55 protein-coding genes, 1 tRNA gene and 3 other annotated features (1 of these 59 running past the window's edge) are annotated in these 57,671 nt (G+C 40.7%); of the genes, 52 read left to right on the top strand and 4 right to left on the bottom strand.

The features are described from left to right. The 21 genes from polA to FN960_RS00180 all read left to right on the top strand — a co-directional run. Positions 1–1,773, top strand: partial view of a DNA polymerase I gene (gene polA, locus FN960_RS00280; protein ID WP_143846375.1) — the 3' portion only. It extends 858 nt beyond the left edge of the window; the window shows 1,773 of its 2,631 coding nt (coding positions 859–2,631); the start codon falls outside the window, past its left edge; its stop codon occupies positions 1,771–1,773. A 27-nt stretch (positions 1,774–1,800) separates the two neighbouring features. Beyond that, a complete protein-coding gene (gene mutM / locus FN960_RS00275) occupies positions 1,801–2,625 on the top strand; it encodes a DNA-formamidopyrimidine glycosylase (protein ID WP_143846374.1) in 825 nt (274 codons plus the stop codon). Between the two features lie 70 nt (positions 2,626–2,695). Beyond that, positions 2,696–3,337: a sporulation membrane protein YtaF gene (gene ytaF / locus FN960_RS00270; protein WP_143846373.1), complete on the top strand. Its 642-nt coding sequence runs from the start codon at positions 2,696–2,698 to the stop codon at positions 3,335–3,337. A gap of 19 nt (positions 3,338–3,356) precedes the next feature. Next, the gene (gene coaE, locus FN960_RS00265; RefSeq protein ID WP_143846372.1) at positions 3,357–3,959 is read left to right on the top strand and encodes a dephospho-CoA kinase; all 603 of its coding nucleotides are present in this window, start codon (positions 3,357–3,359) and stop codon (positions 3,957–3,959) included. A 126-nt stretch (positions 3,960–4,085) separates the two neighbouring features. Continuing rightward, the gene (locus FN960_RS00260; RefSeq protein ID WP_143846371.1) at positions 4,086–5,108 is read left to right on the top strand and encodes a glyceraldehyde-3-phosphate dehydrogenase; all 1,023 of its coding nucleotides are present in this window, start codon (positions 4,086–4,088) and stop codon (positions 5,106–5,108) included. Positions 5,109–5,495: 387 nt separating this feature from the next. Continuing rightward, positions 5,496–5,879: an adenosylmethionine decarboxylase gene (speD, locus tag FN960_RS00255; RefSeq protein ID WP_143846370.1), complete on the top strand. Its 384-nt coding sequence runs from the start codon at positions 5,496–5,498 to the stop codon at positions 5,877–5,879. 101 nt (positions 5,880–5,980) lie between these two features. After that, positions 5,981–6,382: a DUF1499 domain-containing protein gene (locus FN960_RS00250; protein ID WP_143846369.1), complete on the top strand. Its 402-nt coding sequence runs from the start codon at positions 5,981–5,983 to the stop codon at positions 6,380–6,382. Positions 6,383–6,460: 78 nt separating this feature from the next. Continuing rightward, positions 6,461–6,919 carry a transcriptional regulator NrdR gene (nrdR, locus tag FN960_RS00245; RefSeq protein ID WP_143846368.1) on the top strand — a complete coding sequence of 153 codons (459 nt, stop codon included), beginning with the start codon at positions 6,461–6,463 and terminating at the stop codon, positions 6,917–6,919. Between the two features lie 83 nt (positions 6,920–7,002). Then, the gene (locus FN960_RS00240; protein ID WP_143846367.1) at positions 7,003–8,439 is read left to right on the top strand and encodes a replication initiation and membrane attachment family protein; all 1,437 of its coding nucleotides are present in this window, start codon (positions 7,003–7,005) and stop codon (positions 8,437–8,439) included. A gap of 3 nt (positions 8,440–8,442) precedes the next feature. After that, complete coding sequence (gene dnaI, locus FN960_RS00235; RefSeq protein WP_143846366.1) at positions 8,443–9,372, top strand: primosomal protein DnaI; 930 nt, start codon at positions 8,443–8,445, stop codon at positions 9,370–9,372. 99 nt (positions 9,373–9,471) lie between these two features. Next, positions 9,472–10,584: a cyclic dehypoxanthinyl futalosine synthase gene (gene mqnC / locus FN960_RS00230; protein WP_143846365.1), complete on the top strand. Its 1,113-nt coding sequence runs from the start codon at positions 9,472–9,474 to the stop codon at positions 10,582–10,584. Positions 10,585–11,427: 843 nt separating this feature from the next. Next, the gene (gene ytxC, locus FN960_RS00225; RefSeq protein ID WP_143846364.1) at positions 11,428–12,297 is read left to right on the top strand and encodes a putative sporulation protein YtxC; all 870 of its coding nucleotides are present in this window, start codon (positions 11,428–11,430) and stop codon (positions 12,295–12,297) included. 44 nt (positions 12,298–12,341) lie between these two features. Beyond that, positions 12,342–12,563 (top strand) — a binding site (T-box leader). A 55-nt stretch (positions 12,564–12,618) separates the two neighbouring features. Continuing rightward, entirely contained in the window at positions 12,619–14,532 is a 1,914-nt protein-coding gene (thrS, locus tag FN960_RS00220; protein ID WP_143846363.1) for a threonine--tRNA ligase, read from the top strand. Between the two features lie 445 nt (positions 14,533–14,977). Then, a complete protein-coding gene (locus FN960_RS00215; protein ID WP_143846362.1) occupies positions 14,978–15,361 on the top strand; it encodes an OsmC family protein in 384 nt (127 codons plus the stop codon). A gap of 55 nt (positions 15,362–15,416) precedes the next feature. Beyond that, positions 15,417–15,535 (top strand) — a sequence feature (ribosomal protein L20 leader region). Between the two features lie 113 nt (positions 15,536–15,648). Further along, positions 15,649–16,152 carry a translation initiation factor IF-3 gene (gene infC, locus FN960_RS00210; protein WP_143846361.1) on the top strand — a complete coding sequence of 168 codons (504 nt, stop codon included), beginning with the start codon at positions 15,649–15,651 and terminating at the stop codon, positions 16,150–16,152. Between the two features lie 38 nt (positions 16,153–16,190). After that, a complete protein-coding gene (gene rpmI / locus FN960_RS00205) occupies positions 16,191–16,391 on the top strand; it encodes a 50S ribosomal protein L35 (protein ID WP_143846360.1) in 201 nt (66 codons plus the stop codon). Between the two features lie 34 nt (positions 16,392–16,425). Beyond that, positions 16,426–16,785 carry a 50S ribosomal protein L20 gene (gene rplT, locus FN960_RS00200; protein ID WP_143846359.1) on the top strand — a complete coding sequence of 120 codons (360 nt, stop codon included), beginning with the start codon at positions 16,426–16,428 and terminating at the stop codon, positions 16,783–16,785. A gap of 60 nt (positions 16,786–16,845) precedes the next feature. Continuing rightward, a complete protein-coding gene (locus tag FN960_RS00195) occupies positions 16,846–17,130 on the top strand; it encodes a DUF1294 domain-containing protein (RefSeq protein WP_260681877.1) in 285 nt (94 codons plus the stop codon). Between the two features lie 28 nt (positions 17,131–17,158). Continuing rightward, the gene (locus tag FN960_RS00190) at positions 17,159–17,710 is read left to right on the top strand and encodes a TVP38/TMEM64 family protein (RefSeq protein ID WP_185970842.1); all 552 of its coding nucleotides are present in this window, start codon (positions 17,159–17,161) and stop codon (positions 17,708–17,710) included. Between the two features lie 270 nt (positions 17,711–17,980). Further along, a complete protein-coding gene (locus FN960_RS00185) occupies positions 17,981–18,238 on the top strand; it encodes a DUF485 domain-containing protein (protein WP_438799589.1) in 258 nt (85 codons plus the stop codon). Next, positions 18,235–19,773: a solute symporter family protein gene (locus tag FN960_RS00180; protein WP_143846356.1), complete on the top strand. Its 1,539-nt coding sequence runs from the start codon at positions 18,235–18,237 to the stop codon at positions 19,771–19,773. The genes FN960_RS00185 and FN960_RS00180 overlap by 4 nt, the downstream gene beginning before the upstream one ends. Before the next feature lie 264 nt (positions 19,774–20,037). On the opposite strand, the gene FN960_RS00175 is transcribed toward FN960_RS00180, so the two are convergent. Beyond that, positions 20,038–20,427, bottom strand: a complete 390-nt coding sequence (locus FN960_RS00175) for a sigma-w pathway protein ysdB (RefSeq protein WP_306461591.1) — start codon at positions 20,425–20,427, stop codon at positions 20,038–20,040. A gap of 180 nt (positions 20,428–20,607) precedes the next feature. Between FN960_RS00175 and FN960_RS00170 the strand changes: the two genes are divergently transcribed. After that, positions 20,608–21,690 carry a M42 family metallopeptidase gene (locus FN960_RS00170; protein WP_143846355.1) on the top strand — a complete coding sequence of 361 codons (1,083 nt, stop codon included), beginning with the start codon at positions 20,608–20,610 and terminating at the stop codon, positions 21,688–21,690. Between the two features lie 139 nt (positions 21,691–21,829). On the opposite strand, the gene sspI is transcribed toward FN960_RS00170, so the two are convergent. Then, complete coding sequence (gene sspI / locus FN960_RS00165; protein WP_143846944.1) at positions 21,830–22,039, bottom strand: small acid-soluble spore protein SspI; 210 nt, start codon at positions 22,037–22,039, stop codon at positions 21,830–21,832. A 121-nt stretch (positions 22,040–22,160) separates the two neighbouring features. Between sspI and FN960_RS00160 the strand changes: the two genes are divergently transcribed. The 15 genes from FN960_RS00160 (at position 22,161) to uvrC (ending at position 41,248) form a co-directional block, all read left to right on the top strand. Beyond that, on the top strand, positions 22,161–22,919 hold the full coding sequence (locus FN960_RS00160; RefSeq protein WP_143846354.1) for a TrmH family RNA methyltransferase: 759 nt from the start codon (positions 22,161–22,163) through the stop codon (positions 22,917–22,919). A gap of 58 nt (positions 22,920–22,977) precedes the next feature. Next, positions 22,978–23,212: a binding site (T-box leader), on the top strand. Between the two features lie 47 nt (positions 23,213–23,259). Continuing rightward, positions 23,260–24,294, top strand: a complete 1,035-nt coding sequence (pheS, locus tag FN960_RS00155; RefSeq protein ID WP_143846353.1) for a phenylalanine--tRNA ligase subunit alpha — start codon at positions 23,260–23,262, stop codon at positions 24,292–24,294. A 14-nt stretch (positions 24,295–24,308) separates the two neighbouring features. Then, positions 24,309–26,729: a phenylalanine--tRNA ligase subunit beta gene (gene pheT / locus FN960_RS00150; protein WP_143846352.1), complete on the top strand. Its 2,421-nt coding sequence runs from the start codon at positions 24,309–24,311 to the stop codon at positions 26,727–26,729. A gap of 598 nt (positions 26,730–27,327) precedes the next feature. Further along, entirely contained in the window at positions 27,328–27,573 is a 246-nt protein-coding gene (zapA, locus tag FN960_RS00145; RefSeq protein WP_185970841.1) for a cell division protein ZapA, read from the top strand. A 37-nt stretch (positions 27,574–27,610) separates the two neighbouring features. Further along, positions 27,611–28,156 (top strand): CvpA family protein, encoded by a 546-nt coding sequence (locus FN960_RS00140; RefSeq protein WP_143846350.1) that lies wholly within the window; start codon positions 27,611–27,613, stop codon positions 28,154–28,156. A 73-nt stretch (positions 28,157–28,229) separates the two neighbouring features. Beyond that, complete coding sequence (polX, locus tag FN960_RS00135) at positions 28,230–29,957, top strand: DNA polymerase/3'-5' exonuclease PolX (protein ID WP_143846349.1); 1,728 nt, start codon at positions 28,230–28,232, stop codon at positions 29,955–29,957. Between the two features lie 17 nt (positions 29,958–29,974). After that, complete coding sequence (locus FN960_RS00130) at positions 29,975–32,332, top strand: endonuclease MutS2 (protein ID WP_143846348.1); 2,358 nt, start codon at positions 29,975–29,977, stop codon at positions 32,330–32,332. 13 nt (positions 32,333–32,345) lie between these two features. Beyond that, positions 32,346–32,762, top strand: coding sequence for a DUF350 domain-containing protein (locus FN960_RS00125; protein WP_143846347.1), 417 nt, complete (start codon positions 32,346–32,348; stop codon positions 32,760–32,762). A gap of 222 nt (positions 32,763–32,984) precedes the next feature. Next, entirely contained in the window at positions 32,985–33,443 is a 459-nt protein-coding gene (locus tag FN960_RS00120; protein WP_143846346.1) for a GNAT family N-acetyltransferase, read from the top strand. An 826-nt stretch (positions 33,444–34,269) separates the two neighbouring features. Further along, complete coding sequence (locus FN960_RS00115; protein ID WP_143846345.1) at positions 34,270–35,343, top strand: amino acid ABC transporter substrate-binding protein; 1,074 nt, start codon at positions 34,270–34,272, stop codon at positions 35,341–35,343. A 112-nt stretch (positions 35,344–35,455) separates the two neighbouring features. Then, on the top strand, positions 35,456–36,628 hold the full coding sequence (locus FN960_RS00110; RefSeq protein ID WP_143846344.1) for an amino acid ABC transporter permease: 1,173 nt from the start codon (positions 35,456–35,458) through the stop codon (positions 36,626–36,628). Positions 36,629–36,634: 6 nt separating this feature from the next. Further along, complete coding sequence (locus FN960_RS00105) at positions 36,635–37,843, top strand: amino acid ABC transporter permease (protein WP_143846343.1); 1,209 nt, start codon at positions 36,635–36,637, stop codon at positions 37,841–37,843. Between the two features lie 18 nt (positions 37,844–37,861). After that, a complete protein-coding gene (locus FN960_RS00100; RefSeq protein WP_143846342.1) occupies positions 37,862–38,653 on the top strand; it encodes an amino acid ABC transporter ATP-binding protein in 792 nt (263 codons plus the stop codon). 368 nt (positions 38,654–39,021) lie between these two features. Next, on the top strand, positions 39,022–39,336 hold the full coding sequence (gene trxA / locus FN960_RS00095; protein WP_143846341.1) for a thioredoxin: 315 nt from the start codon (positions 39,022–39,024) through the stop codon (positions 39,334–39,336). A gap of 130 nt (positions 39,337–39,466) precedes the next feature. Continuing rightward, a complete protein-coding gene (uvrC, locus tag FN960_RS00090; RefSeq protein ID WP_143846340.1) occupies positions 39,467–41,248 on the top strand; it encodes an excinuclease ABC subunit UvrC in 1,782 nt (593 codons plus the stop codon). Between the two features lie 258 nt (positions 41,249–41,506). On the opposite strand, the gene FN960_RS00085 is transcribed toward uvrC, so the two are convergent. After that, the gene (locus tag FN960_RS00085) at positions 41,507–41,920 is read right to left on the bottom strand and encodes a YslB family protein (protein ID WP_143846339.1); all 414 of its coding nucleotides are present in this window, start codon (positions 41,918–41,920) and stop codon (positions 41,507–41,509) included. A gap of 380 nt (positions 41,921–42,300) precedes the next feature. On the opposite strand from FN960_RS00085, the gene FN960_RS00080 reads away from it, so the two are divergent. Genes FN960_RS00080 through sdhB form a run of 3 tightly spaced genes read left to right on the top strand, consistent with a single transcriptional unit; the run spans position 42,301 to position 45,459 of the window. Continuing rightward, positions 42,301–42,909, top strand: a complete 609-nt coding sequence (locus tag FN960_RS00080; RefSeq protein WP_143846338.1) for a succinate dehydrogenase cytochrome b558 subunit — start codon at positions 42,301–42,303, stop codon at positions 42,907–42,909. 34 nt (positions 42,910–42,943) lie between these two features. After that, the gene (sdhA, locus tag FN960_RS00075) at positions 42,944–44,713 is read left to right on the top strand and encodes a succinate dehydrogenase flavoprotein subunit (RefSeq protein WP_143846337.1); all 1,770 of its coding nucleotides are present in this window, start codon (positions 42,944–42,946) and stop codon (positions 44,711–44,713) included. Further along, on the top strand, positions 44,710–45,459 hold the full coding sequence (gene sdhB, locus FN960_RS00070; RefSeq protein ID WP_143846336.1) for a succinate dehydrogenase iron-sulfur subunit: 750 nt from the start codon (positions 44,710–44,712) through the stop codon (positions 45,457–45,459). Before sdhA ends, sdhB begins: the two co-directional genes overlap by 4 nt. A gap of 62 nt (positions 45,460–45,521) precedes the next feature. On the opposite strand, the gene FN960_RS00065 is transcribed toward sdhB, so the two are convergent. Further along, positions 45,522–45,746: a helix-turn-helix domain-containing protein gene (locus FN960_RS00065; RefSeq protein ID WP_143846335.1), complete on the bottom strand. Its 225-nt coding sequence runs from the start codon at positions 45,744–45,746 to the stop codon at positions 45,522–45,524. 263 nt (positions 45,747–46,009) lie between these two features. On the opposite strand from FN960_RS00065, the gene FN960_RS00060 reads away from it, so the two are divergent. The 12 genes from FN960_RS00060 (at position 46,010) to FN960_RS00005 (ending at position 56,569) form a co-directional block, all read left to right on the top strand. Further along, positions 46,010–47,224, top strand: coding sequence for an efflux RND transporter periplasmic adaptor subunit (locus FN960_RS00060; RefSeq protein ID WP_143846334.1), 1,215 nt, complete (start codon positions 46,010–46,012; stop codon positions 47,222–47,224). Beyond that, positions 47,217–47,906, top strand: coding sequence for an ABC transporter ATP-binding protein (locus FN960_RS00055; protein ID WP_143846333.1), 690 nt, complete (start codon positions 47,217–47,219; stop codon positions 47,904–47,906). The genes FN960_RS00060 and FN960_RS00055 overlap by 8 nt, the downstream gene beginning before the upstream one ends. Further along, positions 47,899–49,128 (top strand): ABC transporter permease, encoded by a 1,230-nt coding sequence (locus tag FN960_RS00050; protein ID WP_143846332.1) that lies wholly within the window; start codon positions 47,899–47,901, stop codon positions 49,126–49,128. The genes FN960_RS00055 and FN960_RS00050 overlap by 8 nt, the downstream gene beginning before the upstream one ends. A 442-nt stretch (positions 49,129–49,570) precedes the next feature. Continuing rightward, positions 49,571–49,834 (top strand): phosphocarrier protein HPr, encoded by a 264-nt coding sequence (locus tag FN960_RS00045; protein ID WP_143846331.1) that lies wholly within the window; start codon positions 49,571–49,573, stop codon positions 49,832–49,834. Between the two features lie 3 nt (positions 49,835–49,837). After that, a complete protein-coding gene (ptsP, locus tag FN960_RS00040; protein ID WP_143846330.1) occupies positions 49,838–51,553 on the top strand; it encodes a phosphoenolpyruvate--protein phosphotransferase in 1,716 nt (571 codons plus the stop codon). A 164-nt stretch (positions 51,554–51,717) separates the two neighbouring features. Next, on the top strand, positions 51,718–52,167 hold the full coding sequence (locus tag FN960_RS00035; protein WP_143846329.1) for a MarR family winged helix-turn-helix transcriptional regulator: 450 nt from the start codon (positions 51,718–51,720) through the stop codon (positions 52,165–52,167). A 46-nt stretch (positions 52,168–52,213) separates the two neighbouring features. Continuing rightward, entirely contained in the window at positions 52,214–53,014 is an 801-nt protein-coding gene (gene racE / locus FN960_RS00030) for a glutamate racemase (protein ID WP_143846943.1), read from the top strand. A gap of 234 nt (positions 53,015–53,248) precedes the next feature. Then, entirely contained in the window at positions 53,249–54,331 is a 1,083-nt protein-coding gene (locus FN960_RS00025; protein ID WP_143846328.1) for a GerMN domain-containing protein, read from the top strand. 120 nt (positions 54,332–54,451) lie between these two features. Further along, positions 54,452–55,219 (top strand): ribonuclease PH, encoded by a 768-nt coding sequence (gene rph, locus FN960_RS00020; protein ID WP_143846327.1) that lies wholly within the window; start codon positions 54,452–54,454, stop codon positions 55,217–55,219. Then, positions 55,209–55,808, top strand: coding sequence for an XTP/dITP diphosphatase (locus FN960_RS00015; RefSeq protein ID WP_143846326.1), 600 nt, complete (start codon positions 55,209–55,211; stop codon positions 55,806–55,808). The genes rph and FN960_RS00015 overlap by 11 nt, the downstream gene beginning before the upstream one ends. A gap of 10 nt (positions 55,809–55,818) precedes the next feature. Then, a complete protein-coding gene (locus tag FN960_RS00010) occupies positions 55,819–56,331 on the top strand; it encodes a metallophosphoesterase family protein (protein WP_143846325.1) in 513 nt (170 codons plus the stop codon). Positions 56,332–56,498: 167 nt separating this feature from the next. After that, positions 56,499–56,569 (top strand) — tRNA-Gly (locus FN960_RS00005). Positions 56,570–57,671 lie beyond the last annotated feature (1,102 nt).

The following is a 57,671-nucleotide window of genomic DNA, read 5'->3' as shown; positions in this document are numbered from 1 at the left end:
GAAGAGGGTAATACCCAAACAGAGGAATTAAGCAAGATCGATGTGACCATCGTTGATGAGATTCAAGATGAACACATTGTGAGCCCAACAGCTTTTGTAGCAGAAGTATTAGGTGAACATTATCATCACGCGCCAATTGAAGGCTTTGCGCTCTCTAATGAAAATGGAACGTTTTTTGTGCCAACAGAGATTGCTGTTCAATCTGAACGTTTTGTTGAATGGGCGAAGGATGAAACAAAAAAGAAATGGGTCTTTGATGCGAAACGAACGGTTGTTGCTTTAGGATGGCAGGATATTGTTCTTGAAGGGGTAGAATTTGATTTGTTAATTGCTTCTTACCTGCTTGACCCATCGGTTTCATCCCACCAAATGAGTGAAATCGCTAGACGAAAAGGACTATCTATTGTTGAAGAGGACGAAGCTGTGTATGGCAAAGGTGCTAAGCAGCGTATTCCTGATGAGGAGCAGTTAAGCGATCACCTTGGAAGAAAAGCAGCGGCAGTCTATTCGTTAAAAGCCGACATAGAAAAAGAATTAGAGAAGAACGATCAATCCTCCCTTTTCTTTGAGCTGGAAATGCCCTTATCCATTGTACTTGGACGTATGGAAACAGCAGGTATCAAGGTGGACAAGCAGCAATTAGAGCAAATGGGAGAAGACTTGTCGAACCGCTTAAAAGACTTAGAGAAAACGATTCATGAAAAGGCAGAGACGGAGTTTAATATCAACTCTCCAAAGCAGCTTGGCGAAGTTCTTTTTGAAAAAATGGGACTGCCTCCAGTGAAAAAAACGAAAACCGGTTATTCGACGTCTGCGGATGTTCTTGAAAAGCTAGCAGGAAAACATGAAATTATTGAGCACATTCTTCTCTACCGCCAGCTTGGTAAGCTCTACTCAACATATATTGAAGGGTTGCTAAAGGTTGTTGAAGAGAGCACGGGTCGTATCCATACTCGCTATAATCAGGCGTTAACACAAACGGGAAGACTAAGTTCAACCGATCCAAACCTACAAAATATCCCGATTCGTCTAGAGGAAGGTAGAAAGATACGTAAAGCATTTATTCCTTCTGAAGAGAAATGGTCGATTTTAGCGGCGGATTACTCCCAAATTGAGCTGCGGGTGCTTGCACATATTTCAGAGGATGATGGGCTGATGGAAGCCTTCAAAAATGATATGGATATCCACACAAAAACAGCGATGGATGTTTTCCATGTGAAGGAATCAGAAGTGACCTCTAACATGCGTAGAAGCTCTAAAGCCGTTAACTTTGGCATCGTTTATGGTATTAGTGATTACGGTTTGTCACAGAGCTTGGATATTACAAGGAAAGAAGCAGCAGAATTTATTGAACGGTATCTAGAAAGCTATCCAAAGGTCAAGGACTATATGCATGATGTAGTTGAAAAGGCGAGAGAGGATGGGTATGTCTCAACATTATTACAGCGCAGACGCTACCTACCAGAGCTTACGAGCCGTAACTTTAATTTAAGAAGCTTTGCTGAGCGGACGGCCATGAATACACCAATTCAAGGAACCGCTGCGGATATTATCAAAAAAGCGATGATTGATATGGCTGATCGTTTAGAAACAGAGAACTTAAAGAGCAGAATGCTGCTCTCAGTGCACGATGAACTAATTTTTGAAGTGCCTGAGGATGAGTTGGACCTCATGCAAAAGCTAGTACCTGAGGTTATGGAAGCTGCCATTGAACTAAACGTCCCACTGAAAGCGGATGTTTCCGTAGGGGAAACGTGGTACGAAGCGAAATAGATCAAGGAAAAGGATGCGGAACAAGTTATGCCAGAATTACCAGAGGTAGAAACTGTAAGACGAACACTTGAAGCTTTAATTATAGGAAAAACAATTGATGCCGTTGAGATTGCTTGGCCAAATATTATTAAACGACCGGATGATACAAAACAGTTTGAAGCAGAATTAAAAGGACAAACCATTCATTCTATGCAAAGAAGAGGAAAATTCCTACTCTTTGAATTGAATGATATCGTGTTAGTCTCGCATTTGCGTATGGAAGGACGGTATGGTGTCTATAAAAATGAAGATGCCCCTGTGCCTCATACACATGTTATTTTTTCTTTTACAGATGGGATGGAACTGCGCTATCAGGATGTAAGGAAATTTGGCACGATGCATATTTTTGAAAAAGGTATGGAAGAGACTATGATGCCACTATCCCAGTTAGGTGTCGAGCCTTTTTCGGAGCAATTCACTTTAAATTTATTGCAAGAAGCGGCTAATCGAACAACGCGAAAAATCAAACCGTTCCTACTTGATCAGAAAACGGTTGTAGGTCTAGGTAATATTTACGTAGATGAGGCGTTGTTTCGAGCGGGAATACATCCTGAACGACTAGCCAAGTCTCTTACAAAAAATGAATTCAAGCTGTTACATGAAAAGATTGTCCAAACTCTTTCACAAGCTGTAGAGATGGGCGGAAGCTCAGTCAAGTCATACGTTAACGGTCAAGGCGAAATGGGGATGTTCCAACAAACTCTTGAGGTATATGGGCGAAAGAACGAACCATGTAAGCACTGTGAAGATGTGATTGTACGCACGGTTGTTGGTGGTAGAGGCACACACTTTTGCCCAACCTGTCAGAACTAGGCAGAGGTACATGAGATAAGCTCCTTTCATATGATGAGTTGAATGTTTATGGAGGGAGCTGGGTTCGGACATGGCTGGCTTACTGACACTACTTGTTTTGGCATTTGCCCTTAGCTTGGATAGCTACGGTGTTGGAGTAACCTATGGGTTAAGAAAGGTGAAGATCCCCTTTCTGTCTCTGATGTTAATTGCCTGTTGTTCTGGTGTATCTATTTTAGTTGCCATGCTAGTTGGAAAAACCATCTTTACTTATCTGCCAGTAGAGTGGGCAGAAGCAACAGGTGCGTTCTTACTTATATTTATAGGATTATTTACGCTATGGCAGGTATACGCCCCTGCTAAAAAAACACCTAAACCTGTACGAAAACGAAAAGAGAATCAGTTCAACTTTCAATTAAGGATCTTTGGATTTGTTATTCATGTATTACGTGAACCATTAAAGGCCGATATCGATGATTCAGGATCAATAACCGGCAGAGAAGCTGTTCTTCTTGGTGCTGCTCTGTCACTAGATGCTTTTGGAGCGGGAGTAGGGGCAGCTTTACTTGGTTACGCCCCATGGTTACTTTCTGTATGTGTAGCATTAATGAGTGGTTTGTTTCTCATGCTTGGTATGAAAAGTGGCTTTCGTTTTTCCCATATTCCTTGGGTGAACCGTCTTTCTTTTTTGCCCGGTGTGATTTTAATTATGTTAGGAATATGGAGATTTTAAAGAAGTGTAGGAGGAAGTTATGATCATTGGATTAACTGGAGGCATTGCAACGGGTAAATCTACGGTCGCTGAAATGTTAAAAGAATTCGGTCTTCCGGTTGTAGATGCTGACTTCATTGCTAAGGAGGTTATGCAGCCAGAAGGGGCAGCTTTTGATGAAGTGATCTCGGAGTTTGGCAGTGATATTGTTCAAGAGGATGGCACTATCAATCGTGCGCTGCTTGGACAGCGCATTTTTTCAAATGAAGAGGAGCGTCTTAAGCTGAATGCCATTGTTCACCCTAAGGTTCGAAAGGAAATGCGTCGCGCTGCTGTTTCCTATACAGCAGAGGGGCATGCGCACGTTGTTTTAGATATACCCCTTCTCTATGAGAGCAATCTATTTCATATGGTGGACAGAGTGTTGCTGATATATGTTAGCCCAGCCGTTCAACTTCAACGTCTGATAAAAAGAGATCAGAGTGGAGAAGAGCAAGCGAGAGCACGAATCGCAGCTCAAATACCGATAGATGAAAAGGAATCCAGAGCAGATGGCGTCATCTCAAACGATGGAACAAAAGCAGAAACCAGACAAGAGCTTGAGCAGCTTCTCTCCCAATGGAATATCCTAAAAAAACCGTGAATTAAACCAATTTGGTTTAATTCACGGTTTTTTTGTTGAAAATATAAACTTATATATTTATATGTGTTATACTTATTATGCTGAATAAGGATAATAAGTATAACACTTTGAGAGGCGGGATTGATTATGAAACCTAAAGTAGCGATTAATGGATTTGGTCGAATAGGTAGAATGGTATTTAGAAAAGCCATAGTAGAAAATCAAGTAAGCATCGTTGCAATTAACGCATCGTATCCAGTAGATACTCTTGCTCACCTCATAAAGTATGATAGTATTCATGGGAAATTTACTGCTCCAGTAGAAGTCATCAATGGAAAGCTATTCGTAGATAACAAAGAAATTCTCTTATATCAAGAACGCGATCCAAAAGCATTACCTTGGAATCAACTGCAAATCGATGTGGTTATTGAAGCAACAGGGAAATTTAAATCAAAAGAAACGGCCGGATATCATTTACAGGCTGGAGCTAAAAAGGTCATCATTACTGCCCCTGGCAAGGACGAGGATGTAACGATTGTTATGGGAGTCAATGAGCATGACTACAATGCAGATTCTCATCACATTATTTCAAATGCATCATGCACCACAAATTGTCTAGCCCCAGTAGCTAAGGTTCTTGATCAGCAATTTGGAATTGAAAGCGGTATGATGACCACAGTTCATTCGTATACTAATGATCAAAAAAATATAGACAACCCTCATAAAGATCTCAGACGTGCAAGGGCTTGTGGTGAATCCATTATTCCAACGTCAACCGGAGCGGCAAAAGCCATATCTAAAGTACTTCCACAGCTTGAAGGAAGGCTTCATGGCATGGCCTTAAGAGTTCCAACGCCAAATGTCTCACTTGTTGATCTCGTAGTTCAGTTAAAAAAAGAAGTAACCGCTGAAGAAGTGAACCAAGCATTTAAGCAAGCTGGTCAAGCAGAAATGTCAGGCATTCTTGGCTATACAGACGAACCATTAGTCTCCATTGATTTTAACGGTGAAGAGCAATCATCAGTTATTGATGGATTATCAACAAGCGTACTTGGCAATCACCAGGTTAAAGTATTGGCATGGTATGACAACGAGTGGGGCTACTCATGCCGCGTAGTAGACTTAATGAATTATGTAGCAGATCGATTAAGAAACGAAGTAGCAGTTTAACTATATTAAAGCTGAGGCAGATATCGGGAAAGAGCAGCAGATATCGGGAAAGAGCAGTAGATATCGGGAAAGAAGTAGGACCTGAAATAGAGGTACTCAACATCTTTCGCTTTACATTGTATAAGTTTTGTCACAAAGCTGAAGCTGCACAGAAATGTGTAGCTTTTTGTCATTTTTATGATGAAAAAATAAGCTGTATCACTCGCATTCTATTGCATTGACTTCAAAAACCAAGTATACTAGTTTTCGTGAGCTCTGATGGAGTAAACAAAGTGGGATCTCTACACAGAAAGGGTTAGGACCTCATCGGACTAACTTTCCCCCGTGTGTATAGATAGCACTGCATGCTTGGAAGGGCATGATTATTAATAAAGGGGGATTCAACTTATGGACACAATGGGTCGGCATGTTATTGCAGAACTATGGGGTTGTAATGTAGAAAAGTTGAATAATATGGATTTAATTGAACAGGTTTTTGTTGATGCCGCACTTAAAGCGGGAGCTGAAGTAAGAGAAGTGGCATTCCACAAGTTTGCGCCTCATGGGGTAAGTGGAGTGGTTATTATCTCAGAATCACATTTGACGATTCACAGCTTTCCTGAGCACGGCTATGCGAGTATAGATGTGTACACCTGTGGAGATTTAGATCCGCATCTGGCTTCTAATTACATTGCTAAAGAGCTTCATTCAACTTCTAGTGAAGTGATCGAAGTCCCAAGAGGTATGGGGCCAGTTAAGCCTGAAAAAGTGGCTGTAGAAACTAATCAGTAATCAAATGTATTAAGAAAGCGAATATGTCTTTAGGCACATTCGCTTTTTTAGATAAATATATGATAACGCTTACTAATAGAATGAAAAAAGGGGGTAGTGCAATGGGCTTTAAAGAAACATGGCATTTTCTAACAAGAAATCATGCTGAAACTGGTGAAGAACATACTATTGAAGCACTTAGAACTCGATATTATAAGGGCAATAAAGAAAAAGTAATAGACGCTGTGGAGGCTGTTGTCAAAGAAGAGGGATACAAGCTGAAACGAACTGAACCCGATCGTGGGGAAATTATTATTGAACAAGGGTCTGGAGCAAAATTTCTGCTGGTTGCATCTGTAATTACAGTTAGACCTTTTAAAACGGCCGTTGATTTTTCCTGCTCGCACAGTACGGTACTTCCTTCAGATTTCGGCAAAAGTCGTAAAAAATTGATTCATATGTACAATAAACTAGATAAGCACTTAACTTATATTGGATCTGGTATGGGAAAAGAACTTCTTTAATCGCTTGTCAGCACTCGCTTTTTTCTATATATTTATATAGTAGGTAGAATGACTTGTATGAAGGTTGGAGATGATTACATGCGTTGTCCAGCATGCCATTACAATGGTACCAGAGTGCTTGATTCAAGACCAAGTGATGAAGCTCGTTCAATTCGGCGAAGAAGAGAATGCGAGTCTTGTGGAAACCGATTTACAACCTTTGAGATGGTAGAAGAGGTCCCTCTTATTGTGGTCAAAAAAGACGGTACAAGGCAGGAATTCAGCCGCGAGAAGATACTAAGAGGATTAATTCGTGCGTGTGAAAAGCGTCCCGTTCCCCTTGAAACCCTGGAGAATCTAGTTAATAATGTAGAGAGAGATTTAAGAGGAACCGGCAAAAATGAGATGCTCAGCCGTGACGTGGGTGAGCAAGTGATGGAAAGACTTGCTGAAGTGGACGACGTTGCGTACGTTCGATTTGCTTCTGTTTACAGACAATTTAAAGATATAAATGTATTTATTAAGGAATTGACAGACCTTATGAACAGGCCTGAATAGGAGCTTAAGCGCGTAGCGTTATTAAGCTCCTATTTACTCTTTTATACGATACATTCACTTAAGATTTAAAGGGGGGCTCTAAGTTGAGCTGGCATTGGAGAGAGCTACTTCCTGTGGATAGGTATACCGTACGGACATCTGACTATTTAACAGATATGGATCAAAAGGTGTTGATCTTATTATATCAGCCTTTAATTGGTACTGTCGCAAATGGTCTTTATCATACATTATGGGCTCATATGGAGAAGGATCAATGGTCCAGTTCCGAGCAAACTCACCGTCATTTAATGCTTATGACGGAGCTTTCATTGGCTCAAATATTTGAGGAAAGAAAGAAGCTTGAAGGAATAGGACTCCTGAAGAGCTATAAACGTAAACAAGAATCCGAAACGCTTTACCTTTATGAACTACAGCCACCCATGACACCTAAGCAATTTTTTGAAAATGATGTACTAAGTGTTTACCTTTTTAATCGATTAGGAAAAACACAGTATCGTGAGTTAAGAGATCGTTTTTCCGTAGATACGGTTCCTTTATCGGAGTTTACAGAATTAACGTATTCGTTTGATGAGGTTTACACCTCCCTCCATCATTCAGAAATGGTTTCAAACCTTAAATCAGAAACAGGGGAAGCATTAACGGAGGGGAAGGACAAAACGATCCTCTCGCGCAAGAATCAGCAGGGCTTCTATTTTGAAGACTTTGATTTTGATTTAATGAAAAATTCACTTTCCAGCTTTGTTGTGCCAGAACAAGCATTGACAGAGGAAGCAGAGGAAACCATTATTCGTCTAGCATTTGTCTACCGAATTGAACCGATTGAGATGAGTAAGATTGTATCTCAGGCTGTGCTGCATGATGATAAGGTAGATCTCAGCCTACTGAGGAAAAAAGCCCAAGACTGGTATCGTTTAGAGTATGGGTCAACTCCGCCGCGACTGGGATTGCGTACGCAACCAGCTCAGCATCGCTCAGTGAATGCAAAAGAAGCATTAACAGATGAAGAGAAAACCATTCAATTTTATGAAAATACTCCACCTTTACGATTGTTGGAATTAAGGTCTGAAGGCGCTCAAATTGCTACTGCCGATGCTAAAATTGTAGAGAGCCTTATTCTTGATTATCAGATGCTGCCTGGAGTCGTAAATGTGTTACTTGATTATGTGCTATGGCAGTATGATATGAAGCTGTCTAAACCGTTAATTGATAAAATCGCCGGACATTGGACAAGAAAAAAGGTCAGATTAGTTCCTGATGCAATGAAACTAGCTTTAAAGGAACAACAGAATAAGCTTGAAGCGAAACAAAATCCTTCATATGGTCAGAATCAAAAGCAGCAGGGGAAACGAAATCAAAAACGAGACAAGCTGCCTAAGTGGTTAGTCGAAGAGAAACAAGCACAAGGATCCGCCGCAGCAACAATTGAGGACACCGGGACGGATGATCAAGACCAAAAGCAAAGCTTTGAAGAAATGCTAGCAGAGCTTAGACGTACAAAGCAACAGAAAGGGGGTAGCTAATAGATGGAGCGTATTAATTCTTCACTCTCGGCATGGCAAGGGAACGAGGATTTGCAGCAGCGTTTGAACCAAACGAAGCAGTCGTTGCTTAAAAGTCCTCACATCGCTCAATTTTTAAGGGAGCAAGATCAGGTAACAGATGAAATGATTACTTCAGGTATGACTAAGCTCTATGAATACAAAAAAGAACGAGAGAATTGTGACAACTGTCCGGGCCTAAAACGCTGCCCCAACTTAATGCAAGGGTACCAGCCAGAGCTCTATGTGGAACGAAATCACATTGAAATCAGTTATCATGCATGCAGTTTAAAAGTGAAAGAAGAGAAACAGAAGCAAGAGCAGAAGCTAATCCGTTCTTTATATATACCAAAAGACATTCTTGCAGCGAGCTTTGACCAGGTAGAGGCGGATTCAGAACGTATGCAAGCCAGTAAAGTCGCTCTTCAATTTGCCATGAATGCCAAGCCTGGAGAGGACGGCATGGGGCTATATTTTTACGGGAAGTTTGGTGTGGGCAAAACCTATTTAATGGGTGCGGTTGCTAATGAGTTAAAAGTACGTGGAATTGAGACATTTATAATCTATACTCCAGATTTCTTTAGGGAAATGCGTCAGGCCATTGGTGACGGTTCTTTTCAAGATAAGCTAGAAGCAGTGAAAAAAGCTGAAGTGCTCATTTTGGATGACATTGGCGCCGAAACTACATCGGGCTGGACGAGAGATGATGTACTGGGTACGATCCTGCAGCATCGTATGCTCGAGAAGCTACCTACGTTGTTTACCTCGAACTACGATTACGATGAACTGGAGCGCCATTTGTCATACTCTGATAAGGGCGGAACAGAAGAATTAAAAGCCTTACGTATTATGGAGCGAATCAAGCATCAAACAAAATCGGTATTAATTAAGGGGGAGAATAGACGGGGCAGGTAGCTCACGTCGTCTCTCCTTTTTCAGTTGCCGTATTGGAAGTTTCTATCTTTCTATGATACGATGAAAATATCCTTGGAATGATGATGGGGGTTACATCAAATGAGTGTGGATGAGATACTTGAACGCGCAGTGAATGGAGAACGAATTTCCATGGCTGACGCTGTAACATTATATGAAAGTGATGACTTAGAGAAGCTTGGAAGAGCCGCAGATACTATTATGAAAAAGTGGCATCCGGAGCCAGTTACAACGTTTGTTATTGGACGCAATGTCAATTACACAAACTTCTGTGATACATACTGCAGTTTTTGTGCATTTTATCGCCCACCCAATTCAAAAGAAGGCTATGTATTGGATGATGAAGTAATCTATTCTAAGATCCAAGAAACACTTGATGTTGGTGGAACAGAAATTTTAATGCAAGGTGGAACCAATCCAAATCTGAAGCTTGATTATTATACGAATCTACTAAAAGGAATCAAAGAACGATTCCCAGATATCTGGATGCATTCCTTCTCTCCAGCTGAGATCTGGAAAATTGCCGAGGTGTCTGAGTTATCAGTTGAAGAAGTCCTTCGTGAGCTTCATAAGGCTGGCCTTGACAGTATGCCTGGTGGAGGCGCAGAAATTCTTACAGAGGAAACCAGATTGCGAGTTAGCCGCTTGAAGGTAACCTGGGAACAATGGATGGACGCGATGAAAGCAAGCAAAAAAGTCGGAATGTTTGGCTCAGCAACAATGGTTATTGGGTTTGGAGAATCCTTTGAAGAACGTGCCCTTCACTTGCAAAGAGTACGTGATGCACAGGATGAAACAGAGTGTTTTACTGCATTTATTTCTTGGTTGCTCCAACCAGAGAACACTGGTTTAAGACGCTTGAAGAAGCTGACAAAAGAAGACTACTTAAAAAATGTAGCGATCTCTCGTATCTTCTTGGATAACATCCCGAACTTCCAATCATCTTGGGTAACGATGGGACCAGAGGTCGGAAAGCAGTCTCTTCATTTTGGCTGTAATGACTTCGGCTCCACGATGATGGAAGAGAACGTAGTATCTGCAGCGAACACAACCCATAAGGTGAATACCAATTTAACCTTACGCTTAATCCGCGAAGCAGGAAAAATCCCTGCTCAACGCACAACTGGTTACGATATTGTTCGTGTGTTTGATGAAGAAGAGTCAGCAGAAAAAGATTTTATTATGCAGAATTAAAATTGGTAACCCCCTCGTCCTTCGGATGAGGGGGTTTTTCTTTGTGAGGGGCTTCGTGTGCCATTAGAGATGGAGCGCTTGGTAAAGTATGCGTTTGTCTTGGTAAAGAGAGTCGCAGTCTTGGTAAGGAGGTACGGCTCTTGGAAAGAATCTGTTCGTCTTGGTAAAGAGAGTCGCTGTCTTGGTAAGGAGGTACGGCTCTTGGAAAAGAATCTGTTCGTCTTGGTAAAGAGAGTCACGGTCTTGGTAAGGAGGCTAGGATCTTGGAAAAGCGCCTATTGGTCTTGGTAAAGAGTGTTACTGTCTTGGTAAGGAGGTCAGGCTCTTGGAAAAGCACCTATTGGTCTTGGTAAAGAGAGTCGCTGTCTTGGTAAGGAGGTCAGGCTCTTGGAAAAGCGCCTATTGGTCTTGGTAAAGAGAGTCACTGTCTTGGTAAGGAGGTCAGGATCTTGGAAAAGCACCCGTTGATCTTGGTAAAGAGTGTTACGGTCTTGGTAAGGAGGCCAGGCTCTTGAAAAAGCACCTATTGGTCTTAGTAAAGAGCAGTCCCGCCTTGGTAATGAGCAGCAGCATCTTGATAAAAAGCCTAGATTCCTCCAACTTCTAACTAAAACAAGCTCCCAAACCCGAGGTAAGCGCACCTTCAGTTTTTGGGAGCGATTCTGAAGCAACAACCCGCGAAATGCCAAAGATTCTGGCGTCTTTTATGAAGCATTATGTCGGATAAAAAAACTCAACAAACCCGGTATGTTCTGCTTATTTATACATAAGATGAGATAGAGCCCAAGACAGGCATAAGGACGACTTTGTATAGATGAGTTTGAAATGTAAGGGGGAGTAAGCTTGATTGCTATCCATTTTGAGGAGAAGCTGGATTGTTCGAAGCTATATCAAGAGCTAGCTAATTATGTGCAGAAATATCAGCCTCTTGGTTTAGGTGTTGATCTAGAGCTAGAAAATGAGGCCGTGCTGTATGTGAAGTATGAAGATGTTCAAGTCAGCTTTTATGATTCGTTTCATCCGCTTCTTGCTTCCGTACTAACTGAATTTGTTGTGAATAGTAAAGAGGAGGAATGGCTCTTAACAATTATAGAGCAGATGTTTTATTTTACAGATCAGGATGAGCAGCATCAGATCTTATCTATTGCTAAGGCTGTCTTAGAAGGGGAGAGGTCCGATCTTCCCGATATTCAGATGTTCTTTAATCGTAAAGAATTTATTTATCAAGCGTTTGCGGCAAACATTGAAGAAGATACTTCTTTTTATTACGAGCCGTTTTTAACCTTTAGACTTCGTGAATATGGCGAGCTTTTAATTGATTGTGTAGAAATGGCGATTGATGAATATATGCTTGAACAGGATTATCAGAACATGCTTGAGAATTGCAGGCAGCATTTAAGAAAAACCACGCCAAAGGTTAACTGTCTGTACATTGTACACGAGGACACATTTACCATTTATGATCAGCAGTTTCGCGAGCTAACAAAAGAAGAGATCCTGTATTATCTTGAGGAAGAGCTAGTATTTGAAGAAGGGGCAGACTTGCAGGATATTATGATTAGTCCGCTAGTTAGTATGGCACCTAAGACCATTCATTTATTTACAGACAGTCCTGAAAACGGGATTGTACTGTCTGTTCAGGCAATTTTTGAAGAACGACTCCATATTTATCCTCTTAAAGAACATTCTCAAAAAAATCACAAACCTACTTGATTTTTAGCCTGAGCCTCCCTATAATATACTACATATTAATGATATGAATAGTGTTGATGAGGATACGAGGCGTTTTTGCAGGTTTTTCAGAGAATGAGGTGATTGGTGAGAGCCTCAAAACACGGAATGCGACCTTACCACCTTTGAACTGTATCGGGGAACTTCTTATGTAATAGTATCCGATACCGGCTCGCTACCGTTAACAGCATGATAAGCCGTAGTTTACGGACATTAGGGTGGAACCGCGAACCACACTCGCCCCTTCATTTGGAGGGATGAGTGTTTTTTTGTGTTTAAAAAAAGTTAAAGGAGTGTAAGAAGATGGGACAGAAGCTAGAATTGATTTTTCCAGATGGAGCGAAAAAGGAATTTGAAGCAGGTACATCTACTGAAGATGTAGCAGCGTCTATTAGTCCGGGATTAAAGAAGAAGGCGTTGGCAGGTAAGATAAATGGAAAACTGATCGATTTATCTCAACCGATCCCTGAGAGTGGAGAGGTAGCAATTATCACACCAGAATCAGAGGAAGCACTTGAGATTTTAAGACATAGTACAGCACATTTGATGGCACAGGCGGTACGCCGTTTATTTAAAAATGTAAAGCTAGGCGTAGGTCCTGTAATTGAAGATGGCTTCTACTATGATATTGATTCTGAAGAGTCGATTACGCAAGAGGATCTGCCAAAGATTGAAAAAGAGATGAAAAAGATTGTCTCTGAGAACCTGGCGATCCAACGTTTAGAGGTTAGCCGGAATGAGGCTAAAGAGAAATTTAGTGGAGATGAGTACAAACAGGAGCTGCTTGAAGCGATTCCAGAGGACGAGCAGGTTAGCATCTATGAGCAAGGTGAATTTTTTGACCTCTGCCGTGGTATCCATGTTCCATCTACAAATAAAATCAAAGCATTTAAGCTACAAAATCTTGCTGGGGCTTATTGGAGAGGCGATAGCGATAATAAAATGCTACAGCGTATTTACGGGACTGCCTTTTTTAAGCAGGCAGATTTGGACGAGCATTTAGATCTTCTTCGTCAAGCGAAAGAACGTGACCATCGTAAGCTTGGGCGTGAACTTGAACTATTCATGTTCTCTGAAGAAGCACCTGGTATGCCATTTTTCCTACCGAATGGTCAAATCATTCGTACAGAGCTTGAGAACTTCTCACGTAATCTTTATACAAAAGCGGGTTACCAAGAAGTTAGAACACCGTTGATGATGAACCAACGCTTATGGGAGCAATCAGGTCATTGGGATCATTATCATGAAAACATGTACTTCTCAGATGTTGATGATAAGCGCTTTGCGTTAAAACCGATGAACTGTCCGGGTCACATGTTAATTTACAAAAACAAGCAGCACTCATACCGAGACCTGCCAATCCGTATGGCTGAATTTGGTCAAGTGCACCGTCATGAATTAAGCGGCTCACTTAACGGAATGCTTCGTGTTCGCACATTTACACAGGATGATGCACATATCTTTGTGGCACCTAATCAAATTGAAGCAGAACTAAAGCAAGTATTTGGCTTAGTGGATCAAATTTATAGCACGTTTGGTTTTGAGTACTCTGTTGAGCTCTCTACACGTCCAGAAGATTCGATGGGGGCTGATGAGCTTTGGGAAAAAGCTGAGCAGTCACTTGAAAATGTGCTAAAAGAGTTAAATGTAGATTATTACTTGAATGAGGGTGACGGTGCGTTCTACGGCCCTAAGATTGATTTCCATATCAAAGACGCGTTGAAGCGTAGCCACCAATGTGCGACAATTCAGCTCGATTTCCAGATGCCTGAGAAATTTGATCTGACTTATGTAAACGAAGCTGGGGAAAAGGATCGACCAATCGTTATCCACCGTGCTGTCTTTGGATCGATTGACCGCTTTATTGCTATCCTAATTGAACACTTTGGTGGAGCCTTCCCAACATGGCTTGCTCCGGTTCAAGTTCAAGTCATCCCTGTATCACCGGATGCACACCTTGACTATGCAAAAAGTGTTCAAGCACAACTAGAAGAAGCAGGCGTACGCGTGCAGCTTGACGAACGCAACGAAAAAATCGGCTACAAAATCCGTGAAGCCCAAATGAAAAAGACACCGTATATGCTTGTATTAGGTGACAAAGAAGTAGCAGATGGAACAGTAAACATCCGCAAATACGGTGAGCAAGAACAGAATGTAGTTGATAAAGAAGCATTTGTTTCAAAGCTACAAGAGGAAATCTCTTCTCAATCACTTTAATAAACAAAGATTGATGGACAGATCTAGCGGATGATATTCAAGGGCCGACACCTGCGGGACCCAAAATAGAGGTCACTGAAAAACGATCTTTATAAGACTGCGAACGTTCTTCAATGTTTAAGTCAGAACCGTTAGCGGGTGTGAACCCGTAGACTCCTGCGGAACAGAACGAGGCAGACCGACATCGAAGTGGTGGTTTTCCACTTCGATGGCGGAGGCCGTTCCCGCGGAAAGCGAAGGGTTCTCCTGTAGCGGGGCCCTTCAGCTCATTCTTACACGACTTTTTCAGTGGTCTCGATGAAAGGGTTTATTGAGGTATAGGGACATAGCCCGTTTGCTCAATACCTTTCCCCGTAAAGCGTGCCCGCAATTTCGGGAGCAAAATCGAAGAGCTTAAACATGGACATACGTGGTGTTTTAGTTCTAATAATATTAGGAGGCCAACATGCATTTCAAGATGACAGAGCACGGATTTGAACATACAACGACATTCGGTACACTTGTGGTATCTGGCAACGAAGATTACGGCTTTCGTCCATATCAGCTGTTGGTCTCTTCCATTGCTGTTTGCAGTGGAGGTGTCCTAAGAAAAGTTCTCCAGAAAAAGCGAATTTCATTTAAGGACATTTCAATCACAGCAGATGTGACCCGAAACGAAGCAGGTGTAAATGAAGTAACAGACATCGCCCTTCATTTTACAATTAAAGGCACAGATGCTACAGAAGACGCAGTGGCAAAAGCACTTGCCCTCTCAACCAAGAACTGTCCCATTGTTCAATCCGTTAACCAAAGCATTCGCATCACCGAGACCTTCACACTTATTGATTAAGTGTTGACAATGTATACAGGTTCTGATAATATTCTAAGAGTGTGTTAATTAGAACATAGGAAAGCAGAAGCGCCCGCTTCTCACCTGGTCGACGATCGTTGGCAGGTATTATTCGTATCTTTTTTTGAACGAGTTATAAGTGTGGGCGCAGTGCGTCTGCACTTTTTTGTGTGGAATGATGATTTAGCGTACTGCTGTTACTCTCTTGAACACACGTCAATAGATTACGACCTGTTTTTAGTCTGCAAGATCAAATCCAGTGGAGGTGGCTCATTATTAGTAAAGACATGTTGGTCAATGAAGGGATTCGTGCCCGGGAAGTACGTCTTATTGGAGCAAATGGCGATCAAATTGGTGTTAAATCAAAGTTTGAAGCGCTTGAAATGGCCCAAAGTGTTAACCTTGACCTTGTGTGCGTCGCACCAAATGCAAAACCGCCTGTTTGCCGCATAATGGATTATGGAAAATACCGCTATGAGCAGCAGAAGAAAGACAAAGAAGCACGAAAGAACCAAAAGATTATCAATACTAAAGAAGTCCGTCTGAGCCCAACGATTGAGGATCATGACTTCAATACGAAGCTACGTAATGCACGTAAGTTTCTTGAGAAGGGCGACAAGGTTAAGGCAGCTATTAGGTTCCGTGGACGTGCAATTACCCATTCTCAGATTGGCCGAGTCGTACTTGAACGTTTGGCTAAAGAATGTGAAGATATTGCTACAATCGAAGCGAGACCCAAAATGGAAGGCCGTAGCATGTTCCTTGTGCTTGCTCCAAATGCGGAGAAATAACAGCCTGTCTTGAACCACATTAAAGGAGGATTCGTATCATGCCAAAAATGAAAACACACCGAGGCGCTGCTAAGCGTTTCAAACGTACTGGAAGCGGCAAGCTAAAACGTTCGCACGCTTTTACAAGCCATATGTTCCGTAACAAGTCTCAAAAGCAAAAACGTAAGCTGCGTAAATCAGCTATGGTTCACTCTGGAGACTTCAAACGCATTCGTCAAATGTTAACGTACAAAAAATAATTAATCTGTTCGGATTATAAAGGAGGGATTAGCGATGCCAAGAGTAAAAGGCGGTTATGTCGCTCGTCGTCGTCGTAAGAAAGTATTAAAGTTAGCTAAAGGGTATTACGGTTCTAAGCATACGTTATTCAAATCAGCACAAGGTCAGGTAATGAAAGCATTACTATATGCTTACCGTGACCGTCGTCAAAAGAAACGTGATTTCCGTAAACTATGGATTACACGTATCAACGCAGCTGCTCGTATCAATGGTCTTTCTTATAGCCGTTTGATGCACGGACTTAAGCTAGCTGAAATCAATGTTAACCGTAAAATGCTTGCTGATTTAGCTGTAAATGATGAAGCTGCATTTGCTGCATTAGCAGAACAAGCTAAAACAAGCTTAAAAGGCTAAGTAGTTTATACAAAAAAAGCGCTGTCTCTTGACTGCGTTTTTTTTATTGGGGGAATCGTTTTGAATGAATTCATCATTTTCGTTATCATATATGTAGTCTTTATAAATCTATTCGGCTTTTTTTCTATGTATCGAGATAAGCAGCTAGCAATTAAACAGCAAAGAAGAGTGCCTGAAAGAAAGCTTATAAACATAGCAATCATAGGTGGAAGCGTAGGATCATTTATTGCTATGCGTATGTTCAGACATAAAACAAGACACACGACATTTTCTGTAGGTCTACCGCTACTTGTTATGTTACATCTAGGCATTCTTTTATTCATCCTTTTCTATATACAAGCATAAGGTAAGGGAGAGAGGAGACAGTAGATCCGTGGGAATTCATGTAGAATCATTTATTCAGTTTATTGAAAACAGCGGCTGGTTAGGGCCACTTTTCTATATTTTACTACACGTTATAAGACCACTCCTATTCATTCCCGTACTCCTTATCTGTCTTGCAAGTGGAGTTCTATTTGGAGGGTTTTTTGGATCAATCTATACTTTTTTTGGACTGATGAGTACATCCATTTGTTTTTATTTCTTGATGAAGTATATTCCTTGGCTTCATCGAAGATTGTCAAAGCTAAAAGAAAAGGTGTTAAAAAAAGACCCAGACCTTAATGTGTGGCAGCTTACAGCCTTTCGTTTAGTACCTTTTGTTCATTATCATGTTCTTTCCTTTTATTTGATGGAGAGATCTGAAAATTTCCGAGACTACGTAAAGCAGACGATGATTACAATTATCCCAATGTCTGTTGTTTATACAACCATTGGTCATTTGCTTTATGATTTAAATGTGTATGGGTTAATAATCGTTGGTACATTGCTCTTAATTCTTATGATCATTAGCAGAAACTGGAGTGAGGAAGCCATTACACGTTAATAAATTTAATGAAAAAAATCCTGCCTATCTCCATGCCGTTCCTTCTTAAAACGTGTGGAGAGTTATTTTATTTACCAATGTAAGCGCTTTAATTTTGTGTTGACACTGTCTTTTGGCTGCTATAACCTTAGGCTAGCAAGATGGTTTAAATGAAAGATATCCAATCTAGAAAGAAGGGTGATTCATTTGAGTCAGGCAAAAAAGAAGCGAGCCAAAACAAAAGAGAATACGTACATTCAAATTGAAAGAAGTACAGGATTTAAAGAATTAATGCAAGAAAAGAAACGCTTTATTATCCCACTCACCATATTTTTTTTACTCTTCTATTTTTCTCTCCCTATTCTTGCTTCATACACTACGATTTTAAATAATCCCGCTATTGGAAGCATCACCTGGGCCTGGGTGTTCGCCATTGCTCAATTTATTATGACCTGGGTGCTTTGTATTTTATATGTCAAAAAAGCGGCACAGTTTGACAAAAAAGCAGAAGCCATTCTTGCTGAATTCGAGGAGGAGGGCCCCAGATGAATATTATGGTCATTTTACTTTTTCTACTCATTGTAGGAAGCACACTTGTGATTACATATTATGCAGCAAAACGCACCAAAACAGCGAGTGAATTTTATACAGCAGGTGGAGGGTTAACCGGCTGGCAAAACGGATTGGCGATTGCAGGAGATTATCTCTCAGCGGCATCTTTTCTAGGCATTGCCGGAGCCATTGCGTTATTTGGTTTTGATGGATTTTTTTATAGTATAGGTTATCTGGTTGCCTATTTAGTGGTAATGTTTATCGTGGCAGAACCGTTGAGAAATCTTGGTAAATATACTCTGGCTGATATGATTCATGCTCGCTTTGATGCAAGAAAAGTTCGTGGAGTCGCAGCCTTTAGTACATTAACGATCGTGATTTTTTATATGATTGCACAGCTGGTTGGAGCAGGCGCACTCATTCAATTGCTTTTTGGCATTCAATACCCTTGGGCCGTTGCGCTTGTTGGCGTAATGATGACGATCTATGTACTGTTTGGTGGGATGACTGCTACTAGCTGGGTCCAAATTATTAAAGCAGTCTTATTAATGTTTGCAACACTGCTTATTTCCGTCATGGTCTTATTTAAATTTAATTTTAATATCGTGGGTATGTTTAATGAAATGAGTACAGCCACAGAGCATGGTGCCAGTTATTTAAATCCTGGACTTCAAGGTAGAGCACCATTAGATTCAATCTCGCTTATGCTGGCACTTGTGCTAGGGACCGCTGGGCTCCCGCATATTCTCATGCGATTCTTCACCGTACGTGATGCAAAAACAGCTCGTAGCTCTGTTGTGACTGCTACATGGATTGTTGGGATTTTCTATGTGTTGACCATCTTCCTTGGTTTTGGTGCTGCTGCATTTGTTGGTAGTGAAGCGATAACCGCAGCGAACAGTGCTGGTAATATGGCTGCTCCGTTACTTGCCGAAGCGCTTGGTGGGGAATTATTTATGTCCTTTGTTGCTGCTGTTGCTTTTGCAACCATCCTTGCTGTAGTAGCGGGATTAGTGCTTTCGGGTGCGTCCGCATTTGCTCACGACATTTTTAATCAAATTATCCGAAAAGGAAAGGCAACGGAAAAAGAACAGGTAATTGCTGCACGTTCGGCTTCCGTTACGGTGTCCGCCTTATCCATTCTTTTAGCCTTATTTGCTCAAAACATGAATGTTGCCTTCTTAGTGGCCCTGGCCTTTTGTGTGGCTGCTAGTGCAAACTTACCGGTTATTGTCTACACAATCTATTGGAAGCGTTTTAATACAGCAGGAGCTATCTCTGCCATGCTGTCCGGGCTCATCTCAGCGATTGTTTTAGTATCATTAAGCCCAAACGTTTTTTCACCAGAAGGAGCGGCTATTTTAGTAGGAAATCCAATATTTCCATTAACGAATCCTGCGATTATTTCTGTGCCAATTGGTTTCCTTGGTGGCGTGGTTGGAACATTACTCTCATCCAAACAAGAAGACACGGTTAAATATGCAGAAGTAAAGGTAAAGGCCAATACGGGCTATCGCGATTCCGCTTCCTAAGTTAGATAAAGAAAGCGAAGCTAAGTCATCAATGACAAGCGAACAGCTATGGCGCCGCTACAGGAGAACCCTAGCACCAGCAAGAACGGACTCAGCCCTCGAAGCGGAAAACCGCCACTTCGATTTCGGTCTTCCTCTAAAGCGGATCCGAACCAATCACGTTCTAAAAAAGAAGAGCTGAACAACTATGTGCTTAACCAACACAATTGTTCAGCTCTTCTTGTCGTTACGACACTTATGGTTTATAGATGCATACAAAGCCTATCATTGCTGATTGCGAAGAAATTCTTTAATAGGTGATTTCCATTCAATCGTAGCTTGGGGATAGCGTAAAAGAATATCTTCTTCAATAAACTGAAAGTCATCTTTTGTAAGACCTTGCAAAGCATTGTGGTCTTTTGTCCACACATAAATAGTAATAATATCAAAAGAAGTTTCAGTGGCAGCCATGTACTTTTCTCCCTCGAACATAACGCCTTTATAGGTTAAAGAGAAATTCTTGCGAACATCTTTTTCATCATCAAGGAAAAAGAACTGTCTATGCCTGTGCGCTTTTTCAAGCTTACGCAGAGGATGAAAGAAATACTTAATTATACTAAATGCTACTACAAGCAATGCAATCAGTAATAATAATCTAAATAGAATGACCATCATACGGCTAAGCCCCCTTCGGCTTTCCTCAAAATATGAATCTGAGTTGTTCTTATGGTATGCTATACGAACGGAAGCAAAAAAGGTTTCATGAATTTATAAAGAAATAATAAATAATTTTAGAATGTATTTTTATTTGTACATGACTATAAAGATAGCTAATGATCAAAGGAGGATTTACGCATGGCAAAAGATGAACAACTGCAAATGCTGAAGCATTTAACTGATGCAAAAGGGATATCGGGCTTTGAAGCTGAAGCGCGGAAAGTAATGAATACATATATAACACCTTTTGCAGATGAGGTGTATACAGATCGTTTAGGTAGCCTCGTTGCAAAGAAAAAAGGAACTGAGGATGGACCCCAAATAATGGTCGCTGGTCACCTTGATGAGATTGGATTTATGGTCACATCTGTTGACGATAAAGGCTTTCTTCGCTTTCAAACAGTTGGCGGTTGGTGGGGGCAGGTCATGCTGGCTCAACGTGTAACGATTGTAACAGAGCACGGTGATGTACCGGGTATAATTGGATCCAAGCCACCTCACATCCTAACACCAGAGGCGAGAAAGAAACCAGTTGAAATTAAGGATATGTTTATTGATATTGGTGCTTCAAGTAAGGAAGAGGCTGAAGGCTTTGGCATTCGTCCTGGACAGGCCATTGTTCCTGTTTGTGAATTTACAGTAATGAAGAATGAGAATTTATTAATGGCCAAGGCTTGGGACAACCGTATTGGCTGTGCCATTGCGATTGACGTTCTACGCTTATTAAAAGACACTGAGCACCCGAACACAGTTTATGGTGTAGGAACTGTTCAAGAAGAAGTAGGTCTTAGAGGAGCAAAAACATCAGCTCACCTCATTCAACCGGATATTGGATTTGGAGTGGATGTAGGTATTGCTGGAGATACTCCGGGTATTTCTGAAAGTGAAGCTCTATCAAAGATGGGGGATGGACCGCAGATTGTTTTATATGATGCTTCAATGATTGCACATAAAGGGCTAAGAGATTTTGTTGTGCAAACCGCTGAAGAACATAACATTCCGTATCAATATGCATCAATGGCTGGAGGCGGGACAGATTCCGGTGCTATCCACTTAACTGCAAACGGAGTGCCTGCCCTTTCCATCACAGTAGCCACACGCTACATTCATACACATGCAGCGATCCTGCACCGTGAAGACTATCAGAATGCAGTCAATCTTATTGTTGAAGTTATTAAAAAGCTTGATCAAAAAACAGTAGACGCACTTACGTTTACTTAATCAAACACAAGATCTGCCGATAAGGCTGAGTCAGACAAAAGAAGAGCCGAAAGATTATGGTGTTAAACTAACATAATCTCTGGCTCTTTTTTGTCTAAAAAAAACAGTTCTCTCGATTGAGTTGAGCTGTTTTGATCAATTAGCCTTGTAAACCCTGACTAATTAATTCGCATAATTCATTTTTCTGTTCGGACGAAGCTTCTTTCCAGCAAACCTCAAACATGACACCAAGCCCAGGGAGCATCTTCTCTTCCCCGTTCTGGATAGCGTCAAGGATTGTTGCTTCAACTTGATCCTCACTATTGCCCTGAATGTTTGCCATAATGGCACTACGTAAATTAAATCCCATATCTACACTCCCTTTAAAAAAATCATTACTTATGTGTAGTATGCCTTGAATCAAGTAGATTATCCCCTAAAAAAACGGTATGATGATAGTTAGAATAAGCTAGTGTAGAAAAGAGGACGGCATGAAACGCATTGATTCAACCAAAAACGAGCAAATAAAAAAATGGAAAAAACTTCACAAGAAAAAGGACAGAGAGAAAGCGGGTCAGTTCATTGTCGAAGGCTTCCATCTTGTTGAAGAGGTGCTGAAGTCAGATATTGAACTTCAAGTTCTGCTGCTTACCGAGGAGTTTGTTCTACCGGTGGATTGGAATGTGGATACTGGAAAGATTATTCTCACTACTGATAGCGTGATGAAGGAAGTTTGTGAAACAGAATCTCCACAAGGAATAGCAGCAGTATGTATATTGCCTCAAAAGACAATGTTACCTTATCAAGCGGGTAGATATTTATTATTAGATCGTATTCAGGATCCGGGAAACATGGGCACCCTAATTCGTACGGCAGACGCTGTTGGATTAGATGGAGTCATATTAGAAAAGGGCTCTGCAGATATATACAACAGCAAGGTTATTCGCGCATCTCAAGGGTCTGTTTTTCATCTGCCTATCGTTAAGGGGGATCTAAAAGAGTCGATTCAGCAATTTAAGAAGGCGGGTGTGCCTATTTTTGGGACTGCTCTTGAAGGCGCGAGTACCTATACGGCCATGGAACCCCAGGAAACATTTGCACTTATACTGGGCAATGAAGGGGAAGGCGTTGCAAGTGGACTACTTAACTTAACAGATCAAAATCTCTATATTCCTATCCATGGTCAGGCTGAATCACTAAATGTGACGGTTGCTGCCGGTATTCTCCTTTATTATCTTCGCGCCAACTAAATGACAAGGTTGCGCTCTGTAACGGATTTATCTATAATATAGAAGAGAAATTTAATAATAAAATGCAAGGAAAGAGAGTAGTAAGCCTTTTACCGTCTGTCAGAGAGAGATGCATAAGCTGAGAGCATCTTCAGAAAATGGAAGGGACGAATTCGCTCTGGAGCAGACATTGGATCGCAAACTTTTATATTGCGAAGATGTTTCCGGGTTATAACCCGTTATCGATGAGAGAGTAAAACAGAGTGTTAGTCTGTTTTAAAGTAGGGTGGTACCACGAGTCTTTCGTCCCTTTTTAGGGAGAAGGCTCTTTTTTTATTTTATACATGCGGGAGGAATTACGATGAAAGAAACATTGGAAGCTCTACTAAATGAGGCGCTAAAAAAGGTCGAGTTAGCAGAGGATGAACGGAGTTTACAGGAGGTTCGAGTATCCTATCTCGGAAAAAAAGGGCCGATCACTGAAGTGTTAAGAGGCATGGGAAAGCTTTCAGCAGAGGAACGCCCAGTTATTGGTCAATTAGCGAATGAGGTCCGTGATCAAATTAAAGCTAGCATTGATCTAAAAGAGAAGGAACTTGAAGACATTCACATTTCTAAACAGCTTGAAGAGGAAAAGCTTGATGTGACGATGCCTGGAAGACCAATTATGCAAGGCTCAAGACACCCGCTTCAATCGGTTGTGGAAGAAGTAGAGGATGCGTTTATTGGGCTCGGTTTTAATGTGGAAGAGGGTCCTGAAGTGGAATCAGACTATTATAACTTTGAAGCATTAAATCTACCTAAAGATCACCCAGCTAGAGATATGCAGGATTCGTTTTATTTCACGGAAGAATTACTTCTGCGTACCCAAACCTCTCCTGTTCAGGCTAGAACAATGGAACGCCATCAAGGGAAAGGCCCTGTGAAGATTGTCTGCCCTGGTAAAGTATTCAGACGAGATAATGATGATGCTACGCACTCGCATCAATTTATGCAAATTGAGGGTTTATACGTAGACCATAATGTTAGGATGAGTGACTTAAGAGGAGTTCTAGATGCTTTTGTTAAGCGTTTTTTTGGAGAGGATCGAGAAATACGTCTTCGCCCAAGCTTTTTCCCATTTACGGAGCCATCTGTTGAAGTGGATGTCTCATGTGGAATATGTAAAGGAACTGGCTGCCGTGTGTGTAAACAAACTGGCTGGATTGAAGTATTAGGAGCAGGCATGGTTCATCCAAGGGTTCTTGAAATGAGTGGCTTTGACCCTAATCAATATAGTGGATTTGCCTTTGGAATGGGCGTAGAACGATTGGCTATGCTGAAGTATGCGATTGATGACATTCGCCATTTTTATACGAATGACGTTCGATTCTTATCGCAGTTCAAAAGGGTTTAAGGGGGAGATTAATAATGCTTGTATCATATAATTGGTTAAAGGAATATGTGGAACTTGATGGGATTAAAGCAACAGATGTCGCGGAAAAGATGACCCGAGGCGGAGTGGAGATTGATCTCGTACACGTCTTAAATAAAGGCGTTTCAAACATTGTAACAGGATATATTCATACCTGTGAACCACATCCAGATGCAGATAAGCTAAAGGTTTGCCAAGTGGATGTTGGTGAAGAGGAACGAGTTCAGATTGTTTGTGGGGCAGCCAATGTAGCTGCAGGTCAAACCGTTGTTGTTGCAAAAGTAGGAGCGCGTCTGCCAGGTGACATCAAAATTAAAAAAGCAAAGCTTAGAGGTCAGCTTTCACAAGGCATGATCTGCTCATTACAGGAGCTTGGCTTAGATTCTGCTCTAATTCAAAAAGAATATGCGGAAGGAATTTTTGCTTTCCCTGAACAAATAGAGCCAGGCAAAGATGCACTTGACGTCCTAAATCTGACGGATGAAGTGCTAGAGCTTGATTTAACACCAAATCGCTCAGATTGCTTAAATATGTTAGGCACAGCTTATGAGGTAGCAGCTCTTTATGGTAAGGAAGTACAGTTACCACAGGAAAGCTATCAAGAGGCTGATGAACAAGCAGAGCAAAAGGTAACAGTAGAGTTAGAGAGCTCAGAAGAGGCTAGCTATTATGAAGCGATGGTCATTAAAAATGTAAAAGTTGGTCCTTCACCGCAATGGCTTCAAAACCGGTTGATGGCTTCAGGTATCCGCCCAATCAACAATGTAGTGGATATTACGAATTATGTTTTAATCGAATATGGACAGCCACTACATGCCTTTGATTACGATAAACTTGAATCAAAAAGCATTTTAGTCCGACGCGCGAAAGATGATGAAGAATTAATAACACTTGATGGCCAAACAAGGAAGCTCTCCTCAGAACAGTTGGTCATTACAGATGGGCAGAAACCAATTGCCTTAGCAGGAGTAATGGGGGGGCAAGACACAGAGGTTGATCAAAATACAAGCACTGTGTTGCTTGAAGCAGCAGTCTTTAATTCATCTTTGATTCGTCAGTCCTCTCGTGCGCATGCGTTACGAAGTGATTCCAGTACGCGTTTTGAAAAAGGTATTAATGCAGAGCGCACTCCACATGCAGCAAGAAGAGCGGCTAAGCTTATTCAAGAGTTCGCTTCAGGTGAGGTCCTTCAAGGTACAGTATGCGTAGACGCTAGAGAGCTAACGCCTATACGTATTGAACTTTCTCTAAGTAAAATGAATGAGCGCTTAGGCATGGAGCTTCTAGCATCAGAAACTGCTGAAATGTTCTCTCGCCTTGGGTTCTCATATAGCCAGTCTGAGGAAGGTTTTGTGGTAGAGGCACCTTTACGACGACCTGACCTAATGATTCAAGAGGATTTGTATGAAGAGGTCGCACGTATTTATGGGTATGATAATATTCCTGCAACGTTGCCTATAGGGACCACAACCCAAGGGTCACTATCAACGTATCAAGAAAAAAGACGTCGACTTGCACGTTATTTGGAAGCGGCTGGTCTTCATCAAGTCATTACCTACTCGCTGACGAGCCCAGAGAAAGCAAATGCATATAAACAAGACGAGCAATCGCTTATTACGTTATCTATGCCAATGAGCGAAGAAAGAAGTACGATGCGCACAAGTCTGCTTCCACACTTATATGATGTCTTAGCTTATAATGTGAACCGGAAGAATCATAATGTTTTTATTTATGAGATGGGATCCATTTTCCATTCTAATGAAAGTCCATTGACATCACAGCCTGAAGAAAAGGAATATCTTTCAGTTGCACTTACGGGAGTATGGCACGAGAGTAAGTGGCAGACTGAAAAGAAACAAGTAGATTTCTTTGTCATAAAGGGATTGGTAGAAGGGTTGGTTCAAGAGCTTGGATTAAGTGATGTGGTTGAATTTAATCAGTCAGCAAGACCACATATGCATCCAGGGCGGACGGCAGAATGGACATTAAATGGACAGTCTGTTGGCTATTTTGGCCAATTGCATCCGACCACCCAGCGTAATCAAGATCTACGTGAAACGTATGTGTTGGAGGTAGACCTAGGAGCCTTGCTTACTTACGCACCAGTTATGGTTCAATATCAGGCGCTTCCACGTTTCCCGTCTATTGTTCGTGATATTGCGTTAGTTGTAGATAAGGATCAAACAGCAGGTGAGCTTGAGCAGATTATTACATCTTCAGGAGCGCCATTGCTTGTAAAGGTGGAGCTGTTTGACCATTATGAGGGAGAACATCTAGAGGAAGGCAAAAAATCTCTCGCATTCTCATTAACGTATCTCGATCCAGAAAAAACACTACGAGATACAGATGTAGAAGAGGTTCATCAGCAGGTCCTAGATGCATTAAAATCAAAAGCAAATGCTACATTACGTCAATAGAATGTTTGAAATGTGAATGTGAAACATAATGATGAGATGTACAGGAGGCCACTGAAAAACGATCTTTCTAAGACTGTAAACGTTCATAAATTGTTTAAGTCAGAAAGCTAGCGGAAGGAGAACCCGTAGACTCCTGCGGAACAGAACGAGGCAGACCGACATCGAAGGGGTGGTTTTCCACTTCGAGGGCTGAGGCCGTTCTTGCGGGTGCTAGGGTTCTCCTGTAGCGGCGCCATTCAGCTCGGGTAGGTGCCCCCTATTTTGGTAGCGACGGGCGAAGAATGAATCATGATCCGTTCTCTAACCATCAAAACCTCAGAGTAATTTACACATGAACTTGGCCATTATCAAAAGATCCGGACTCACATCTGATGTGTGTTCGGATTTTTATTAATATAGCACATGAATCATTTTAACTAGCCATAATATGTTCAAATTTTGTCACAGACTCTTTTCTCTGTGGAAATCTGTTAGTTTTAAAGATTGATTGTTCATGTTATGATATAAATCAGGATTTTACGCTTTTTTCTACAGTAACATGTGGGCTCCGGTAGTTATACTAATGAGGAGCGGTTTTTTTATGGAGGAGGCTTTTCAGGTGAACAATCGAGAAAACAACAAGCATCGAACAACAGTCTCTATCTACGGGCAGCAGTATACCGTCGTTGGCCAAGAAGACCCTGCTCATGTAAAGGAAGTTGCTAGAATAGTTAACGATCAGATGAGAGAAATAAAGCGCAGAAATCCTTACCTAGACACCACCAGATTAGCAGTTCTTACAGCAGTAAATGTTGTTAGTGAATATAAAAAAGCAGAAGCAGAACAACGAAATAAAGATTCCTAGTGTGGACGAAAACTAGCAAGACAGGAGAATATGTATCATGTTAAGTATAATTATATTGCTGATGCTTCTGTTTAGTTTTTTTATAGGCAGAAGAAGAGGATTTATCCTACAGCTTATTCATTTAACCGGATTTATTGTTTCGCTGTACGTGGCCTATAGATATCATGGGGCGCTTGCAGACAATATTCAATTTAGATTAATTATTCCATACCCTGAATTTGACGGAGATGGAATTGGTGGCATGCTGTTTCAAGCATTTAATGCTGAAGATGTATATTATAGTGCCATTGCTTTTGCCTTGTTATTTTTTGCAACTCGTATCATTCTTCATATCGTAGGTACCATGCTTGATTTTGTGGCGCACCTCCCGATTTTAAGAACCGTTAATAAACTACTAGGTGGCATACTATGTGTGCTCGAAACCTATCTTATTATTTTTGTGCTGTTGTTTGTGGCAGCTGTTTTGCAGATTCAAACCATTCAGGAACTCATGCAAGGATCACTTGTAGCCCAGTTCATGATGAACCATACACCATTTTTATCTGATTGGATCAAAGACCTATGGATCAGTCAGGATCTTTAGAAAAAGGCTGGCTCATTTGAGCCTGCCTTTTTTTACCTGTAGTAAGGTCTAACGTTAGAGAAGGAGCCTTCATATGGATAAAAAAACAGTTATACAAACACTTGAAGCTATTGCCACCTATATGGAAATAAAAGGTGAGAACACCTTTAAGGTATCTGCTTACAAAAAAGCTGCCAGAGCACTTGAGACCGTACCGGAAACATTAGATGAAATAGATGAAGCTGTAAAGCTAGACGGCATTGGAAAAGGAACAGCTTCAGTAATTGAAGAACTCAAAGCAACTGGTAGGTCCACTTTGCATGATGAGCTAGCAGCCTCACTACCAGATGGGCTTTTGCCTCTTCTAAAATTACCAACACTAGGTGGGAAAAAGGTAGGTAAGCTCTATCAAGAGCTAGGCATTACGGATATAGCGACACTAAGACAAGCATGTGTAGATCATAAGATTCAAGACATGCCAGGCTTTGGCGTGAAGTCAGAGGAAAAAATACTTGCCGCTATTGAAGCATTTAATACTCGACCGGAACGAATCAGTATTGCTGTAGCCAGTAAGGCAGCAGACTATATCTATGAGCAATTAAAAAAGATGTCTGGAATCATACAATTCGAATTAGCCGGTAGCTTACGTAGAGTGGAGGAAACGGTTAAGGATATTGATTGGATCATTGCAACCGAACATCCAGAACAAATTAAAGATCAACTACTCCAGCTTGATGGGATTGCTCAGGTTATAGGAGCGGGCGATACGAAGGTTTCTATAGAACTTGGAATTGAGGATCTTGTTGTTGGAGTTGACTTTAGATTAGTTACAAATGGGGAGTTTGCTTCAGCTCTTCTCCATTTTACTGGCTCTAAGGAGCATAATGTAAAGCTCAGACAGCTAGCGAAAGAACGTGGAGAACAGGTAAGTGAGTATGGTGTTTTTAATAAAGAAAATGGAGAAACCAAGGTTTTTGAAACGGAAGAAGATTTCTATCATCATTTTGACTTGGCGTATGTTCCACCTGAGGCACGATTGGGTAAAGATGAGCTTGTAGCCATCAAAGATCAGAAACCGTATCCCTCTGTAGCTGATATTCAGTCAGACCTTCACATGCATACGGTTTGGAGTGATGGCGCTCATTCCATTCAAGAAATGGCTCATGCAGCAGCCGAAAAAGGATACACTCATATTGCAATCACCGATCATTCGCAGTATTTAAAAGTAGCAAATGGGTTAACGGAAGAAAGGCTAAAAGAACAGCACCAACAAATAAAAGAGCTAAATAACAGCTTGGATATTCATCTTTTAACCGGTGTGGAAATGGATATTCTACCTGACGGACAATTGGACTACCCCGATGAAATGTTGAAGGATATTGATTTTGTGATCGCCTCGATCCATTCTTCTTTTCAACAGAAGGAAGAAGTTATTATGAGTCGCTTGAAATCAGCCTTGTTTAATCCCCATGTTGATCTGATCGCTCACCCAACAGGTCGATTAATTGGTAGGAGAGAAGGCTACGCTGTTAATGTAAAGCAGCTGATTAAATGGGCAGCGGAAAGTGGGACGGCGTTAGAATTAAATGCCAGTCCACAAAGATTAGACCTTAAGGCCGAATGGATCAAGCTTGCGGTTGAATCAGGAGTACCCATTGCAATTAATACAGATGCACATCATAAGGACCGGTTAGCGTATATTCAGTACGGTGTAGGCATAGCTAGAAAAGCAGGCATTCCCATAGATTCGATTATGAATACGTGGTCAAAAGAGAGGTTAATTACTTATCTCAAATTAGAAAAATCAAAACGCTTTAAATGAATGAGGGGAGTCGAGCTATGGAACATGTATTGCGTGTTTTAGAATATGAAAAAATGAAGAAACAGCTTCTTGAGCATGTCGCATCATCTTTAGGTAGAGAAAAGATTCAGGCATTAGTTCCGTCGACAGATGTTGAAGAGGTCGAGCGCTGGCAGCTAGAAACAGCGGAGGGTGCTGAAGTTCTAAGGCTGAAAGGGCATATTCCTCTTGGTGGAATAACAGATGTGAAGACAGAAGCAAAAAGGGCACAAATTGGTGGGTCTTTAAGTGCACAAGAGCTTATGAATATTAGCTCGACTTTATATGGTGGAAGGCAGATCAAAGGTTTTATTGAAGACGTAGAAGAGGAAGACCAAACGCCTATCCCGCTTCTTAGTGAATATGCAACACAGATAGAGCCTTTACGTGAATTAGAACGTAGCATAAATCAATGTATTGATGATTATGGTCACGTGATGGATTCAGCAAGTCCTGAACTACGCACGATTCGTCACCAGGTAAGAAGCTTTGAATCCAATGTACGATCAAAGCTTGAATCACTTATCAAATCTCAAAACACTCAAAAGCTACTCTCAGATGCGATTATTACGATTCGTAATGAACGGTATGTTGTACCTGTAAAGCAAGAATATAGAGGTTCTTTTGGAGGGATTGTGCACGACCAATCAGCATCTGGTGCCACATTATTTATTGAGCCCCAGGCGGTAGTTGTTCTAAACAACCAGTTAAGAGAAGCAAAGATGAAGGAAGCTCAAGAAGTTGAGCGTATCCTTGCCAGACTATCAGCTCAAGTGTCTGAGCAAGCCGAGGTCATTCTAGTAAATCTTGATGTGTTGGCTGTATTAGATTTTATTTTTACGAAGGCACACTACGCCAAAAAAATGAAAGCTTCGAAACCTCAATTAAATGCGAATGGATATATCAATCTTAAGGATGCGAGACATCCACTTTTAGACCAGGAAACAGTAGTACCTATATCAATGAAGCTGGGTGGGGATTACCGCTCATTAATCATTACAGGACCCAATACTGGGGGGAAAACTGTTACGTTAAAAACGGTAGGTCTAATCACACTTATGGCTCAATCTGGAATACAGATTCCTGCTGAACACGGCTCAGAAATGGCTGTTTATTCATCTATCTTCGCTGATATTGGGGACGAACAATCAATTGAACAAAGTCTAAGTACCTTCTCCTCTCATATGACGAATATTGTACGTATTCTGGACCAGATGAGGTCAGATAGCCTTGTGTTAATTGACGAATTGGGCGCTGGAACAGATCCAACAGAGGGTGCAGCCTTAGCGATATCTATTTTAGATACCATCTATCGCCGCGGTGCCTGTGTCATGGCAACAACCCATTATAGCGAGTTAAAAGGTTATGCCTATAATCGAGACGGAGCTGTAAATGCCAGTGTCGAATTTGATGTGGAAACACTTCGTCCTACGTACCGATTGTTAATTGGTATTCCTGGGCGCAGTAATGCTTTTGCCATCTCGAGACGATTAGGGTTAAGTGAAGAGATCATTGAACAGGCAAAAGAACAATTGGATTTAGATGCCACACAAATGGAGACGGTCATAGCTTCACTTGAAGAGAACCAGAAGCTTGCACAAAAAGAATCAGATGAAGCGACTCAGCTTCGCAAGGACTCTGCATCCCTGCATGCTCAGCTTGAAGAGAAGTTAGCAGAGCTTGAAGAGCAGAAGCAGGATATCCTGAAGGAAGCAGAGGAGCGCGCTGCTAAGGCGGTACAGGATGCTACAGAAGAAGCAGAAGTAATTATTGCTGAGCTTCGCGAGTTACAGAAGCAAGGCCTATCTGTCAAAGAGCATCAAATCATCGACGCTAAAAAGCATCTTGATGAAGCAGCTCCGAAGTTAACGAGCGGACAAAAAAGAGTGAAAAAGCTACAGAAAGCAAACCGGAAACCAATCTCCGGTGATGAAGTGAAAGTTCTAAGCTTCGGCCAGAAGGGGACCATTCTTGAAGATTTAGGAAACGATGAATATCAAGTACAAATAGGAATAATGAAAATGAAGGTAGATCTTAAGGATTTACAAGTGACGGAAAAAGCAAAACCAATTGAAACTAGACCGATGGCAACTTTACGAGGGAATGGATTCCATGTGAAACCAGAACTAGATCTACGTGGTGAACGATATGAGGATGCGATGAGGCGGGTGGAGAAGTATATAGATGATGCTCTGCTGGCTGGCTACCACCAGGTCTCTATTATCCATGGGAAAGGGACTGGGGCCTTACGAAAAGGAGTCAAACAGTTGGTTGATAGACATCCACGTGTCAAAGCTGCGAGAGACGCGGATATGAAAGAAGGCGGCCTTGGCAATACGGTCGTTGAATTAAAATAAGAGAGGCGAGTATATGGAACAATGGATCATTGAAAACGAATATGTCCGGACACTCGCTTTTTACAGTGTCAGTATATTAGCTCTAGTTGTGTTCTTAGCTATTTTTGAAACAGTGACCTCCTATCGGAATTGGGAAGAAATAAAAAAAGGAAATATCGCTGTGGCGATGGCAACCAGCGGCAAGATTTTTGGGGTAGCAAATATTTTTAGGCATTCTATCCAGCACTCAGATTCATTACTTATGATGCTACTCTGGGGCGCTATTGGTTTTGCTCTCTTACTCATCAGCTATTTTATCTTTGAATTCTTAACGCCTTCATTTAAAGTAGATGAAGAAATTAGACGAGATAATCGAGCGGTAGGTCTGATCTCAATGATTATCTCCGTTGGTCTCTCCTACGTAATAGGGGCAGGAATTATAACAAGATAAACCGGAGGGGAACGAAGTGGAAAAACTGGCAAAGGTGTTATATGTAGCTTGTGGTGTACTTTTTCTCGCCGGAGTTATATTTTTGATGGTGTATTAAAGATAGATTTTGGTGCGTTGTAAGTAGAGGGTACTGTATTCTATCAAGTATAAACAGGGGAGGGTACGGAGCCCCTGTTTTTTTAGTATTTATGTAAATAAAGTCAAAGAAACGGAGATGAAATCGTGATTCTAATCGAGAAAGTATATGATAAAGAGTTAAAAGCTAAATATGCAAAAGAAGTATTATATGATTTGCCAGAATGGTTTGGGCATCCAGATTCAACGGCTGAATACATAAAAGATTCAAGAGCATTTGATTTTTGGGTTGCATTAGATGGATTAGAAATAGTAGGGTTTGTTACTTTGACAAATTCCAGTCAAGATTGCGCTAATGTTCATTGCTTGGGAGTTAAAAAAGTCTATCACAGGAGTGGTGTGGGTAATAGGCTCATGATGGAATTGGAAGAATACGCTAAAAATATTTATTCTTACATACAGGTGAAAACAGTAGATGAAGGATATTATGCAGAATACGATATTACTAATCATTTTTATAAAAAGTGTGGTTATAAAAAATTAGAGGTGTTTCCATACTTATGGGACGAACGAAATCCATGTTTAGTATTGATAAAAAAATTATAAAAAATATCTTAAAACTTGGTTTAAGAAATGAGTCCCATCAGCAATAGCAACGGAAAATTCTATCAATTATTTTACGAATAAATAAAATATTTTTTATTTTTTGTGATTTTACTTGTTTTAGATAGTAAAAATCTATATCATTATGTATTAACAAAATACAAAGGAGGGTTTTTTTTCAAAACTTAAAAATGATTGCGCTTTCTTATCTGGTGATACTGTTTTGGGATCAAGTTTAGTGTTTACTTTATTATCTAAATAGGCTCATATTAAAGTGAGAAATGGTGAATCTGCATTAGAACATAAGTACATATACCAAGAAGGTTGGCTCGTGCACTGAATAATAGAGCACATTTTGAAATTTAAGTTTGCTAGATTTTTCTATGAGGAGCTTAAAGGCATTTGACAGATATGAACGCGCGATAGAAATGGCTAAGTCTCTCACAGTTTAAGTTACTAGTAAGTAAACTCAGGCTAGGTGTCATACTATCTAACAGTAAGCATAACAAAGAGGATGAGCAATCATTTACACCCCTGATTATTAAGATAATCAATCAACTTCTCACGAATCAAAAGTCATTACCAAGTGCCTGAAAATAATTCTTTAATATGATCAGAGATGTATCGAACGTCACTCCGCTTAGATTCAAATTTAAGGCAAGGAGAATTTGGAAATCTTAAGGCGTATTATGAATAAATATGGGGAAAATCTATTTTTTTCTAAAAATCATTGTCAGATTATTTGACATATTCAGTGCAGTCATAATTTTTCTAGTATATAAATAAACATAGTGTTAAACACAATTGAGACTAGGGGGACATTTTAATAATGAAAAAATTATTCGTTAATGCTTTATTATTATCTAGTTTTGCTGCTTTACTTGTTGCATGTTCGGACGAGACTGACGCGCCTGCTGACGGCAACGAGGCACAAGGTAATACAAACAGTTCAGGAGATGCTATATCTGCGATTCAAGATCGAGGAGAGCTTGTTTTAGGGGCAAATGACCAACTTCCTGGATTTGGATATGTGGGTTCGGATGGAGCGTATGTAGGCTTTGATATTGAGTTTGGTAAAGTTATGGCTGCCGCTATTTTAGGGGATGCAGAAGCAATTGAATTCCGACCATTATCTGCTCAAGAACGTTTCACAGCACTTCAGACTGGTGAAGTAGATATTCTTGTCCGAAACACAACATGGACACTAAATCGTGATGCTGAGATAGGCTTAAATTTTGGTCCAACAACTTTCTATGACGGACAAGGAATGATGGCACCTTCAGATAGTGGAATTGAAACGCTGGAAGATTTAGAGGGAGCTCGTATCGGCGTTGAGCAAGGAACAACAACTGAATTAAATCTAGCAGATCAAATGAGTAAACGTGGTATAGATTTTGAGACAGTTACATTTGCAGATCAAGATAGCTTAATTGCTGCTTATGAGTCTGGCACGATTGATGCATGGACAACGGATCAATCAGCACTAGTTTCTCGCATGGATACTTTGCAAGATCCGGACGGGCATGTCATTTTAAATGAAGTTCTTTCCAAGGAGCCACTTGGACCAGCTGTACTTGATGGAGATGATCAATTCTATGAAGTTATGTACTGGGCTACAAACGCAACGATTCAAGCAGAGGAGTTTGGAATTACTTCAGAGAATGTGGATGACTTCTTAGATACAGAAGATCCAGACATCGCTCGTTTCCTTGGTGTAGAGGAGAACTTAGGGGAGCAGCTTGGGCTTGAAAATGATTTTGCTTACCAAATTATAAAACAAGTAGGAAACTATGCAGAAATCTATGATCGCAATTTAGGTGCCGATAGTCCATTTAACTTAGATCGTGGATTAAACGCCCTTTATACTGATGGAGGCTTAATGTACTCTCCGCCATTTAGATAAAGATAGGAAATCTTATAGAAAGAGCCTGCTTCGTTTTTTAGTAGAGAGGCAGGCTTTTCTACTAATGAGAGTAATGGATGTAGATGAAAGAGAACAGAGAGGATGAAAAGGATTGGCTCAGCCTTCTACAAACCGCCCACCATTTTGGCGAAATCAAAAATATATAAATATTATTTGGCAAGTTCTTTTTTTAGGTGTAATTATCGGAGTAATCTATTATCTTGCTACGAATGCGATTGCAGGATTAAACCGAGCTGGCTTGGGTTTAAGCTTTAACTTTCTAAGCAATCGTGCTTCCTTTCCAATTGGAGAAACCGTCATTCCTTTTGCTTCATCAGATACTTTTTTAAAGGCTTTGTATGTTGGTTTTCTTAATACGTTAAAGGTGTCCATTGTTGGTATTGTCCTGACCACGATCGTAGGAGTCATTGTGGGTGTGTCAAGATTATCTAGCAACTGGTTGCTTAGAACTATATCTACATGGTATATAGAAATTTTTCGTAATACGCCCGTATTAGTACAAATCTTCTTCTGGTATTTTGCGGTTATGCTTGCGATGCCGCGCATTCAGGACGTTAATGCAAATTATGGATTTATTATTAGTAATCGAGGGTTTGTTTTTCCGTGGTTTGATACAAATTCCTCCTTTTACATTTGGTTAGGTCTCTTACTTGTTGCTGTAATCGGAGCGTTCCTCGTATTTAAATGGAAAAATAAACAGCAAATTGAAAGAGGGGTCAAGCTATATCCTAGTGCTTGGTTTTTGGGTGTCATTGCCATAGTAATTGGAGCGGGCTATCTTATTTTCAGGGAATTTCCTGCCTCATTAAGTATTCCTGAACACACGGGTACAGGTACCTCTGGTGGATACCGCTTTTCTCCAGAATTTGCAGCCATTTTGTTTGCTCTTGTTATGTATACAGCCACGTACATTGCTGAGATTGTTCGAGGCGGTATATTGGCTGTATCAAAAGGTCAAATTGAAGCGGCTGAGGCTCTTGGCCTTAGTTCATCAAAGATTCTAAGATTTGTTACATTTCCACAAGCAATTCGGACCATTATTCCGCCTGTTACAAGTCAGTATCTTGGGTTAGCCAAAAACTCTAGTTTAGCCGTTGCCGTCGGATATCCTGATTTATTTAGTGTCGGGAGTACAACGTTAAATCAAACGGGTAGAGCGATTGAGGTTATAACGATCATGCTATTGGCTTATCTAACCATTAGTTTGGTGACATCATTGATTATGAATATTTACAATAAATACACCGCTTTGGTAGAGAGGTGAGGAGACATGGATCTTGAAAAGCTACAAAAAATAGATGATAAGGTTTCAAATCCTATGCCTGCTGAAGTAAGGATTGGTCCTGGAGCTTGGTTAAAGAAGAACCTATTTTACTCTTGGTTTAGCTCAATCTTAACGATTGTGCTCTTAACTGCTGCTGTTTTGTTACTAACAAATATACTAGGCTGGACTTTTTTTACTGCTAGATGGGAAGTTATTTCTGCAAACTTTAAACTTTTTATGGTTGGTCAGTATCCTTTAGAGCAATTATGGAGAGTTTGGGTATCTTTACTTTTAATTAGTTTATTTATTGGGATAACTTATGGTGCTAGAAGAGGAATCTCAAATATTATGTTTTTTAGTATTGCTGCAGTTTATATCGTGGCTATAGCATTACCTTTTATTTCGGGTTCATCCCGGTTTTGGCTTGCTGGAGCTATATTAAGCTTGGGTGCAGGATTTGGTATAGGTTCTTTTGTACCAATCTTAAAGAAGTATGCAGGCTTTGCTTGGATTCTTTGCTTTGTTTTAGTCTTATTTTTTATTCAAGGCTTTGGAATCCTTCCAGAAGTCCGTACAAATACGTGGGGCGGCTTAATGCTCACAATGATGCTAGCAGTCATAGCCATTGTGTTCTCCTTCCCAATCGGTGTGTTATTCGCCCTGGGTCGTACAAGTAAATTACCTATTATTCGGTTAATAAGCGTAGTTTACATTGAAATTATACGTGGTGTTCCGCTCATTACCATATTATTTATGGCACAAATTATGGTGCCGCTATTTTTACCAGGTGGAGTGACAGTTGATAATGTAGTACGTGCAATGGTAGGTCTTGTTATTTTTAATTCGGCCTATATTGCAGAAAATGTTCGTGGTGGGCTGCAGGCTGTTCCAAATAGCCAGATTGAAGCATCGCATGCATTAGGATTAAGTACATTAAAAACAACAACATTTATCGTTTTACCGCAAGCATTACGAGTAACAATACCTTCAATGGTTGGTCAATCGATCTCAATTCTAAAAGATACAACATTAGTTGCTACTGTTGGGTTATTGGATGTATTAGGTATTGGACGAACCGTTATTTCAAATCCGGAATTTCTAGGAACACAAAAAGAAGTCTTTGTATTTGTAGCCTTACTTTTCTGGGTCATTTGTTTCACTATGTCGGTCACAAGTCGCAAACTAGAGAGATCACTAAGCGTTGGTCACCATTAAGAGGGGAGATATTCTAAAATGAGTAAAGAAACAGAAGTATTAGTAGAGTTTGACCCAAGTATTCCTTTAGCAGATAGAGAGGACATCATTGTCTGTGAAGGAGTTAATAAATGGTATAGCAATGAATTACATGTATTAAAGGATGTAGATGTTTCCATTAAGCAAGGGGAAATTGTGTGTATTCTTGGACCATCTGGGTCAGGGAAATCAACCTTTATCCGTACCATTAATGCATTAGAGAAGATTCAAAAAGGCCATATCACAGTGGATGGGATTGCATTATCAGAGGATAATGCGAACATTGATGCCATTCGTAAGGAAACAGGCATGGTGTTCCAATCCTTTAACCTCTTTCCTCACCTAACTATTTTAAAGAATATTACCTTGTCGCCAATCTGGGTCAAAAAATGGCCAAAAGCGAAGGCGGAACAAGTCGCTCTTGAATTGTTAGAGCGTGTTGGTATCCCTGAGCAGGCACATAAATACCCTGGACAGCTATCAGGAGGTCAGCAACAAAGGGTTGCCATAGCAAGAGCTTTGGCGATGAGACCTAAGATCATGTTATTTGATGAACCGACCTCAGCACTTGATCCAGAGATGGTTAAAGAGGTTCTGGATGTTATGAAAGAGCTTTGCGACACAGGCATGACAATGCTGGTAGTAACACACGAAATGAGCTTCGCTCGTGAAGTAGCCGACCGCATCATCCTGTTCGACCAAGGAGAGCTCGTTGAAATGGGTACACCAACCGAACTCTTTGATAACCCTAAACACGAAAGAACAAAAACCTTCCTATCGAAAATTTTGTAGTATTAAAAATGACTATGTTAGTATATCCGACAAAACGCCTCTTGGAATGGATCCCCAGAGGCGTTTTGTAAAATTTTTGTTTTAGTTAGAGATAACTCTAGCCATTTATTTTACCTACTAAATAGCGGAATGTATGGGAGGCCGACTCTGAAGGGATGTACGGGCAGGGTTGAAATGAATTGGCTATGCCAGTTTAGTTCAACGCCCGCCCGCGGGTGCGTGCCCCCATACATGTAGCGGAGTCGAAGAGCCAATCCATGTTTATTTCTGATACTCTGTTTTTCTAAGCAATAAATTCGCATCCTGCATTTTCGAGTGCTATAATAAATTTTGTAGTGAAGTTAATGGATTTAAAGGAGGATTTTATCATGGCAATTGTGAATGTAACAGATCAAACGTTTTCTTCTGAAACAAGCGAAGGCGTTGTACTTGCTGATTTCTGGGCACCTTGGTGTGGACCTTGTAAGATGATTGCACCGGTTCTAGAAGAGCTTGACTCAGAAATGGGAGATAAGGTTAAAATCGCAAAGCTGGATGTTGATGAGAATCAAGAAACAGCAGGGAAATACAGTGTAATGAGCATTCCTACACTTCTTGTCTTCAAAGACGGTGAAGTAGTAGATCAAGTGGTTGGTTTCCAACCGAAAGAAGCTCTTGCAGAACTGCTTAACAAGCATCTGTAATAAGTACAATTCAAGATCTGACCCGCTTTCTATACGTAGAGAGCGGTTTTTTTGGCATGCCGTGACTTGTCTTCATAGAAAAAAAGAGGCATGATGTTAAGAGAAGAATGATAAATAAAGGGGAGAGACTATGAGCCAGCTAAAAGAGAAGCTGACAATCCTTCCTAATCAACCTGGCTGTTATCTGATGAAGGATAGGCAAGGAACCATTATATATGTGGGGAAAGCCAAGGTATTAAGGAACCGAGTACGCTCTTATTTTAGTGGTTCACATGATGCTAAAACACAGCGGCTTGTCAGTGAAATAAAAGATTTCGAATATATTGTAACAAGCTCTAATATTGAGGCACTTATTTTAGAAATGAACCTCATTAAAAAGCATGACCCAAAATATAATGTCATGTTAAAGGATGATAAATCATATCCTTATCTAAAAATCACGAACGAAACACATCCAAGATTATTGATTACACGTCAGCTGAAAAAGGATGGAGGCAAGTATTTCGGACCATATCCAAACGCTGGAGCGGCTAACGAGACGAAGAAGCTGCTTGATCGTATATATCCGTTACGTAAATGTCGTAATATGCCGGATTCGGTATGTTTGTATTATCATATTGGTCAATGCCTCGCTCCCTGTGTGTATGAGGTAACGGATGAGCAGAACCAAGAAATGATTCAAGGTATTTCTCGATTTCTAAAGAATGGACATTCTGATGTAAAAGAGACACTTACACAAAGAATGCTGAAGGCCTCTGAGGAGTTGGACTTTGAACGAGCAAAGGAAATTCGTGACACGCTTGCTCATATGGAGGCCATTGTAGAAAAGCAAAAGATGACGATTAACGATATGGTAGATCGTGATGTGTTTGCTTTTGCATATGATAAAGGGTGGATGTGCGTCCAGGTATTTTTTGTTCGCCAAGGTAAGCTAATTGAGCGAGATGTCTCTCTTTTTCCTTTTTATAAAGAAGCAGCAGAAGATTTAATGACGTTTATTGGCCAGTTTTATTTGCAAAAGCAGCATATCAAGCCTGCAGAGGTTCTAGTGCCCGAGGAAGCGGATGCGGAGCTCCTTAGTGAGCTGCTTCAAGTAAAAGCTATGCAACCAAAGCGAGGACGAAAAAAAGAACTATTAGATCTAGCGGCAGAGAACGCTCGAGTTGCATTAAAAGAAAAATTTTCATTAATTGAACGTGATGAAAATCGTACCATTCATGCTATTGAGCGTTTAGGTGAAAAGATGGGCATCTCCACACCTTACCGAATTGAAGCCTTTGATAATTCAAACACTCAAGGAACGGATCCTGTTTCAACCATGATTACGTTTCTTGATGGGAAGCCAAGCAGGAAGGATTATCGCAAATATAAGATCAAAACAGTTGAAGGGCCTGATGATTACGGGTCTATGCGTGAGGTTGTACGGAGAAGGTATGTGCGGTTATTAAAAGAAAATTTACCGATGCCAGACTTAATAGTTATAGATGGAGGAAAAGGTCAAATTGCTGCTGCGCAGGAAGTTTTGGAGGATGAACTTGGCTTAACTATTCCTGTATGTGGGCTAGCGAAGGACGAAAAGCATCGTACGTCACAATTGTTAAAGGGTTCTCCCCCAGTTGTGATTCCGCTAGAAAGAGATAGCCAGGAATTCTATTTACTGCAACGCATTCAAGATGAGGTACACCGATTTGCTATTACCTTTCATCGAACTGTTCGCTCAAAAACATTCTTTCAATCTGTACTCGATGATATTCCTGGGGTTGGAGCGAAACGAAAACAGAAGCTATTAAAGCATTTTGGTTCTGTTAAAAAGATGAAGGAAGCCTCCATTGAAGATTTTATAACCCAAGGAATGCCGCAATCTGTAGCGCAGGCGATTGTTGAAAAGTTGGCAGAAGAAGCCAAAGGATAGGTAATGGAGCGTTAATGAAGCTAATGTTCGAAAACCAAATATATTCAGTTGCTTTAGGAATGGAGAAACACTTGCGTTCCTCGGCCCCTGCAAACTCTCCCATTAAAACATAGAAGAGCTGAACCATTGTGTGTTAAGTCAACGCAATGGTTCAGCTCTTCTTGTAGTCAAAACACTTGTGTCCAGTCTCGTTTATAGGATATTGCGCGGCAAAATTTTATTGAACAGGGGGGCCAAAAGCTTTTACCTTATGAAATATTATGTTTCATCTACAGGATCATGCCGATCAATCGTTACATGTATTTGCATGGCTTGTTTTTTTTCTGTGATGACAGCAACTGATATGGATTGTGTCCATGCTTCAATTTGTTGAGCGATGAATCCAGCTTCCAAATAATAGCTGCGTTGGTCGTGTTTGTCCATCCAAGAGCCTGTAAGTTCAAATGTACGTTCATAGGGTTTTTCTTTTATTAGCTCAAGTGCACCCCAGTGCGCTTTGTCGAAGAAAAGGCTTAACTCTTCTACTGATTCTACGGGGTGAGTTCTGGCAACAGATTTCCCAAGCCAGTAAAGGAGTGATTCTTTTTCTGCGCCCAAAAGCTCTGATAATACGTCATTTCGAATTAAATGATAACCAAAAAGGGGGTCTTCCCACTTAGGATTAGATTCCATACCTCGTAACACCTCTCTTGCCATAAGTATAAAGGACTTCTCTAAAAATTCTAGAGTCGGTAGTCTGATTTTTTGTTCATTTCTGTGACAAATACAAGGTATCATTTTAGGGGGCGAGTTCATAGATCGATTGTTAAAAAGTTTATAGTGGAACGAAATTTATTGCGTCTAATCGCCTTTTTTTGGAGTTAATTGCCTTGTTAATTTGTATACGGTTTCTTGACGCCATTATCCGATGGGGGTACAATTAATTTGTCGGATTTTATTACTTATGTAACGTTGAATACGGAACCAAAATTGACAGGAGGATTTGTATATAAGATAAAGAGAAATGAGAGGATACGCTGATTTTGGTTAAATTTTTTGTGGGGGGAACTAGTATGCCTGAAAATCGTGAATATGTGCTTCGAAGACTACATTCGTTACTTGGCGTCATACCAATTGGAATCTTTTTAATTCAACACTTTGTTGTTAATCACTTCGCAACCCGTGGACCTGAGGCATTTAACTCAGCCGCACACTTTATGGAAAGTCTTCCTTTCCGATACGCTCTAGAAATATTTATTATCTTTATCCCATTGCTTTATCACGCCATATATGGTGTTTTTATAGCATTTCAAGCTAGAAATAACACATTACAATATAGTTATTTTAGAAACTGGATGTTCAGATTACAACGTGTAACAGGTATTATCCTAGTTATCTTTATTTCTTGGCATGTTTGGGAGACTAGAGTTGCAGCTGCTCGTGGGGCAGATGTAAACTTTGATATGATGGCAGACATTTTTAGCAATCCGTTTATGGTTGCTTTCTATATTCTGGGTGTTGTTGCTGCGACCTTCCACTTTGCTAATGGCTTATGGTCATTTGCCGTTTCATGGGGAATCACAGTCACACCTCGTTCGCAACAAATTTCTACCTATGTCACACTAGGTATCTTTATTGTGATGACAGTGATTGGACTACGTGCAATCTTTGCATTTATTTAGACAGATACATCGTATAAAAAGGAGTGAATAGAGAATGAGCAAAGGTAAAATTGTTGTAGTTGGCGGCGGCCTCGCGGGGCTAATGGCCACAATCAAAGCAGCAGAAAAAGGGGTACCTGTAGATTTATTTTCTATCGTACCAGTTAAACGTTCTCACTCTGTCTGTGCGCAGGGCGGTATAAATGGAGCAGTAAATACAAAGGGTGAAGGGGATTCTCCTTGGGAGCACTTTGATGACTCTATTTATGGTGGGGATTTCTTAGCGAACCAGCCGCCCGTTAAAGCAATGACAGAAGCTGCACCAGGAATCATTCATCTACTCGATCGTATGGGAGTTATGTTTAATAGAACGCCCGAGGGTCTTCTTGATTTCCGACGTTTTGGAGGAACGCAGCATCACAGAACGGCTTTCGCAGGTGCTACGACTGGTCAGCAGCTTTTATACGCATTGGACGAGCAGGTTCGTCGTCATGAAACAAGTGGTCTAGTAACGAAATATGAAGGTTGGGAATTCTTATCTGCAGTTGTAGATGATGAAGGAACCTGCCGAGGCATTACTGCACAAGAGTTAAGCTCCTCAGAAATTCAAAGCTTTCCTGCAGATGCTGTTATTATCGCTACTGGTGGGCCTGGAATTATATTTGGTAAATCAACGAACTCAGTTATTAACACTGGTTTCGCAGCTGCGAAGCTTTATAAACAAGGCGTTGATTATGCAAATGGTGAGTTCATTCAGATTCATCCAACAGCTATTCCGGGGGATGATAAGCTTCGTCTGATGAGTGAATCAGCGCGTGGAGAAGGTGGACGTGTCTGGACGTATAAGGATGGCAAGCCATGGTATTTCTTAGAAGAGAAATATCCGGCTTATGGAAACCTTGTACCGCGTGATATCGCTACCCGTGAGATCTTCTCCGTTTGTGTTGATGACAAGCTTGGAATTAACGGAGAAAACATGGTGTACCTAGACCTTTCTCATAAAGATCCTAGAGATTTAGATATTAAGCTAGGTGGAATCATGGAGATCTATGAGAAATTCATGGGCGATGATCCAAGGAAAGTACCAATGAAAATCTTCCCTGCTGTTCATTACTCAATGGGTGGTATGTGGATTGATTATGATCAGATGACAAACATTCCAGGCCTGTTTGCAGCTGGTGAATGTGATTATTCTCAGCATGGGGCTAATCGACTTGGTGCTAACTCTCTCCTATCGGCTATTTACGGAGGTATTGTTGCTGGGCCTAAGGCAGTTGAGTACATTAATGGTTTGGAAAAGTCAGCTGATGCGATGCCAGAATCACTCTTTAGTGAAGAGGTTCGTAAGGAGCAGGCGGCCTATGATGAGATTCTTAGCTTAGACGGAAATGAGAATGCTTATGTGCTCCATAAAGAGCTGGGCGAATGGATGACAGATAATGTGACAGTGGTTCGTACCAACGAAGGATTGCTGAAAACAGACGAGAAAATCCAAGAGCTTATGGAGAGGTTCAAACATATTAACATTAATGACACGGCAAAATGGAGCAACCAAGGGGCAGCCTTTACAAGGCAGCTTGGATCAATGCTTGACTTAGCGAGAGTTATTACTTTGGGAGCATATAATCGTAATGAAAGTCGCGGTGCCCATTATAAACCTGAGTTCCCGGAACGTAACGATGAAGACTTCTTAAAAACAACTAGAGCGAGCTATAATGCAGAGACAAATGGTCCTGACTTTACGTACGAAGATGTTGACACATCTCTCATTAAACCTCGTAAACGTGACTATTCACAAAAGAAACAAGGAGTGGCTAAATCATGAGTGAAAAGTTAATTCATTTTAAAGTAACTCGTCAGGATGAGCCAAGCGGAGAGTCCTACGTTGAGGAATTTCATGTTCCTTATCGAGCAAATATGAATGTAATTTCAGCACTAATGGAATTCAGACGTAATCCTGTCAATGCGGCTGGTGAGAAAACAACTCCTATCGCATGGGATATGAATTGTCTAGAAGAAGTGTGTGGAGCTTGCTCAATGATTATTAATGGAAAGCCGAGACAATCATGTACGGCTCTGATAGATCAGCTTGAGCAACCAATTCACCTTGCACCAATGAAAACATTCCCTGTAGTACGCGATCTAGTTGTGGATCGTAGCAGAATGTTTGATTCATTGAAAAAGGTTAAAGCATGGATTCCGATTGATGGTACCTATGACCTTGGACCAGGACCAAGAATGGCTGAATCTAAACGCCAATGGGCCTATGAGCTTTCCAAATGTATGACCTGTGGTGTTTGTTTAGAAGCTTGTCCAAATGTTAACAGTAAATCAGAGTTCATCGGACCAGCTGCTTTATCACAGGTACGTCTATTTAATGCTCACCCAACAGGTGAAATGAATAAAGCAGAACGCTTAAATGCATTAATGGATGAAGGTGGATTGATGAACTGTGGTAACTCACAGAACTGTGTTCAATCTTGTCCAAAAGGAATTCCACTTACAACATCGATTGCAGCATTAAATCGTTCGACTGCACTTCAATCATTTAAGAACTTTTTTGGTGGTTGATCGATAGACAAAAAGAGACTGATGCCAAGTTGGCTTCAGTCTTTTTTTGTGTCTAAAAGACATTATATTGTTAATTCACCTAATCTAATTAACTCAATGACTGCTTGAGAGCGCCCCTTAACTCCAAGCTTTTGCATGGTATTAGAAATGTGATTTCTTACGGTTTTTTCACTGATAAACAGGTCTTGAGCGATATCTTTGGTGGTTTTATCCTGAACGAGTAGCTCGAATACTTCGCGTTCCCTTTTTGTAAGTAAAGGTTTAGGTCCGAATTCTGCTCCTTTCAATGAGTTCACTCCTTCTTGCTCGGGCTAGAGCTGCCGGCGGGTATTACCGGTAAGGGTTAAGTCATGACAGTATATGAAAGGCCAAAAGGAAAGGTGATACTTCAAAAGCAAAGTCACACCAAAAATAAATGTGGGAAAATGTTGAATAACTTAAAAGTTTATAAAAATATTAGAATTTAATCATAATTTATATATTGATAAATTTTACAGTTTGCCAGATAATTAATTGATTCTATAATTAAGAAATTTAAGGGGCGAAAGATTTGGGTAAACGAGCATTAGTTATTTCTGGTATTGTACTGGCAAGTTTGTTAGTAGTTGGAGGAGGGGGCTACGGCATTTATCACTTTACAAGTGATAGAATGGCTTCTGCTGGTTTTAATGAAGGTGATATTTATCCAATGCAAGTTGCTGATTTTTCGATGGGAATGGATGATTATGCTCTGCAGGCCTTTACTGGTAAGGTGGAAGCTGAAAGACAAGAGAAGGTTTTTACTGATCCAGCGATTGGAAAGATTAAAGAGACCTTTGTGCAAGAAGGTGACGAGATAGAAGAGGGAACAGCTCTTTTTGAATATGAGTCTGAAGAAGTCGAAGATCTAAGCCTAGATATTGAACAAGCACAGCTGGATTTAGATATGTACTATTTACAGATTAATCAGACACAAAAACAAATTGATAAGTTAACGAAACAAATGAAGGATGCAGAAAAAGAAGAGAAAGAACTGCTTCAGGAAGAATTAGATCAATTTAATTATGATTTAAAGGTAACCAACTTAGAAACTGGACAAGCTCAAAAAAGGTTAGAAGCCTTAAAGAAATCCGGTGAAACCAATTCAAATGTTGTAGTTAGTAAAACCGCTGGTGTTGTTCAATCCATTAACATGGATATTGCTGATGGTGCACAAAACGAAGCAGCGAATGAACCTTATATACAAATTATATCTAATGGTGATTTTTTAATTAAAAGTCAAATTAATGAGCTCCTTTTAGGAAGTGTAGAAGAAGGAATGGAATTACGAGTTACAGCAAAAAATGGCCAAGAAGGCGAATGGGTTGGAACTGTAACGGAAATTGGTAAGCTTCCTGTATCTGATGAAAGTAGCGATTATTATTATGAGGAATCTAATCCTCAAACGTCTAAATATCCATTTACTGTTGTATTGACCGAACACGAGGGGTTAGAAATTGGATATCATGTCAATTTGGAACCGTTCATGTCAGGTGAAGAGACTGCTTCTGATCAAGTCTTACTTATGAGCGACATTCTTTTTGAAGAGGATGGAAGCATGTTTGTTTGGAAGGTAAGTGAAGAGCAAACGTGGATGAAACAAGAGGTTGAAATAGGGGAATATGTAGATGATTTTAATGTGGAGATTCTTAGTGGATTAACAAACGAAGACTTTGTTGCTTGGCCTGATCCTGCTCCAAATGAAGGGGACGAGGTCGAGTACCTAGAGGACATGTTCTATGATTAAGCTTTCCTCTATTTGCAAATCGTACCGTGTTGGTAAAGAGGATGTACCAATACTGAAAGATATAGACTTAACTATAGAGAAGGGTGAATTTGTTGCCATTATGGGTCCTTCTGGCTCAGGCAAATCTACGTTAATGAATATTCTTGGCTGCTTGGATAAGCCTTCATCCGGTGAGTATACATTAGATCAACAGAATATGCTTTCTAGTAAAGAAAGCTTTTTAGCAGACATAAGAAATCGTTCTATAGGTTTTGTGTTTCAGACCTTTCACTTAATGCCAAGATTAACTGCTCAGCAGAATGTTGAAATGCCACTAATTTATAGTGGAGTGAAGAAAAAAGTCCGACGTGAAAAGGCTAAAGAAGTTCTTGAGAAAGTTGGACTTGAAGAGCGATTGAAATTTAAACCTTCAAGTCTTTCAGGTGGTCAAAAGCAACGTGTAGCCATTGCAAGGGCACTAGTGAATGAGCCTGCTTTTATCTTAGCCGATGAACCGACAGGCGCATTGGATACCAAAACGAGCGAGCAGGTTCTTGCTCTTTTTACAGAGCTTAATAGAGAAGGAATTACCATCGTGATGATTACTCATGATAGAGAAGTAGCGGAAAAGGCTGACCGCATCATTTTTATTCGCGATGGTGAATTATTCAGAGAAGAGAAAGGAGAGCTTGTCCATGCTTGAGAATATTAAGCTATCCTTTCAATCCATCTTCGCACATAAGATGCGTTCAACCTTAACCATGCTCGGAGTGATCATTGGGATTGCAGCGATTATTGCGATCGTCTCCATGATTCAAGGGCAAAGTGAAGCGTTAAAAAGCAATATTATCGGAATGGGAAACAATACGATTCAAGTCACCTATGAAGATATGACGATGTACGGAGAGGGAGAGGAATTTTGGGGTGGAGACTCATATTTATCTGCTCCGCCTATTCAACAAGAGACTTTAGATATGATCACTGAAGATCCACTTATTGATACAGTGTCGCTTTTTCATAAGTCATGGAGCGAAGCTTATCATGAGATGAATATGTCGTGGCCAGAAACATATGCAGTTGATTCAACTTACTTTGAACTGTTTCCCATCGACATTCTTGAAGGTAGAATGCTGACAGACGAAGAGCTCGATGGTAAATCCCAGCTTGTGATGATTAATGAAGCTACCAGAGATGAATTATTTATGGGAGAAGAAGCGATTGGTCAGATCATTGATATGAAAGGTGTGCCATTCAGAGTAGTAGGTGTGTTTGCTGAAAAGTCGAACGTAGAAGACCCTTTTTTTTATGATGATTGGACGCCATCCATTGTTTATTTTTCAAAAGGTGCTTGGCCAATTGTAGAAGGTTATGATGCCCCTACTCAAATTTTGGTTAGAGCCACAGCATCAGATAGCATACAAGAGGCAGGCGAGTTTACAGCTGCCATGTTAAATAGTGATCTTCCCACTTATGAAACGGCCTCGTACCGTATCCCTGATCTACAATCGATCGCAGAAGATTTAGAGGCTATGAACCGTACCTTTGCTCTTTTACTAGGTGGAATTGCTAGTATCTCTCTGTTAGTTGGGGGAATTGGAGTCATGAATATTATGCTTGTTTCTGTTACTGAGAGAACTCGTGAAATTGGCATAAAAAAAGCACTTGGAGCAAAGCGCCACATGATTTTACTACAGTTTTTAACCGAAGCTGTGGTACTAACAAGTTTTGGTGGAGCTTTAGGTGTGTTAGTAGGTATTGGAGCAGCTAAGATTATTTCAACATTTATGAGTATGCCGTTTTTTATATCAATATCAGCAGTTGTAGGAGCTTTATTATTTTCAATGATGGTTGGAATCATCTTCGGCCTGTTACCATCAATAAAGGCATCGAAGCTTCAACCAGTAGAAGCCCTTAGATACGAATAAATTTATAAAAGACGTCTTCAGTGGCAATAAAATGGGCTGAAGGTGTCTTTTTTTTGAATAAGCCGTTAAAAAAACCTTTACATCGGATGTAAAGATTGATAAATATTTTTTGTATATGATATACTGTTGTTGATCTACTGGTATGTGTGGTCTTCTTACATTCATTACTAATGAAAATGAGAGCATGTGCCGATGGTTTTAAAAGAAGTATACAATTTTTGTGATCAGGTAGGTTAAGCGGTGTATATGAGTACCGTACTATTCGTGCACGTTTTGGTATGATATGCTCTTTACCTAATGTGTCTATTTTTTTATTGCAGAATATGCTATTCTTTTTTTGAACAAAAATGGGTGAAAGTAATGTCGTTCTGCATACTATGAAAGAAGCATTTGCATGACCCCGAATTTTTAATAATATAAGAAGAAAAGAGGCTGATTCATTATGGCAGAAAAAACGTTCAAAATTACAGCAGAAACAGGAATTCACGCACGTCCAGCAACACAACTAGTAAACAAAGCTGGACAGTTCTCTTCAGATATTACACTTGAGTATAAAGGTAAGTCTGTAAACCTTAAATCCATTATGGGAGTAATGTCTCTTGGTGTAGGTCAAGGCGCAGAAGTAACAATTAAAGCAGAAGGTTCAGATGAAACAGATGCATTGTCTGCTATTGAAGAAATCATTAAGAACGAGTTAGGGGAATAATACATGCCACAAGAGATTTCTGGCATAGCTGCTTCCCATGGGATTGCGATTGCAAAAGCCTATGTGCATGAGGAGCCTGATTTCACAATTTCCTCCTCTGAAGCAACTGATCCCGCGGCAGAGATTGAGAGGCTTGAAGGCGCTCTCAGCTCTTCCCGGGAAGAACTTGCCGCTATTAAAGACAAAACCGAACAAAATCTGGGGGCAGATAAGGCTGAAATTTTTGCTGCCCATTTACTTGTATTAAGTGATCCAGAATTGTTGGACGCCGTTAAAGGGAAAATTAATAACGAGAATAATAATGCTGAATATGCATTAAATGAAGTAACAAGCCAATTCATTACCATTTTTGAAAATATGGATAATGAATATATGAAAGAGCGCGCTGCAGATATTCGTGATGTATCGCATCGAGTACTGGGACATCTTTTAGGCATTGAGACTGGTTCTTTAGCTACGATCAGCGAAGAAACAATTGTGATTGCTGAGGATCTAACTCCATCTGATACAGCCCAATTAAATCCAGCATTTATTAAAGGGTTTGCTACAAATATCGGTGGTAGAACTTCGCATTCTGCGATTATGTCTCGTTCTCTAGAAATTCCAGCCGTTGTTGGAACAAAAGAGGCAACGAATTCCATTAAAAACGGTGACCTAGTCATTGTTGATGGGATTGATGGTCATGTAGTGATTAATCCGTCTGAAGAAATGTTGGCGGCGTATAGAAAAAAACAAGCTGATTTCCAAGAACAGAAAGACGAATGGGCTAAGCTTGTGAATGATCAAACAATCACATCCGATGGAGCGCATGTTGAGCTTGCTGCTAATATTGGTACACCAAAGGACTTAGATGGTGTTATTTCTAATGGAGCTGAAGGTATAGGGTTATACCGCACTGAGTTTCTTTACATGGGTAGAGATAATCTACCATCTGAAGAAGAGCAGTATGAAGCTTATAAAGAAGTAATTGAGCGTATGGAAGGCAAACCAGTTGTTATCCGTACTCTTGATATTGGTGGCGATAAGGAACTTCCTTATCTTGACTTACCAAAGGAAATGAACCCTTTCTTAGGCTTCCGCGCAATTAGACTTTGCTTAGAGCAACAAGACTTGTTCCGCGTGCAGCTTCGTGCTCTGCTTCGTGCAAGTGCATTTGGAAACCTAAAAATTATGTTCCCAATGATTGCTGTTCTTGAAGAGCTTCGTCAGGCAAAAGCTTTGCTTAATGAAGAAAAGGACAAGCTTATTGCAGAAGGCATCAGTGTGTCCGATTCAATTGAGGTTGGCATTATGGTAGAGATTCCTTCAACTGCAGTAGCCTCTCCTCAATTTGCCAAAGAAGTTGATTTCTTTAGCATTGGAACCAATGATTTAATACAATATACATTTGCAGCAGATCGTATGAATGAGCAGGTGTCTTATTTGTATCAACCTTACCATCCTGCCATCCTGCGTTTAGTGGATATGGTTATTAAAGCAGCTCATAAAGAAGGAAAATGGGTCGGTATGTGCGGAGAAATGGCCGGTGATGAAGTCGCTATTCCGTTGCTACTTGGTCTTGGTTTAGATGAATTTAGTATGAGCGCAACATCTATTCTTCCTGCAAGAAGTCAGTTACTTAAGCTCTCAAAAGAGGAGCTGGCTAGCGTTGCACAAAATGCGCTTCAATTGGATACGGCTGATGAGGTAGAACAGCTGATTCGAACAGAGTATTTGTAGGGTGATGAATAGCGGACAGCCAGTTGGGTTGTCCGCTTTTTTGTGCATATGACAGGTAAGGCTTTGTCTAGAACGGAATAACTTGAATTCCTACTAGAAAAAAGAGACAATAGCATGAGATAAAGACTGGTGGACAGCCGGATCATGAATAGGAGGTGTCGTAATTGAACCATGAGCAAATAGAAGAAATCGAACGATCGTTACGAAGAGTATCTGATATGGTCAAACAAAAAGGACGTGTGATTCTTTCTCAGTTTCCGATCACACCACCCCAATTTGTCGCTCTGCAATGGCTAAATGAAAAAGGAGATATGACGATTGGGGAACTCTCTACAAACATGTATCTGGCTTTTAGCACTACAACGGACTTAATTGATCGTATGGAAAAAAGTGAGCTTGTTGCCCGTGTCAAGGATGCGAATGATCGTAGAGTGGTACGTATTCACCTGTTAAAAAAAGGAAAAACAATTATTGAAGAAGTGATTCTAAAAAGACAGGATTACTTAGAGGATATATTAGTGGATTTTTCCCCGGAGCAGGTGGATGTATTGGAGCAGAGTCTCACGTTGCTACGTGATAAAATGAAAGTAGCAAAAACAACGAAAGCTACATAGTGAGATATAAGTTTTTATATAAAGAAAAGAAGTTGAGGTAATTATGTTGGACAGACCGATAGGAGTAATTGATTCAGGACTTGGTGGATTAACCGTAGCAAAAGAATTATTAAGACAATTGCCTAAGGAAGAGATTGTATACGTAGGTGATTCAAAAAGGTGCCCGTATGGACCACGCCCTAAAGCAGAGGTGCGAACGTATACGTGGCAAATGATCAATTTTTTACAGACAAAAAATATTAAGATGCTAGTTATCGCCTGTAATACAGCAGCCGCTGTGGTACTCGAAGAGGTAAAGAAGAAACTGGATATCCCTGTGGTTGGAGTTATCTACCCTGGGGCCTCTAGCGCAATTAAATCAACAAAAAAAGAACATATTGCTGTGATTGGAACCACAGGTACTATTGCTAGTGGCGCATATACAACCACATTAAAAAATATTAACAGTGAAGTTCATGTCGAAAGCTTGGCTTGTCCTCCATTTGTTCCATTAGTTGAGCAAGGGATTTTTGATGGGGAAGAGGCAGAGCATGTAGTCAATCAAACTCTTAAACCATTAGCAGATAAGCAATTTGATACACTTATCTTAGGATGCACACATTATCCATTATTAACTACAGTCATAAAACAATGGGCAGGAAATCAAATTACCTTAATTTCATCCGGCGAAGAAACGGCTAGAGAGGTGAGTGGCCTGCTTTTCCACGCGGGTTCAGCCTATACAGGTGAACGCACGCCCCTTCATCGCTTCTACACAACGGGTGAGGAAGAATTATTTAAACGATTGGCAGATCAATGGCTTGAGATCGATGTAGGACAGGTTCAAACCATTTTTATAGATAAATAGATGTTAAACTAAGATTCTATTTAAAGAGCTTAATAAGAGTAGAGCCCTCGTATCTAATACGAGGGCTTTAAGTGTATAGTATTTACTTTTGCTTGAGGTAATAGGTTTGGACTCAGCAAATTGGCTCGTTACTAAATTTTCTCTGCCCTCCTGATAGTTTGTCTAAAAATTCAGGTCTAAATCAATAAATAGCTCGTATACATGAAAGTACAAACTACAAGGGGAGGGAAAAGAATGCGGAAGTACTTGAAGGTAGGATGCCCATTATTAATGGCAGCAACTCTTGTCGTCACCGGTTGCTCGTTTAATTCAGAGAACGCGGCGACGAATTTGGATACACCTCCAATTAACTATGTGGAGGATGGAGAGGACATTGATTTGGATGAGGTGGATTCAGAGGATGGTGAGCAGGAAGGTGAAGAGGAAGAAGATGTCACCGAACAAGCTGAGACCGTACAGCGAGAACTATACTTAATTGATGCAAATGGTATGGTCGTTCCACAAACACTCACCTTACCGAAAAAGGAAGGGGTGCTCAAGCAATCCCTTGAATATTTAGTAGCAGATGGACCTGTTTCAGAGCTTTTACCTAATGGATTTCAAGCCGTTCTACCGGCAGGAACAACTGTTGATGTGAATGTGAAGGAAGAAGAAAAGATTGCTGTAGCAGATTTTTCAAAGGATTTTGAAAAGTACGATCCAAATCAAGAACAACAAATTCTCCAAGCGATTACGTGGACCCTCACCCAGTTTGACTCGGTTGATAAGGTGCAAATTCGTATAAATGGATATGATCAAGATGTCATGCCTCTAAATAAAACGCCAATCGGGGATGGTGTAAGTCGTTCAGACGGAATCAATTTGGAGTCAAGTCAAGTCGTTGACCTTGTAAATAGTGAAGAAGTGGTTTTATATTTTCTAGGACATCAGGGAGAGTCAACATACTATGTTCCAGTGACACGAAGAGTTGACACGAGTGAGAACACACTAGCCGCGGCAGTCCAAGGTCTGATTGATGGTCCGGCATATGGAACCGCCTTATTATCTGAGATCCAAACAAATGTGAATCTGTTAGAAGAACCAACTGTATCAGACGGCACATTAACACTTAATTTTGATGATGAAATTTTAACCAGCTTAGAGAGCATGTCGGTCTCGGAAGATGTCTTAAATATGCTTGCACTGACCTTGACGGAACAGGAAGGTGTAGAAGAAATTGTGGTGGAAGTAAACGGGGAGGCTTCTATTCTGAATCAAGATGGAGAACCCGCTGAGCCTGTATCTAGACCAAAACAGGTAAATGATCATTCATTATAAAAATGTTTCCGCATTTACTTTGCCTTTTATAGGGGAGACTTTATAATAGATATAGTCTGAGAAGGAACTAATGGTCCTTCTCTTTTCATTTTGTGAGTAAAAGAGAGTTGGAATATACGTATGAGAAAAGATGGACGCCTCGCTAACGAGCAACGAACGGTTGAGCTGGATCTGCATTTCACAAAGCATGCAGAAGGATCTGTACTCATTTCAGTTGGCGATACAAAAGTAATCTGCACTGCGACGATTGAAGATCGGGTCCCGCCTTTTATGAGAGGCAAGGGCAAGGGATGGATTACAGCAGAATACGCGATGCTCCCAAGAGCAACAGAACAAAGGAATATTCGTGAATCATCAAAAGGAAAAGTAACAGGTCGCACAATGGAAATTCAACGCCTAATTGGCCGCGCATTACGAACGGTTGTAGATCTGCCTAAGCTAGGAGAGAGAACGGTTTGGGTTGACTGCGATGTAATTCAAGCAGATGGTGGGACGAGAACAGCGGCCATTACTGGCGCCTTTATAGCCATGTGTCTTGCGTTTGAGAAAGCCATGCAAAAAGAGCAGATGGTCGAATGGCCGGTCTTTGATTATCTAGCTGCTATTTCTGTTGGGATGGATAGTTCAAAGCAAGTGCTGTTAGACCTTTGCTATGAAGAGGATGCAAGCGCAGATGTAGATATGAATGTAGTGATGACAGGTCGGGGAGCACTCGTTGAAGTGCAAGGAACAGGGGAAGAGGCTGTTTTTACTCGAGCTGAACTATCTAAGATGCTGGATATGGCTGAAATAGGAATTAAAGAGCTTGTCACCTTGCAACAACAAAAGCTTGGAGCAACAGGCGTCCGTATCCAGGATACAAAAGGAGATCAACAACATGGCGACTGATATTATTATTGCTACGACAAACAAAGGTAAGATAAAGGAGTTTAAGCAACTCTTTGAAGGGAATGAAAGGGTCATAAAGTCCCTGCTTGATTACCCGCACATAATGGATATACCAGAGGACGGTCATACCTTTCATGAAAATGCAGCCATCAAAGCAGAAACGCTAGCAGGCATTTTAAATTGCACCGTCATTGCTGACGATTCCGGGCTTGAAGTTGATGCCTTGAACGGGGCTCCAGGCATTTACTCCGCTAGATATGCAGGTGAACAAAAAAATGATGCAGCAAATATAGAGAAACTTCTTAAAGAGCTTGAAGGAACGCCTGAAGAAAAGCGTACAGCTAGATTTGTATGCGTCATAGCTGTTGCTCAACCTGGAGAAGAAACCATTTACTTTAAAGGGCAGTTTGATGGCATAATCACCAGTCAACCCCAAGGTGAAAAAGGCTTTGGCTATGATCCCATTTTTTATATTCCAGAGCTAGGACAAACAGCAGCTGAAATCTCCTCAAACGAAAAAAATGCTCGCAGTCATCGAGGAAAAGCAATACAAGAGCTGTTAAAATATAAAAACCTATTTAATTTATAAGGAGGAACCTATGAAAGCTCTTATAATTAGTGATAGTCACGGATGGACCGACAAATTAGAACAATTGCTTGATGAAAAACGGAACGACGTGGATCAAATTTTTCATTGTGGTGATTCAGAGCTTTCACCCACGCAAAGCCCACTTAAAGATGTCATTTCAGTACAAGGTAATTGTGACATTGGTCAGGACTTTCCAGAAGAGTGGATTGAAGAAACAGATCACGGGAAAATGTACTTCACTCATGGACACCTGTATCAAGTGAAAAGTCAACTGAACTCGCTTGTTCTCCGAGCAGAGGAAGTGAAAGCAGATATCGCTTGTTTTGGACATACCCATGTCGCCGTCTGCTTTCAGGAGAAGGGCATTGTATTTATTAACCCAGGCAGCATCCGTCTCCCATCAGGTAGAAGAGACCAAACGTACTGCATATGTGAACTCAAAAAGGATCTAATTACCGTCACGTATTACACTTATGACGGTCAAGAAATGCCAGAATTAGGCGGAACATTTAACCGCGAGTAGGAAGCAGGTAAGTGGAGGAGAAAGCCTCTTCCTCCACTTGATGGCAGTAGCATGCTTGATAAGATCGAAAAAAATATTGCTTAAAAAGGAACGTTTAAAAATGAGAGTTGACATTTCTTATTAAATACGGTATATTTATTTTCGTCGCCGATATTTCATTTTTATGTGCGGGTGTAGTTTAGTGGTAAAACCTCAGCCTTCCAAGCTGATGATGTGAGTTCGATTCTCATCACCCGCTTTTTGATTTTGTCCCAGTAGCTCAGCTGGATAGAGCAACGGCCTTCAAGAAAATAGGAGCCTTTACAGGGAAACAAGAACCTGTAAAGTGGACGACACTGTATCGGTGAAGCCTGACCAGCCTCGGCTGTTGGTAATACCGAGGAAACTTGTAATCAATATTGATTATGCGAATCAGAAGGTCTCAGCTTTGAGAGGTATGATGAGCAGTGTGCACATGCGCAATGAGGATCCGTAGAGACTATACGTGTCGCACCTGAAATGGTGAAGATATAGTCCAGACCACAAACAGATTGCTGGTGGCGAAAGTCATAGTGGTAAGCTAAGCCGTCGGTCGGGAGTTCGAATCTCTCCTGGGACGTAACCGAGCAGAATTACATAGTTTTAGAAACAGCAAAGAATGTCTTAAACCATTTTAATTAAAGGGTTTAGGGCATTTTTTGTTTATAAGTGTGATAGCAAAAAATAAGTGCTACAAATCAAGTGGAATGATTGTGTAATCAAGGCCCTGAACCGTTACCAAGAAATAAGCTTCGTATATCAAGAAGAAAGAGCGACATACCAAGAGCCGGAGGGCAATAGCAAGAAAGAAGCTTCTTGTATCAAGAAGAAAGAGGGACATACCAAGAGCCGGAGGGCAATAGCAAGAAAGAAGCGCTGCATACCAAGAAGAACGAGTGACTTACCAAGAGCTGGAGCAGGATACCAAGAAAGAAGCACCGCATACCAATTAGAACGAGCGACTTACCAAGAGCTGGAGCAGGATACCAAGAAAGAAGCACCGCATACCAAGGAGAACGAGCGACTTACCAAGAGCCATGGCACAATACCCAGAAAGAACCCCCGCACACCAAGGAGAACGAGTGACTTACCAAGAGCCAGAGCCTGATACCAAGAAAGGAGTCCCGCCCACCAAGAAGAACGAGCGACTTACCAAGAGCTGGAGCAGATGCCAAAAAGAAAAGTCTCATACCAAGAAGAACGAGCACTTAACCAAGCCCAGAGCAGGATACCAAGAAAGAAGCGCCGCATACCAAGGAGAACGAGCGACTTACCAAGAGCCATGGCACAATACCCAGAAAGAACCCCCGCACACCAAGGAG

The organism is Alkalicoccobacillus porphyridii (assembly GCF_007293315.1).
In the GTDB taxonomy this organism is placed as follows: domain Bacteria; phylum Bacillota; class Bacilli; order Bacillales; family Bacillaceae_D; genus Alkalicoccobacillus; species Alkalicoccobacillus porphyridii.
This window is presented reverse-complemented; position numbering and strand designations above follow the sequence as displayed.

What these genes read in the sequence shown, in the direction of transcription:
- FN960_RS00115 (WP_143846345.1), top strand. Translation starts at nt 34,270, where the DNA reads ATGAAAAAATTATTCGTTAATGCTTTATTATTATCTAGTTTTGCTGCT.
- FN960_RS00125 (WP_143846347.1), top strand. Translation starts at nt 32,346, where the DNA reads ATGGAACAATGGATCATTGAAAACGAATATGTCCGGACACTCGCTTTT.
- FN960_RS00055 (WP_143846333.1), top strand. Translation starts at nt 47,217, where the DNA reads ATGATTAAGCTTTCCTCTATTTGCAAATCGTACCGTGTTGGTAAAGAG.
- FN960_RS00170 (WP_143846355.1), top strand. Translation starts at nt 20,608, where the DNA reads ATGGCAAAAGATGAACAACTGCAAATGCTGAAGCATTTAACTGATGCA.
- FN960_RS00140 (WP_143846350.1), top strand. Translation starts at nt 27,611, where the DNA reads ATGTTAAGTATAATTATATTGCTGATGCTTCTGTTTAGTTTTTTTATA.
- nrdR (WP_143846368.1), top strand. Translation starts at nt 6,461, where the DNA reads ATGCGTTGTCCAGCATGCCATTACAATGGTACCAGAGTGCTTGATTCA.
- coaE (WP_143846372.1), top strand. Translation starts at nt 3,357, where the DNA reads ATGATCATTGGATTAACTGGAGGCATTGCAACGGGTAAATCTACGGTC.
- FN960_RS00215 (WP_143846362.1), top strand. Translation starts at nt 14,978, where the DNA reads ATGCATTTCAAGATGACAGAGCACGGATTTGAACATACAACGACATTC.
- polX (WP_143846349.1), top strand. Translation starts at nt 28,230, where the DNA reads ATGGATAAAAAAACAGTTATACAAACACTTGAAGCTATTGCCACCTAT.
- FN960_RS00025 (WP_143846328.1), top strand. Translation starts at nt 53,249, where the DNA reads ATGCGGAAGTACTTGAAGGTAGGATGCCCATTATTAATGGCAGCAACT.
- sdhA (WP_143846337.1), top strand. Translation starts at nt 42,944, where the DNA reads ATGAGCAAAGGTAAAATTGTTGTAGTTGGCGGCGGCCTCGCGGGGCTA.
- infC (WP_143846361.1), top strand. Translation starts at nt 15,649, where the DNA reads ATGTTGGTCAATGAAGGGATTCGTGCCCGGGAAGTACGTCTTATTGGA.
- speD (WP_143846370.1), top strand. Translation starts at nt 5,496, where the DNA reads ATGGACACAATGGGTCGGCATGTTATTGCAGAACTATGGGGTTGTAAT.
- FN960_RS00010 (WP_143846325.1), top strand. Translation starts at nt 55,819, where the DNA reads ATGAAAGCTCTTATAATTAGTGATAGTCACGGATGGACCGACAAATTA.
- rplT (WP_143846359.1), top strand. Translation starts at nt 16,426, where the DNA reads ATGCCAAGAGTAAAAGGCGGTTATGTCGCTCGTCGTCGTCGTAAGAAA.
- ytaF (WP_143846373.1), top strand. Translation starts at nt 2,696, where the DNA reads ATGGCTGGCTTACTGACACTACTTGTTTTGGCATTTGCCCTTAGCTTG.
- sspI (WP_143846944.1), bottom strand. Translation starts at nt 22,039, where the DNA reads ATGGGATTTAATTTACGTAGTGCCATTATGGCAAACATTCAGGGCAAT.
- FN960_RS00015 (WP_143846326.1), top strand. Translation starts at nt 55,209, where the DNA reads ATGGCGACTGATATTATTATTGCTACGACAAACAAAGGTAAGATAAAG.
- FN960_RS00175 (WP_306461591.1), bottom strand. Translation starts at nt 20,427, where the DNA reads ATGATGGTCATTCTATTTAGATTATTATTACTGATTGCATTGCTTGTA.
- FN960_RS00105 (WP_143846343.1), top strand. Translation starts at nt 36,635, where the DNA reads ATGGATCTTGAAAAGCTACAAAAAATAGATGATAAGGTTTCAAATCCT.
- rph (WP_143846327.1), top strand. Translation starts at nt 54,452, where the DNA reads ATGAGAAAAGATGGACGCCTCGCTAACGAGCAACGAACGGTTGAGCTG.
- dnaI (WP_143846366.1), top strand. Translation starts at nt 8,443, where the DNA reads ATGGAGCGTATTAATTCTTCACTCTCGGCATGGCAAGGGAACGAGGAT.
- FN960_RS00180 (WP_143846356.1), top strand. Translation starts at nt 18,235, where the DNA reads ATGAATATTATGGTCATTTTACTTTTTCTACTCATTGTAGGAAGCACA.
- rpmI (WP_143846360.1), top strand. Translation starts at nt 16,191, where the DNA reads ATGCCAAAAATGAAAACACACCGAGGCGCTGCTAAGCGTTTCAAACGT.
- sdhB (WP_143846336.1), top strand. Translation starts at nt 44,710, where the DNA reads ATGAGTGAAAAGTTAATTCATTTTAAAGTAACTCGTCAGGATGAGCCA.
- ptsP (WP_143846330.1), top strand. Translation starts at nt 49,838, where the DNA reads ATGCCACAAGAGATTTCTGGCATAGCTGCTTCCCATGGGATTGCGATT.
- mutM (WP_143846374.1), top strand. Translation starts at nt 1,801, where the DNA reads ATGCCAGAATTACCAGAGGTAGAAACTGTAAGACGAACACTTGAAGCT.
- FN960_RS00160 (WP_143846354.1), top strand. Translation starts at nt 22,161, where the DNA reads ATGAAACGCATTGATTCAACCAAAAACGAGCAAATAAAAAAATGGAAA.
- FN960_RS00185 (WP_438799589.1), top strand. Translation starts at nt 17,981, where the DNA reads ATGCAAGAAAAGAAACGCTTTATTATCCCACTCACCATATTTTTTTTA.
- trxA (WP_143846341.1), top strand. Translation starts at nt 39,022, where the DNA reads ATGGCAATTGTGAATGTAACAGATCAAACGTTTTCTTCTGAAACAAGC.
- FN960_RS00100 (WP_143846342.1), top strand. Translation starts at nt 37,862, where the DNA reads ATGAGTAAAGAAACAGAAGTATTAGTAGAGTTTGACCCAAGTATTCCT.
- pheS (WP_143846353.1), top strand. Translation starts at nt 23,260, where the DNA reads ATGAAAGAAACATTGGAAGCTCTACTAAATGAGGCGCTAAAAAAGGTC.
- FN960_RS00050 (WP_143846332.1), top strand. Translation starts at nt 47,899, where the DNA reads ATGCTTGAGAATATTAAGCTATCCTTTCAATCCATCTTCGCACATAAG.
- pheT (WP_143846352.1), top strand. Translation starts at nt 24,309, where the DNA reads ATGCTTGTATCATATAATTGGTTAAAGGAATATGTGGAACTTGATGGG.
- FN960_RS00085 (WP_143846339.1), bottom strand. Translation starts at nt 41,920, where the DNA reads ATGGAATCTAATCCTAAGTGGGAAGACCCCCTTTTTGGTTATCATTTA.
- FN960_RS00130 (WP_143846348.1), top strand. Translation starts at nt 29,975, where the DNA reads ATGGAACATGTATTGCGTGTTTTAGAATATGAAAAAATGAAGAAACAG.
- uvrC (WP_143846340.1), top strand. Translation starts at nt 39,467, where the DNA reads ATGAGCCAGCTAAAAGAGAAGCTGACAATCCTTCCTAATCAACCTGGC.
- mqnC (WP_143846365.1), top strand. Translation starts at nt 9,472, where the DNA reads ATGAGTGTGGATGAGATACTTGAACGCGCAGTGAATGGAGAACGAATT.
- FN960_RS00045 (WP_143846331.1), top strand. Translation starts at nt 49,571, where the DNA reads ATGGCAGAAAAAACGTTCAAAATTACAGCAGAAACAGGAATTCACGCA.
- FN960_RS00250 (WP_143846369.1), top strand. Translation starts at nt 5,981, where the DNA reads ATGGGCTTTAAAGAAACATGGCATTTTCTAACAAGAAATCATGCTGAA.
- FN960_RS00080 (WP_143846338.1), top strand. Translation starts at nt 42,301, where the DNA reads ATGCCTGAAAATCGTGAATATGTGCTTCGAAGACTACATTCGTTACTT.
- thrS (WP_143846363.1), top strand. Translation starts at nt 12,619, where the DNA reads ATGGGACAGAAGCTAGAATTGATTTTTCCAGATGGAGCGAAAAAGGAA.
- FN960_RS00260 (WP_143846371.1), top strand. Translation starts at nt 4,086, where the DNA reads ATGAAACCTAAAGTAGCGATTAATGGATTTGGTCGAATAGGTAGAATG.